The sequence below is a fragment of the Chitinophaga sp. YR573 genome (assembly GCF_900110995.1).
In the GTDB taxonomy this organism is placed as follows: domain Bacteria; phylum Bacteroidota; class Bacteroidia; order Chitinophagales; family Chitinophagaceae; genus Chitinophaga.
Genome location: NZ_FOJF01000001.1, coordinates 4,241,217 through 4,298,887, shown reverse-complemented (window position 1 = coordinate 4,298,887; position 57,671 = coordinate 4,241,217). Strand labels below are relative to the sequence as shown.

The window sequence follows — 57,671 nt, the reverse complement described above, 5'->3', positions numbered from 1 at the left end:
TAAGTATGCTGCGGATCTTCCAGCGCAGAAGTATTAGGATTAGCAGGCGTTGCTGATGCATCACCAAAATCCCATGCATATGTACTTAATGTTTGTGCATCCGGTACAGTGGTTGTACTGTTAAACTGTACAATACCATCTACAGCCAGGCAATCATTGGGATAGGTAAATCCTACCCGGGGATTGGCATATACTGTTACGGCTTTGCTTACAGTATCACTGACACATAAGCTGCTCACCTTTACAACGTGTTTTACATTGTAAGTACCATAGTTATTGTAAGTTGTTTTTTGTCCGGCGGCAGAAGTGGCATTCAATGTAGTGCCATTATTATAATCCCAGTACCAGGCATTCACCGGAGCAGTACCTGCAAAAGTAGACTGGTCTGTAACCGTTACTTCACCTCCTTCACACAATGAATTCACAGAGGTAGTAAAATTGGCTACCGGAGGAGCAACCACCGTAATAGGGATAATCGTATCTGCGACACATCCTTCTTTGGAAATCACTTTCAGTTGTATGTTCTGCGATCCTACAGCAAACTTTCTTTTCACATTTTGTCCGCTATCCGATACAGCACCAGGGAAACTCCATTTCCAGCGATCAATATTATATCCGTTACCACTCGGGTTACCTGTAAAATATACTGTATCCAATGCGCAACCGGTATGTGTAAACGTAAAATTTGCCTGTGGTTTGGTTTGCACCGCCACTGTAATCTTCACAGATTCTGTATGGTCACATTTTTCAATACTGGGATGCGTATTTATAATCGTAATATCATAAGTACCTGTATTGCTGAACTGATAGGTTCCAGGTAACGTGTATTTATAGTAGGGAACACCTTTCACCAGTTCCTGCCCGGTGCTTACCGGTGCATTCACTGTAACGTCTGCATTAGGAGTAATAGCCGTACCCAGCGGATTGATCACCCATACCATTTTAGTAGGCTGGTAAGCCAGTAGTACGGATAACTCTACAGGTGTTTTTGTACAGGTAAAAGCATTCTTGGTACTTGAAGTATCCTGTTCATTATGTATAGCGCCCAGTGCATTCAGGTTGTTGATCAGCGTACCTGCATTGTAACCGTAACTTTCTACACTACCCAGGCCATAAGTAACCGCCGTAAAGGCGGAATCACTATACACGATACACTGTGCCTGCGCAGCTACCCATCTCTTAATAGCTACTGTATAGCCGGGAAGATTAGGATGAGGATAACTATACGTATAGGCGTTCGCCAGCCCATCAATACGAAGAGATGGAAGCCCGCCTGTAGGAATAATCATAGTGAGATAATTCACGCTGATAGATTCCCTGGTATTGCGGTAAAAACCGATTCTTTTAATAGCCTGTTCCACAGGACTCAGATACACCATTTCCGGATCTCCCAAAGTATTGAAATTGGGACAGGCTCCTGTGGAAGACATAAACTGTGCTACCAGGATAGGTTTATCTGATTCAATATAATCAGCAGTACCACTTATAAAACGGTAATAGGAATTTCCTATCAAAGTGTTCAATGGTATTTGTACACCATTCCTTTTTACCACTGTAGTTGGATCTTTAACTACTACTTTGTAGATATTGGTCATCAGACTGGATGCTAATCCATCATTTGATGTAGGCGCTGTTAAATAACGTTTACCCCATGCCTGTGAAGGGAATACCTGTTGCATATTATTATCACCGCTGCTTCCCGCCCCTGGCACACAACCGATAGCGGTACGGCTGCTGCCGGAAAATACAGCTACAGGATAACAGGTATCCGCACTGTTGGCAATAGAACGGACAGTTGTACCAGTTAGTTCATTCCCTGCACTGCCACTGGAAGCACCTACCAGTTGGTATACTTCTCCCCTGTTCAGTGTTACTGTAAAGGGCACTCCTGCCGGACGCCCGTTACGGCTTAATTTTGCGGGCGTTATTTCTATCTGTGTGTTATTATGATCAGCTACTACATACATCCAGGAGAAGCAGTCATTCGCATAATTCTGTTCACTGTTCAATGACACATAATAATATCCCCATGTTTCTACCGGCATCAGTGTAGTTGCTCCGGAAGATGCACTACCAAAAATATGTGCATAGGCTACGATAGGTACATCACTCGTAATATGAATTCCTTTTCTTGTAAAAAGACCTTCTCCACCAGTACCACCAAAAGCGGGAGGTACCGAATATAAACGCGCATCAAAAGCTCCTGACTTGGGAATAAATTCTGTTGGGATTACTGTATTGGCAGGGATGCTGTAGCTCCTTGTCCAGGTGGTTCCATCAATCGTTACCGTTACCTGTGCAGCTTGTTCTGCACTTAAATAAAGAATCATCTCCTGACTGTTATTCTGCAACGGTTCCATGAATTCATGGTGACCATAACTCACCCAGAAATCCTTCCCTTTGTTAGAGAGGTCCTGTGCAAATGTTGAAATACCAGCTATCAGTAATAATAAAGTTATTAAGAGGGATTTGCTACCTGTGCCCCCGCCATAAGGCGGAGAGCACAAGCAAGCAAATGTATTTTTTATAGGATTTTCCATGATCTGCAAATTTTTATCTTACCGAATCAGGTTAACAGAACCTTTTCTATCTACCTCAGTACCATCGATCAATTTCAGTTTGCATACATAGATGTATACACCGGAAGGTTGTGCTTTACGTTTGTAATAGCCATCCCATCCTACTGACTGGTTATTGGTTTCGAATACTTTCTCACCCCACTGGTTGAAGATCATAAAGTGTACTTCTTTTATGATAGCTCCATACACCTGTAACACATCATTCAAACCATCACCATTTGGTGAGAAGGCATTAGGAATGTAGATACCATCGGTGAGGGTTACAGCAGATGCAGGATCAGATATTTTATCATTACAACCTTTCGCTTTAACGAGCAGTGTAACAGTTTGTACTGGTCTTAATCCGGTAACCAGATGTTCCAGTCCGAGAGGTCCGGAAGAAGGCTCTGTCCAGGTAACACCATTATCTGTAGATACTTCATAACCTGTTGCAGCAGTAACAGCATCCCATTTGAAACGGATGGCGTTTACGCCGATTGAATCCACTGTTACTACAGGACTAACAATTACCGGCAGTACCAGCAATGTAGCCGGGGTACGTTTGCTACCAGGGCAACCTCCCATTACAGTTTCTACATAATAGATGGCTTTGCTGACAGCAGATGGTACGGTGAAACTTGTACCGGTTCCCAGCAATGCGCCATTGACAGCGGCATTATACCAGTTGTATGTCAGTGCCGGATCAGGGTTCTGTACGCTGAAGGTGACACTGGCCCCATAACAAACCGTGATGGTATCCTTCACCATTTTCGCACTACCCGGATCATTTACTACTACCTGTTTTGAAGTATCTCCTATACAACCGGCAGCGGTAATAATATGCAGCTCTTCTACATAAGTACCTGCGGCAGGATATTTCCTGGTAACATGTGATGTATATGCATTGGTACCGTCTGCAAAATTCCATTTCCAGATATTGATGGCGGCATTGTTTTCTGTAACAACCTGACCATCCAGTATGGCTTCGTCACTGATACAACCGGAGTAATCTATACTGAAGTCTACCAGAGGTGCGCTGATCACTTTTATTTCCAGCATCACTTCAGAAGTATTATTACAGCTTTCTATATCCGGATGAGTCATCTGCAACGGTATGTAATAAGTACCCGGTACAGTGAACATATAATCACTGGTGAGATTGTATTTGTAGTATTTCTTTCCGTTCGCTTCTATTGAATCTATCGGTACAGGATTAGCCTGTATTACATCTGTTGCCGGTATCAGGTTACTTACCTGGCTTAACTCCCATTTGAGTGAAGTAGGTTTAACAGGCAGCATAGCTGTAAAGCGGAACGGTGTTTTAGCACAGGTATACTTGCTTGGAGTACCACTTGAATCGTAAGTATTACTGAACGTTGTTTTCATGTTCAGATCCCTTACCAGCGTACCGGCATTGTAACCATAACTTTCTGCACTTCCTAATCCGTAAGTGATAGCAGTAAAGGCTGAATCGCTGGTTACGATACATTGTGCCTTGGCGGCTAACCAACGTTTTACAACTACTGTATAACCACTCTTGTTTGGATGAGCATAAGAATAATCATATGTATTGGTACCATCAATCAACAGAGAAGGTAATGCTGATGTTGGTGTGATCAATGTCAGGTAATTCACGTTGATAGATTCTACGGTGTTACGGTATAATCCCACACTGTTAATACCCTGTTCAATCGGACTGAGATAGAATATTTCCGGATCACCCAAACCACTTGTATTAGGACAGGCACCGGCAGAAGCCAGATACTGTGCTACTGTAATCGGTTTATCAGCTTCCACATAATCCGCTGTACCACTTTCATACTGATAGTAACGGTCATTGATCAATCCTCTCAGTCTTGCACCATTCAGGAATACTGCTGTAGAAGTATCCTTCACCATTACACGATAAATGTTTGTGCCTAACACCGTAGCATCTTCACTGTTGGAAGTAGGTGCAGTGAGATAATGCTGACCCCATGCCTGTGAAGGGAAGTTCTGCTGGATGTTGTTATCACCGGAGCTTCCAGACATACCATCACAACTTAAAGAAGTACGGCTGTTACCAGAGAATACCGCTACCGGATAACACTTACCATTTGCATTGGAGATAGAACGGATCTTACTACCAGAGAGGTCATATCCTTCTGCACTTGACTTGATAGCACCCAGTACCTGGTAAACCTCTCCTTTATTCAGTGTAATCGTAAACGGTACTCCTGCAGGACGGCCATTCAACGTTGGTGTTGAAGGTGTGATCTCTACCATTGTATTATCGTTGTCCGCTACTACATAGAACCAGGAATAAGTATTGTTGTTAGCGCCATAACTCTGTCGTGACATCAGTGCATAGTACTCATAACCATATGTACCTACAGGTAACAACATCGTTGCACCGGAAGATGTACTTCCATAAATATGTGCATAAGCTACTATTGGTGCATCACTTTCTATACTGATACCTTTATCAGAAAGACCTTCCACCAGCAGACGGGCATCACTTAAACCGTTCTTAGGCATAAGATCAGTTACCAGTACATTCCTGGCTGCCACCGTGTATTCTTTCTTCCATGAGGTACCATTTATTTTTACGATAACATGCGACAGCTGATCAGCACTCAGGTACAACACCATGTTCTGTGTATTATCAGTACCAAAGAACTGGTGATGACCATAACCTACCCAGAAGCGGGTGCCTCTGTTAGAGCTGTCAGGCATTGCCGGTATTGTAGGCTTATCAGGCAGATTACCTTTCAGTCCGGTAAATCTGTCAATGTATTTTAATGAAGTATCTGCTATGATATTCGCTGTGATATCCACAGTACTGCTATCACTCACCTGCCATAAAGAGTCCGCATCAGTTCTTCCCAGGCGGATGTTCATTTCCTTATCCATAGTACCCTGCCATGAATCCACATAGAATTGTTGCAGATCATATTTGTACGCACCAGGTCCATTCGCATCTATATCTGTGTAGAAGTACATGAACTCTCTGCCCGGAGCCAGTTTAGGTGGCTTGATACCGGAATATCTCTTCAGTGTGATATCTGCTGGTACTGCTGCAGACGGAGACCATGTAATTTTGGCCACTGTATCTGTACCAAACATAAACCGCTGGGTAGTACCTGCGGCAGGCGCTAATGGTACAGGCTGCAACAGTGGAGGTTCTACTGCCGGCAGGAACTCATAGGCTCCCATATCCGGTACGCCTTCTGCCAGTGTAACAGGACGGTATTGATTATTGATGTCATGATCATTACCTGTTACCTGCACACCACGGCCATGTATAGCCCATACATCCGGGTTGTTAACATCAGGTGTCAGGTTTGTATTACTGATAAATGCCGGTTTGTATACGATAGAGCTGATATCCAGGTCGGATGCAGTTCTCCAGGCAGACAGTGTGGCATAATTGGTAGCTGGTGCAACTGTTTTTCTTACAAGCGTAGCGCCTGAAGTATACAGGGTATTATAATCACTGTTGATGTAATCAGGAGCATACACCAGTAAAGCATAACCTCCACCCAAATGAGAGAAGATATTATTACGCAGCCTGATATTACCATAAGTAGCACTTGTATGGTATAAGTATGCGGCTACGTTGTTGGTTGAAGAAGTAGCACTGCTCTGGAAGGTATTATTATAGTAATTGATGTTGTTGTCCAGATAACTGTACAGGGCGTAAGAGCTGCTACCGGAGGTGGCTATACCCACTACGTTATTGACAGTTGTATTATTGCTGCAATAATAAAGGTCCAGACCATACAGCGAACCGGTATTGCCTGTTGCTGCATATACCTTATTGGCTGCTACTAATCCCGGCATACCCAGTGTACCATCACAATACTCCATGTAAATACCATATACTGTTGTAGTAGCATTACTGATATTCACTTTGTTTTGTGTAACGCGGTAAGCGGAGTCTCCATAACTTAAAACAATACCATAAGAAGTACTGGCCAGTGGCGCAGTGCTGTTAACTGTATTCCTGGTAATAGCCACACTGGTTGTATTCAGGGTGTAAATACCATTTACGTAAGCACCGTTCACAGTATTGCTGTCTATCGCAAGTGAAGGAGCTAACAATGTATTTGACGGACCTGAGAACCAGATACCGCTGGCGCCATTGGTAATGGTATTTCCCGTGATGGTGATATTCTTACCAGGGAAAGCATTGGCATAAACCCCTACTATATTTGTATTGTTAGTAGTAGTTGCCGGCATGTTTATCTTATTATACAACAGGCTGTCGTAAGCTGCTGTACCTGCCAGTTCCACTACCCTTGCATTCGTAGTACCTGCCGCTGTAATCGTCAGGTTTTTATAAGTTACATAACTGGCACTATCCAGTTTTAATACATAGTTGAGTGCTGCAGTTGTTGGATAAGTAAGTATGACAGAAGCAGGGTCACCATTCTGACTACGGAAGGTGATACGACTTGTATCTGAAGCCCCTCCTACTCTATGCATACGTACCTGCTCTGTATAAGTACCAGGTACTGCTTCAAAAATTACTTCACCAGCTATACCACATTCCATGGCCTGCACTGCTGCTGTAAATGAAGGGAAGTTCCTGGAACCGGATCCTGCAGGATTAATAGTGTAAAGCCCTTTGATCAACGGTGCATTCATATTTACATATGCGACTGTTGAGTAGGCCGTATCCGTACCACTACATACAATGCGGCAACGGAAATAGTTATTCATACCCAGTTCTGTTTTGAACAGGGATACATACATCGTGTCAGTGATATTGATCCACGGACCAGTTGCAGTAAAACCAGACTGCCATTGGTAGGTCAGTCTTCCACCAGGAGTATTACCTGTGAGGTCCAGTGTAATTGGTCTGCCCAGGCAAATACCTGAAGTAGGTGTAACTACAGCGGTACCTGCATTGAGCGGTGTTGTACACAGCGGAACATCTATTTCATAAGCACCGATATCAGGTTTGGTAGTACTTCTTGATACACCCAGGATGTCATTGGTAATACCTACAGGTACACCGGTGTTATCCATCGGAACAATTACCGGAGCAAGATTCCCATTCGCCGCATCTGCATAAATAGGGTCCATGCTTACGGAAGCAGCATCCTGACCGGTAGCTATCTTCCAGTCTGCCAGGGTTGTATAATTAGCCCCAAAATATCCGGTGTAATTAGTATTAGCTGCACCACCACCTTTTACATAATAGTCGTTGTTGTTGGCAACGATCTCTGTACCGGTTGATCCCAGGTACATCGCATATTTCGTACTGAAAGCCGGAGCAGTGACAGTAATAATATTATTGATAAACTTCAGTTCACTGGTAGTACCACTCTGATAAAATCCTGCTAAAGTGTTGAAAGTAGAACTACCATTATTATTATCCAGAGAGATAGTATTATGGTAATAAGAAGTATTGGCAGAATAACCATTGTAGATGCCATAAGAAGATCCCTGACCGTTGACATTGTAGATAACATTGTTAGATACAATATTTGTAGCTCCTGTTGGGGCATCTGAAGAGCTGAAGGCGATGCCATAGAAGGCACTGGTACTGGTAGGAATACCACCAAAAGGATTGGTAATCCTGTTCTCAGAGATATTCAGTAATCCACTCTGACCGAGCACATAAATCCCGTCAAAGGTAGATACACTGGTACGCGTAGGACGGGTGATCAGGTTACCACGGATCTGCGTATTATAAGGATAATACAGGTAGAACCCATAAACGTAAAAGTCTTTAACAGTATTGCGGGTAAAGCGGTTACCGATGATCTGGTCATTATTACCACCCACTACCGTTACACCATAGTAACCACCGGTAATGGTATTGTTACTGAAAGTATTACCTGTACAACGGGTACTACCGGTAGTAGCAGCGCCATTATCTGCAGCGTTCATCACAATACCTGCATAAGCATCAGAAGTAGATGTAGTGCTGGTAATGATATTACATCTGCGGAAGGTATTACTGTCTGCATAATTGATCAGTTGAACACCATATCCGTAGCTGCCTGTACCTGTAGCATCAATGGTCAGACTATCGAAAGTAATATAGTCCGAGTGTTTCAGCTTTATTACCGCACGTTCATCTGTATTCGTTGAGCTGAAATGGATAGTATTACCATTACCCAGGAAGGTGATTGTGTTGATCGCAGAAACCCCTCTTATTGAATCCAGCAAAAGCTGTTCTTCATAAGGAGTACGGCCTGCAACAACATTAAAGATCACCGGTCCGCTGATACCACATTGCATAGCAGCTTTCGCGGCGTTAAAGCTCACGAAGTTAAGTGCACTTGCCGGCGCATTTTTATCGATTGAATACGTATTACCAGGCAGGGCAGGATTTACGGTTAACAGCACCGGATCAGAATAGGTGGTACTGCTACCGCAGGTCACTGCTGCACGATAGTATAATGTTGTTGTTGCTTTTATAGTTGTATCAGGGAACGTAATCGGAAGACCCAGATTTGTATACGTACCGGTAGCAGTTGTTGAATATTGCCACTGATAAGTTTGGGTAAGTCCCATTGAGTTACCGTTGAGATTAAGTGATACCGCTACATCTGTACATACAGGTGTGATGTTAACCGCGGCAGCACCTGCTGTTGGAGGAGCAGTACATACTGCAGGCGTAAATTCATACGCCCCCATATCCGGAGTAGTAGTACTACGGGTCGCATTATTGATATCTGCCAGGATACCGATGGGGGTACCTCTGTCATTCACCGCAGCACTGGTAGGTGCATAATTGCCGATAGTAATATCTGCATAGATAGGATTGGTAGCAATGGAATTAGCATCCTGGAATGCAGCAGCTCTCCAGTTGGCCAATGTTAGCTGATTACTTACGCTATATCCTGTAAAGGCATTTGTTACCGAAGGACTGATAAAGAGATCATTATAATTTGAAACGATCACACTGCTGGACGTAGCAAAATATAAGGCATGTTTAGTACCTGGTCCTCCACGGGTGATCGTTATAAGGTTATCAATGAAGTTGATCCCTGCGGCGTTGGTAGTCTGGTAAAAACCTCTCGTCACATAAGAAGATGCCAGCGTAGCACCATCCAGTGAAAGAGTATTATGATAATACCATACATTGTCTGAACTGGAATTATAGAATCCATATACACTTCCGTTTCCGGTCAGGTTATATATCAGGTTATTGCTTATCACATTTTCCAGCTGTGACAATGCATCCACACTCGTTAAATAAATTCCATAGAAAGTACCGGTGCTGGTTAGAGCCCCGCCAAACGGATCAGTAAAACGGTTGGCATTAATATTCACCTTCGTACTGAGTCCTGTCATATAAATACCATAGAAATCACTCACAGAAGTACGGGCAGGTCTGCTGAATGTATTGCTCTGAATACTGGCATTGAAGGCTCCCTGTATGTACATCCCGTAATTATAAAAATCACGGAACTTATTATTGGAAATCACGTTACCTGCATTAGATGTAGTAGTGCTACCTACCATGGTCATTCCATAGTAACCACCAATGATGGTATTACCACTGAATACGTTATTATCACAGTTCGCGGTACCGGTAGCTGTAGCAGAACTGGCGCTGCTACTGATCACAATACCTGCAAAGTTGGTAGAAGTAGAAGTTGTATTACTGAGGATGGTACAGTTGGTGAAACTATTAAAGTCTGCATCATTTATCAGTTGTACTGCAAAACCATATTCTGTTCCGGCACTGCCCTTCGCATTGATCACAAGGTTCACAAAGCGGATATAATCTGCACCATTTAGTTTGATGACTTCACGCTCGTTACTGTTGGTTGATAAGTAAGCAAGTGTATCTGCATTACCATTAAATGTAACAGTATTTGTTGCGGAAGCACCCGGAACAGGAGTCATGTTCAGCTGTTCGTTGTATGGGCCGGAGCCTGCAACGACATTGAATACTACCGGTCCGTTGATACCGCATTTAATATAGTTATAGGCGTCATTAAATGAAGCAAAGTTGCCTCCACCAGTAGGTAATGCTTTATTGATAGCGAACGTTCCTGATACCAGCGTAGGACTGGTTACCTGCACAGCGGTAGAAGTAGCCGTAGCACCACTGGTGGTACATGTTACCACGCAGCGGTAATAAGTACTAACCTGCTGTGTGGTGGTCAGTGCGGCAGTGGTATCATTTGGAATATTTGTCCATGTAATATTATTCGTAGAAGACTGCCATTGATATTTAAGCCCTGAAGCCACGGTAACACCGGTAAGGCTCAGGGTAAAGTTCTCATTCAAACACACACTGGAAACGCTGGTGACAGCAGTTCCCGCATTAGGAGTACCGGTACAGGCAACTGCCGGTGTCCAGTTAAAGATAATATCAGGGCGGGTATCCATATTCCCGCTATTATCAGGATCTAATGTGCTGCACAGGTTCCCTTCATTATCATTTTTGTAGGTACTGGACCCATTAAAAGATAAGCCCTCTGTCCATGCCACCACCGCATTACTGGTATATTGTATAGGTCCTGTAGGGTTATTGGGATCACCGGAACAAACTTCCACCAGTATATTATCTACACCGTTCCAGAAAAATGACGGAGTACAGGGAAAGCTATTCAGCCCTGCAACCGGCTGGTAGTCGACCGGACCATAGATCACTGTGCCGGAGGGTTCCCAGGTTACATCACTCAACGATGCTGTAGATGTAGCCGATATTTTCACCGTATACTGTTCAATAATACCACAGCCATTTACGTCTGTGACATTAAACCTGATAGCGTTAATAAAACCAGGGCCTATGCCTTTGGCTATTAATTCGCTGGCCTTGTAAAGGTATTGCGCACGGTTACCTTCCCAGTAATCCTGCAAAGGGGCCGGGTAAGTAGTACCGCCGTTTGAACCGGTCCCGGAACCGATGGTGACATCTGTTTGTGCATACGAGCTCAATGCCGACAACAGCATGAAGAGCAGGTACAGGGTGGTTTTCAGTACAGAAAAGGGCTTAGTTCTCATATGGGTCTTTTTATACTAAGGGTTCAAAAATGGATGTACATCAGTTATTCCAGGAGATCCAGCTGCGTGCATCTTTGACGTTCACCATGTCATAGGTGTAGTTACCTGTTTGCACGAAATAGAACCCTGCGGTTTCAGAGAATTTGGTTGTTATATTTGCTAAAGCTGTAGCGCCGTCTGTGGGAGCTGTGCCGAAAGTGCCGGCAGCAGAAAAAACAACGGTGCCATTTGTATTAAACTTAGGTTTTAATGCAGGGCCGAAAGTGGCGGATGTAAATATGGCACCTGCATCATACCCCGAATTAAAGTTGGGGTAATAAAACATGAACTGAAAGCCGGAAATACGATTTACGCCATAGGCGTCATCCACACCATCTACATGGAAGCCACTTGTAGATACCCAATAAGAGCCCGCATTGGCCGCTGCATTCCACCAACGGCTACCGGCAGTGGCATCTACCAGCAGCGGTTTGATAACGCCCGTAATAGTGGCATCTGCGCCATTTACTTTAAATTTCATTGATTGCCCCGCAGCATCCCAGATCACATTTTCAAAAGCGCTGATGCTTTGTTTGCCATCATTGAGTGGTGATGTCAGCGCTATGCCATTACTGGTATAGTAATACGGTGTGCTAAAGGATTTTGCACCTTCAGCCGTATTCCATACAAACTGAATCTGGCGGTACAATTTGTTAACGTACATGTCGTACTTGCTTCCACCTGCCGTTAACTGTTTAAAGTAAGTAAGGAACCGGGAAATATTATTGAACTCCCAGTTCCGTTTTTTCTCGTAATAATCCTGTGCCTCCTGTGAGGTAGCTTTGACAAGCAAGGCCTTACTGCCATGCAATCGTCCTGTAAGTTTTATTGTATCGCCATAAATACCATCTATGGCAAATTCAAAATCAGAATATAATCCCTGACCATATACACCTCCGTTGACACTTCCATCGGGGTCACACAGTACATGGATGTAAGAATAGGTATCAAACAATAGTGAAGGCTGCTGCAGGGCTTTCAGACGATAACTGCTTTCCTTTACCGTTACAGCAGAGAGTGAATCAAAATCCGAGAACATCTGTACCCGGTTTGCAGTATCAAATTTGAAATAAAATCCAAAAGGGGTACCCGGAATACCCGAAGGGTAAACTAATCCTTTCCAGCCATACTCAGAACCTGTTAAAGCGGAGCTATATTCTGCCAGTGTTTTATTGATTCTCTCATCCGGAGACTGATCAAACACAAAATCATCTTTTTTCCTGCAGGAAGAAAGTGTAGCCGTGATCAGTAAAATATATAAGAATAGATTTTTTGTCATAAGGATTGTTTTGCTTCCCTCCCGGGTATTCATCTGTTTATTTTAATAAAAAAGACCGTCAATAGATTTCCTTGTATTACTCTGCAGACTATAGAAGTCGATGTTATATGCCGATTTAAAATAGCTTACCACCATCGCTTCCTTTTGTCTCAACCGGTCCATTGCCTGGGCCTGTGTAACACCGTCTTCACTTGTACCTGCAGGAATACTGTTTACCAGCTTATCAAATCCGCCTTTACCTTCTATCAGCATGGTTGCAATCATCTCCACGAAATCTTCATTTTCACTGGACATTGCATAAGGTGTTACAAAACCGTCCCAGTGCGCCGTCTGATCAGATATGTTGTTCCAGTTACCTGTATAATAACCTGCACAGATCTTCTTGAACTCTACAGGATACATGATAGTCTGATGAAGGATATGCCCGAATTCATGTTCTATTACATGAAAAATCTGTTTCACATTAGCGGTATCACCCAGTGTATAACCGTCCATTTGTTTTGTGCGGAATTCATTCAGCAGGTACATCACTACTTTACGTCCGCCTTCTGCTGTACCCAACGTGATGGTACCGTTGTCATTCCAGCTGGCACTGCCGGAGAGAATGAAAAACTTAGGACTGTATTTCTTGAAAAACAGAGACCCTGCTGCATTGATATAGTTATCTATCCACACTTTCTTAATGGCCTGCATTGCAGGTATCACCACTTCTTCTTTAGGCGGCACCAGTGTTTTGGTAACATCAAATTCAAACTGGTCCCATTTATATTTTACTTCGATATTGTAAGGCACTGTGATAGTGTCATACAACCAGGCATCCAAAGATCCCGGGACCCAGGTATCGCCCCCCAGGCCCGGGATATTCTGCACACCACTCAGATCATCTTTTTTACTGGAACATGCGCCCAGTACAGCTACTACTGTCAGAAAAAAGAATGCTTTTATAAGTTTCATATCCTTAGTTATTTTTTAATTAAGATCAACGGGGATTAAGCGCAATACCAGATGTTAATGCAGATGCCGGGATCTGTAATACACGGCGCTTATCATCTACAGCGAGCGTAAGCGTTTCTCCAAATACAGTGTAATGCGTTACCGCTATTTTATACCGCTGAAGATCAAACCAGCGAGATCCTTCCTGTAGATATTCTGCACGTTTAAAATCCATGACAGTCTGTAACAAACCGCTTGCTACAGATGTAATGCCATAATAGTTTTTAATAGAAGTAGTAGTAATCTTATGTGTGGAAGCGCTGTAATTCTTAATCCTCTTGCTGGCGAAGAGGTTCAGATCTGCCAGTACCGCATCGTTATTCCCGAGGTAAATATTTGCTTCTGCCCTGTTGAACAATACTTCTTCTGTAGTGAAGAGAGGCACCATTACATAAGGGTCTCCGATGGTGGCATTCACAGAAGACTTTACAAAGTATTCTGTGAGTTTTGGTACGAAGTAGTCTCTTGTACCATAGTAATATATTGGGTACACAAACTTTCCACCCGTAACATTACTTTCCAGTATGGCAGTTTCATGTGAATAATCAAGTCCGTATCTATATTGTGCCACATAGCGGCCATAGAGAGACGGTGTTTCTACCAGCAACAGGTTTGCACTCTGGGAGGCGTTTGCGTAAGTAGCCCATAGTTCAGCAGGTGTCATTGTGCTGTAAGTAGTATTCCAGGGACGCATATTACCGGCAACATCATTGTTAGGAAATGCCAGGTTTGCATATTCTACTACCTTCTGGTAATTCTTTTTAAAAAGATAGAACCTGGTAGCAAAAGCATATGCGGCAGATTTATTAAAATGATAGTGCGGTACTTTATAATTCCCGTCATTGATCAGTGGCAGTCCCTGCAACAGATCTTTTTCAATCATCTCATATACATAAGCCACTGTTTTACGCTCGTATGGTTTCATCACCACAGTTTCCGGTTCTGTCACATAAGGAATACCAGCGTCTGCGGAGGCAGTTGTTTCATCATAAAATTTGGAGAAGAAGGTCACCAGCATAAAATGAGCATATGCTCTTGCTACCAGTGCCTCTCCTTTCTGCGCCTGATACAGGGAAGTATCGGCAGCAGCATTACAGGCTTTCAGCGCATTGTTGGCGGCAGCAATAGCTGTGTAACAAGCCTGCCAGTAAAACTCCGGAGAGTCCTGTTGTGTACTTTGTACATCATTGAAACTAAAAGGGTCCTGGTTGCTCCTTTCAAGAACACCGGCGCCTTTATCAGCTACGTTATCGGACATCGCTTCACAGAAAACGATATAGTTTCCCTGTGGATAAGCAGTACCTAACAACTGGGTTACCTTTTCAGGCGTATCCAGTTCTGTCCAGCTACTGTCTGGAGATTTATCAAGATATTTCGTACACCCTGAAAGGGTTAAAACACTTATACTAATGACCGATGCCTTTGTAAAAAAATTCATCATAACCATCTTCTTTTAGATACCTACTTTTAATGAAAGAGTAAATTGCTTTTGGATCGGCTGCGCAACACCTCCTGTATTGAAGAATTCCGGGTCCTGACCTCTCAGTCTTTTATCAGAATAAATCAACCATGGATTAATAGCAGCAGCAGTTATGGCGATGCTGTTAAATGCCGTTCTATTGAGTGTGGATGCGGGTACCAGGTAAGTGAGCGATATCGTTTTCAAACGTATCAGATCTCCTTTAGCTACCCTTGCTGTTGAATAGTTGTAGTTGTTGTAAGGATATGCCCCACCTAACAGTGTTTGTTCCAGTCCGTCGAGTATGGAAGGTGTTTGTGTAGCCTTCTCATCACCAGGCATCATCCAGCGGTCATAAAATTCCTTAGGCATTGCGTCCATATCGGAATAAGATGTTTTAAAGGCAGGATACATCCTGATCTTATTGCCCCACTGGTAAGTAACAAATACGTTCAGCGATAAAGCCTTATAATGGAAGGTATTGGAGAACCCACCTGTTACCGGAGGATCTACCGGCCCTTCGTACACCAGGTGTGTAGTGTTCAGGTCCTGCAGGTATACATCCTTGCTCTTATCTCCATTCTGGTTAATGAATTGCGGCGCACCATTATTAGGGTCCAGACCTTTGTATTGAAGAGAAAATAATCCTCTTACAGGGTAACCTTCCTTATTACCACCTTCTGCTACCACCAGGTCGAATATGGCCGGGATGTTCTTCGCATTGGTGATCTTATTGGTATTGTAACCAAAAGTGAAATTGGTTTTCCATCCCCAGTCTTTACGTTTGATCACATCTCCGCCCAGCATTATCTCCAGCCCTTTGGAATCCATATCCGCATAGTTGGCCGCTTTGTATGTTTCACCGCCAATACCGGAAGTTTTGATGATACTGATCAGGTCAAAACTCTTCCTGGTGTAAAGGTCCAGGGCTAAGGTCAAACGCCTGTTGAATAAAGTCGCATCCAGACCAACATTAGTAGTGTACAATTTCTCCCATGTTAAGTCGTCGTTTTGAAGATGTGCTATCTTAATTACAGATTCTACTTCAGACAGATGCGGCCTGTTGGTATTTACAGTTTTGTATACGATGTTAGAGTTGGTAGCAGGGCCCATACTGGCGGTTAAACCATAGCTGGCCCTCAGCGCCAGGTAATCTACCCAGGACAGTTTTTGGATGAATGGTTCTTTGTCCATGTTCCAGGAACCTGATAAGCTCCAGGTAGGCAGCCAGCGGGCATTAGAAGAACGTCCAAGGCGGTTGGAACCATCATAACGGGTAGTACCGCTAAAGTTATATTTGCTGTTATAAGCATAGGTAGCCGTTGCATAAAAAGCAGCAAAACGGTCGTAGTCCCTGCTCATTCCATAATAAGGGAAATTGCTTTCTATTGTTTGTTTCAGAATGCGGTAATCGGTGAATGCTACACCGCCGTTATCATACTGGTAACCATAACCGGTGTTCGCTGCGTTCTGCCTGTCTGCATACTTCACCTGCTGGCCTATCATGGCATTCAAACTATGTTTTTCACCAGCACCGAAGTTGTTGGTGTAGTTAAGGCTGTTACGGAAATCATAGTTGATCAGCTGATCTTCTGTACGGTTATAAAATCCACCATATGGTAATACGATCTGCGGTAATGCATTCGGATTATCCGGGTCTCTGTAAAGGAATTTATTGTTTTCAGCAATGGTAGCATTATCCGCTGCGCGGTATGCATTTGCCATATTGCTGTTCTCTGTGATCTGGTGTTCGCGGGAAGACTTTACATAACGTAATGCTCCTACAAATTCATAACGGAGATTCTTTGCCAGCTTCCAGGAGAAATCTCCCTGCAGGCGTAAGTCCATCATGTTCAGGTCCAGGTAATTATTCTGCAGTTCATTGATGATATTGAACGGTGCAAAATTTCTTCTGAAATATTCCAGCTTGCCACCCTGATCATATGCAGTGAGTGTACGACTGGTATTTAAGGAATAACTGAATGGATTGATATCAAAGTCGCGGTCATACTGTCCTTCCACAGGATTGCTGGTACGTGTAAGCGCACCTGGTGCTCTTTGCTGACGAACAGAACCCAATACAGAGAATCCTGCATTTACTTTATCGGATAGTTTGTAGTTGTTACGGAAGTTTAAAGTATAACGGCTTACACGGTCTGCAATCGTCCAGCCATTATCATGATAAAAACTGGTAGAGAAATAAGACTGTGATTTTTCAGTACCGGAAGAAATACTGAGGGAATGTTCCTGGATGAAACTGGTTTTGAAAAGTATGTCAAACCAGTCTGTGTTGGCAGAAGCATATCTTAACAGGAACTGGCGTTTAGCTTCAGGCGTATTCTGCAATGGAAAGTTTCCATTCTCATCCGCATTCAGCTTTTCATACATCTTGCCATACACACCTATATCACTACGGGAAAGGATATCTGAAGTAAGACTTCCTTTTCTTTCCAACTCTGCCAGTACAGACATCTGCTGGGCAGAATTCATGATGTTGTAATTATCATAAGTGGGCTTCAGCTGAGTGCTGAAGTTACCACTGTAAGCAACCATTGGTTTAGTACCGGCGCGGCCTTTCTTTGTAGTGATCACCACTACACCGTTCATCGCGCGGGCGCCATACAAAGCAGTAGCAGCAGCATCTTTCAGGATGTCAAAACTCTCAATGTCATTCGCGTTCAAACCTGCTACAGCGGAGCCCATCAGTGTGGTAGGATCACCACTGGATAACTGATCGTTGGAGATGTTCACCACATCTTCCAGCACAACACCATCTATCACCCATAAAGGTTTGTTATCACCATTAATGGAAGTAGCACCACGTACGCGGATTTTAGGCGCTGTACCAAACGTACTTGAAACGTTCTGTATAGCAACACCGGCAACACGTCCTTCCAGCATACGGCTTACATCCGGCATCCCGTCTATTTTCGCATCCTCTGCTTTTATGCGGGTAGCAGCCCCGGAGAATTTATTCTTATCAATATTCTGAAAGCCTGTCACTACAACTTCCTGAAGTTTAGTGAGCTTCTCTTTCAGTTGTATTCTTACCAGTCCGCCTTTATAATTGGCCAAACTTACTTCCTGTTGCTCATAGCCAGTAAGGCTGACAATAAGTACCGCATCGGCGGGAATATTTTTTAACTCGAACAATCCATTACCATCTGTAGTAGTTCCCCTGGTAGTGCCTTTTATCATGATGGCAACACCGGGTAGTAATTCTTTTTTCTCAGAAGAAATCACACCTCTTACATCCTGGAAACGCATGGCTATGCCTCTGTTCCCCTGGGGAGAAAGCATAGTGCTTATTTTTTTATCACTCTGCCGTATTACAATACGATCGTACAATACAGTATAGGAAAGAGAATAGGGTTTTAATAACTTGTTTAATAAATCGCCTACTTTTTCATTGTGTGCATTTACGTTCACCTTGTTTACCGCAACCACTGAATTACCTGCATATATAAATGACACGTCAGCAAGATTACCGATCTTATCCAATGCTTCTTTTAACAATACATCTTTTAATTCCAGTGAAATCTTTCTGTCAAGTGCATCCTGTATGCCTGTTCCAGCTGCCTGCATTTTTGTTGTGATCAGCAGTAGCATTATCAGTTTAAGGAATAGGGTCACCTTTTTATGCATGTGGTTTTGAATTGTTTTGTACATTTCAGGAAATAGAGATCCGTTCCCGGTTTTTTTGAAACCAGGGCAATAGTGCACCTACCGCGGTGCGGGGCATAGTTTTTTCATTGGATTAACCTAATAGGGAATGGTTAACCAGAAGGCATCGGTTCAGAATACATCATCATTTCGATTTAGTTTGGTTGTTGTGCAATATTGAGTTTACAGCAAATGGTTAACCAGCTGGTCAGTGAATGGATTATAAAACCATCACACTATCCGTAGCGATTCAGTACATCTCATAAGGCTATCAAATTCGGTTAACTTTATTCCAGGTTTACGACTGGATTTATCTTTACTTAACGACAGTTTCCACCACTAATTAAATATCCGGTTCCACTACTGTCCTTAGTGATTTTGGCGTTCAATGATACAGCGATCAGTGTGAGTGCTTTCTCCAGATCATCCACGGTATTAACATCTCCGTAAAAAGCACAGTGTTGTAATTTTTCTTCTACTGTAACATTAATATTGTAATACCTCTGCAGGTCGTTTACTACTTTTATCAACTCAGCTCCATCATATATAAATCTGCCTTGCTGCTTTTGTGCATAAAATCTCGCATCATCAGGCGCATCAGACATTTGTAACTGATGTGTGGTACTGTTATATACCACTCTTTTATTGGCGGTCAGGATTACTTCCTGTGCTTTGTTATCCTTGCTGTCGTTGGCATGTACCTGCACCATTCCTGTTAACACCACTACCCTGGCTTCTCCCCCGTTCCTTGCTTCCATATTAAAGGAAGTTCCCAGTACGGTGGTATTGATGAGAGAAGATGCCACTATAAAAGGATTTACGGCATTATGCTGTACTTCAAAGAAAGCCTCACCTGTCAATGCCACTGTCCTTTCTTCTTTTCCAAAATTACCGGTATACTTCAGTGTTGATCCGGGCTCCAGGTATACCAGGGACCCATCCGGTAACTTTAATGTTTTCCGCTGTTTCTCTGCAACGAATACCATCTGCTTCACAGGTTTCTTTATCACATTCAGGTATCCTATGCCTGCCAGCAGGATAACAGCTGCTGCCGCTGCAACCTTCCATGGGCGTAACCATTTGTTTCCGGTTTTCACCACGGATAACTGGCGGCTGGCAATGCGCTCATGTATACGCTGAAGAAGCCGCTCCGACACCTCTCTTTCCAGAAGCGGTTCTTCCATAAACAGATCTGCATTGTAAGCATCACCTGCTATCTCCTTTAATGTTGTAAGATCATTTTCATTCAAATATTGCAGCAGCCAATCTCTTTCCTCCTGTTTCCAGTTTCTTTCATGCAACAGATGTTTGAGGTATTCCTTTCTGTTCTGCACTATTTTGATTGATTATTTAAACTAAATACGGGGGTATACAGAAAGTGGGGGGGTGTACCAGGAGAAATATTTATATATTTTTAAAGATAATATTAAAAGGCGTGAAAAGACAGCCCTGACGGACGTATTGCATTATAATACCGAACACATTTCGCCGCTGATCCTAATCGTGATAATTCAGGAAAAGGAGGAACAAGACAATATATTTATTGTGCTCTTTGTTTTTTTGGATGTAGTCATTTAATTTGACCATAGCGATGGACAGATGTTCCTTTACAGTATTACGGGATATTTTGAGTTCTTCGGCTACCTCATCATAGGTTTTACCTTCCAGTTTACAGAGAGTTACTATTTTCCGTTTTTTGGGAGAAAGTTGAGCAATGGCTTTTTCTAATAGTTGGTATTGGTCTTCATATATATTCTTACGGTCCAGTGAGTAGTCATCATCAAAATCAAGGTTCAGGAGTTCCTTGTGGATGGTCTGCTCCCGCAGTTTCTTACGCACATAATCAACCGAGAGGTTAAAACTGATCACAAAGAGCCACCCGGCCACTGACTGGCTGGGATTGATATCCTTCCTCTTTTCCCACAGTTTGGCAAATACCTCCTGGAGAATGTCTTCTGTTACAATCTGTTCCTTTACAAACTTGAAAATATTGCGGTACACTGCCTGGTGATATTTCCAATACAGTGTATCAAAAGCGCTTACTTCATCTTGTTGTAACCTAACGACTAACTCGGCATCTTGTGTATTCATATCACGACATTTATATAAATTGTATTTTTATAATACAAATTATATTGCAGTTTAATGGGTCTGGGTATCCAAACAAAAGCTCCATCATTCCGACAGATAAAATAGTAACATTTCTTTTTATTGTTCATTATTTTATAATAAAAAATTAAATTAAGACTATTTAGAATGTATTTAATGCTGATATATTGACCTTGACAATATTGGCCAAAAAACAGGAAAGTCATCCCAGGTCGAAACCCGGGATGACCTCCTTCATATAATCTGTAATCTAACGATTAATATTTCACGATTTTCTTCGTCTCTGTAGTCGTTCCGTTAAATATCTTGATTAAATACATTCCGGCACCCAGATTAGACAGGCTCAACTTATCTCCGCTAACTATACGTTTCAGCGGTAATACGGTTTTACCATCCAGTGAGTACACACTTATGTACAGGGAACCATCCTTAGCAGTGCTGGTAGCTTTTACAACTACTTCATTTACAAAAGGATTTGGTGATACTGTCAATGCAGTCTGTAATTTACTGTCTTCATCAGCAGTAGCTATTTTCTCAACAGTTCCAACTGCACTGGCTTTGCGGGCTGATCCTGCTGCACGTACCACTATTGAAGAGGTCCAGTCATTCAGGTTAACAGTTGTTCCATCGCCCAGACCAACGGTCACCAGGCAGGAGAAATCTGAAGCAGGGAATATGTATGCTGCACCGGTGAAGTTATAATCCTGATAAAGAACTACTTCTAAACCACTTGGTATTTTGATGGAAGAAACATCATCATTTAATACACCCAGGGCATTCAGTTGTGCAAGCGTATAGCTACCAACTGGCAGGCTAACAGCATATCCTTCATAGTTACAATCTTTGTATACAGTAGCTGCTGTTGCAGTTGGTGCAGGAACAGTACCTGTAATGGCGTAGCTACCCAATGATCCGTAGTTAGAATAACCGTCGGTAGCAGGGGATCCATAACCGGTACCGGTAACAGCGACATAATAAGTACCAGCTGACAGCGTAGCGCTGAGTGAAGCAGGCAATCCTGAAGGATTAGCGCTGGTCACTACTCCGCCACCGCTGTTGTACAGGGTAGCCAGAATGTCCAGGTTAGGCTGACGGGTAGGTGTGGCAAAATTCAGGGAAATGCTGCCACCACCGGTAGTGAACTTAAAGATGTCCACATCACCGGTACGTTCAATCACACCTGTGCTGTTCACAGCACCTGTACCAGTTACAGCAAGCGTAGCTGCAGAACCAATGGTTCCACCATAGTCGTCTGTCCTGTAACCAACACCATAAGTAGCACTGGCTATTTTAGCCAGGTCGTCTTCTGTGTTATTGGCGCTGGCATATTCACCTTTGCTCCAGTGTACAACTGGTACATAGTAACCTGCACCCATAATTGGAGCCCACAAGCCATTACCCAGGTAATAACCTTCTGCAGGGCTGATACGGCCATCGTGTCCAAGACCGAAGGTATGACCCACTTCATGAGAAGCAGCGTCACCAGCGCCCTTTACACCACCGTTAAATACCCAACAAGGTGTTTCATTACCCCAGTTGAAAGATCCAATGTAAGCAACGCCACCAGATCCCGGAGCAGCTGTGTTTGTTGGCGTGAAGATGCAACGCATTCTCCTGTTGGCAGGATAAGTGTTGTATACTGCTTCGCTGGTAGTGATGTTTAACAGGAATGGACGGTAGTCTTCACTTACCAGTTCCCATACTTCCTGTTTCTGTGCATCTGTCAGTGTAGAAGCTGCGGCATTAATAGGGTTACCGTTATTCCAGTAAGCACTGGTTACATACTGACCGTCAAAGTCCAGCAGTACCACACCGTTACCACCAGGATAACTTTGCAGATCAGTTACAGCCTGTGCAACAACAGCAGCAGTTGAAGCTGTTCTGGCTGTTTCAAGAGGTGCCGGTGTATAATCTATACACAGGACAGAATCTACAGATATTTCTTTTACATAGGCGGTACCGGTATTGTCTGTATAATATTTGTACGCCTTCTTTGTTTTACGCAGTACGATGTTACCAGTCAGTACACCATTCTTGATCTCCAGCACGAAAGAAGAACCCGGTACATTTTCTATTTCACCAGCTACTAATTCTTCGCCTTTACCATCTGTACGACGGGTATTCACTTTTCCGGTCAGTATTGTACCTGCATCAACTCTCAGTTCAGCAGCACTTGCCAGACGGTTATTAGCACCTGCTTTGGCCTGTGTTCTGATATCCTGTAAAACGCCAGCTGTTGAGCCTAAACGGTAAGGTGCTTTCTGCTGGCCATGTGTGATGGCTGCAGCCATTAATAAAAAGGCAGTGCCTGATATATATTTTAGCATTGTGTTCATAGGGTAAACTGTTTAATGGTTAGTATTAGAGTTTGGTGATCTTGAACCAGTTCAGATTCCAGCCACCTGCCTGTGCATAGATACCGAAGTTGTAAGTACCTGCATTGATGGTTACTGTATGAGAAACAGTTGTCCAGTTCTGCCAGCCGCCGGTAGAAGGAATATCCAGGTAACCCAGAACGGTAGAACCTGCATTCAGGTCCAGAGACAATCTGCCACCACCACTCAGACTAGCTACACGGTATTCAATTTTGTAAGTACCGGTAGTAGGAATAGTGATAGAGTTGTAAGCCATCCAGTCGCCGGTATCAATATAACCAACATTCAGTCCGCCATTTGTGTCAGTAGTACCTTCTGTCTGTACACCAGACATTGAACTGTAAGACTCCGCTTCTACCTGTTTGGTAAAACCAGGATTGGTGCCACCACCATCCTGATAAACTCTTACGTAGTCAACATACATTTTGGCAGGGAAAGCATTGCCATCAATGTTGAAGCCAGGCCAGTTACCACCAATAGCGAAGTTCAGCAGGATGAAGAAGTCCTTCTGGAATTCTTCAGTTCCACCTGCATTATTCAGGATATTGATTTCAGTATACTGAGCTCCATCTACAAACCATCTGATATAAGCAGGGGTCCATTCAATGGAGTAAGTATGATAAGCCGTAACAGATACCGGTGTAGCACTGCCATAATCGGCCTGTGCACCATTGGTACCTACCCAGTGTACGGTACCATTTACATCGGCATTGGTGTTTACGTGTTCCATGATATCGATCTCACCGCAGGCCGGCCAGCCTACAGTACCGATATTACTGCCAAGCATCCAGAAAGCAGGCCATGAACCAGAGAAAGAAGGGATGGCAATACGGGCTTCTATTTTACCGTATGTCCATGATTTTCTTCCCTGTGTTTTCATTCTTACAGAGGTGTAAGCAGCGCCTCCATAATTTTCCTTTTTGGCATTAAGGACTAACTGACCATTTTCTATTGTGGCATTTTCCTGGCGATAGTATTCCAGTTCATTATTGCCCCAGCCACCGGCACCGGTTTCAAATACCCAGTCGGGTCCGATAGAGCTGGTAAACTCGTCCTGCCAGACAAGCTGCCAGTTTTGCGCCGAAGCTGCACTGCCGGTGAGTGCCAGCAGGCCGGTTAACAATAGAGGTAATTTTAATGATCGCATCATAAAGGGTTTTGTTTAAATGGTTAAAAAAAAATATGGTTTGCTCTAAAATCCGGGTTACATAAAACTTCGTCTTATCAATTCTTCACAAATCTTCTGCTAATGGTTTTTCCATTCTTTGTATATACCAGTGTATAAATACCAGTGGCTAATCCGGATACATCTATCCTGTCAGATACTACTTTAAATGCCCGTGCAGGACGACCCATAATATCATATACCTGTATAATTCCACCGTTCAGTTCAAAGTTGGTATGGATCCTTATTTCATTCGTTGCCGGATTAGGATAGAGAGCAAGGTCCAGCGTTGCTATCTTAGCGCTAGCAAGGGCCGCACTGGCTGTCTGTACTCTCAGTGAACTGATGATATCATTCCAGCTCTGACCTACCAGGCATGAATTATCTGCTGTAATCGTTAATGAGTTACCTGCATAATTATCATCAGAATATACCACCGTTTTATATCCGCTGTTTATTTTTACAGAAGAGATATCATCATTCAGAATACCATAAGATCTGAGCTTTGTAAGTGTATAATCACCCAGAGGTAAACTGATCCCTAATCCCAAATAGTTACAATCTTTATAGAAAGTGACAGCAGGAGTACTAAGCGTACCTCCTCCAAAAACATTTCTGATAGCAGTAGCATAATTAGCAGTACCGGAAGTATTATCAAAATCATCATACAGCCACATGAATCCACCTTTTATAATACTGCTGCATGAATTCTTCCAGGTTGTTAACTGACTCTGCACCTGTGCCGTCGTTTTTTCCGCATCCCATAAACCTGCATACACAGGTACACTGCCAAAGCTCCAGTTACAGGGAGAATTGCCACTGCCACCGGAATAACATTGCAGGTCCACACGATCTATTGTACCAGCCCGCTGATTGTTGGTATTAGTAGCTACGGTGGTCCAGAAAGTCTTATTGGTATAAGGCACCAGGGATACCTTGAAGCCCAGGTTACCCAGCATTACAGCCAGTGATGTAGCAGAACCTGCGTCATAAGTCAGTTCATCATCAAAGGCAATCGCATCTACAGAAGGGAATGTGTTTTTAAGCGCCTGGAAGTTTTTGTACAGCGTACTGGTGCTACCCGTTCCCTGAGCTGCAATCAGGTTCTTTACATTCGCAAATGTGCTGCCGCCCCATGCACTTAAGCAAAATTCTACCCTGTTAATAGTAGAAGGAGCAGACTTCAGCAATGCAATATCATTTGCAAAATTGGGATAACTGCTGGCACCAATATAAGCGCCATTCTGAATAAGCGGGAATTCCGCATTAAAGTTAAAGTTACCACTGGCATCAATATGTATGGTCCATACCACTACATAAGTGAAGCCGGAATTTCTTAGTTCATTGATGGAATAGCTTCTGTTCTTGTAAATGGGGCCACCACCATAAACACCTGACTGAGCCTGCAGGGTATGGATGTTGATTGCGGCAAAAACGAAGAGAAACAATAGCCTTAAGAAAAGTTGTTTTCCTGTGTTCATTGTTTTGCTTTTTTTATAACGTGAAAGAGGTCATGATGCCGACGTGGATGCGGGCATCTGTTTGGTTGTTGTGCAGTAAAAAAGAAGGAAGTAAAGTTCTAATCATAGCAGCATTTTACCGGTGATAGTTATTTTGAGGGAAAAACTGCCAGGTATTGTACCTGACAGGAGTAAAAAATTCTGGTTGATAAAAGATCAAATGCGAACTACGTATTGAAGCGATTTTCCGCCCTTGTCCGTAGTCCGCAATTGATGATGTTTAGTTGCGCTAATCCTTAATATGCCTGATTACATGCGAACAATTTTCGCACTTCCTTTGCGTGTTCCGCCAGCATTGGTAGTTTTGATAATGAAGGTACCCTGTGGTACACGACTGATATCAAGACTGATCAATTGCTGACCTTTTGCACCGGCAGTGTATTCTTTGTGTAATACAGGGCTGGTACCGTTTACGCTCCAGATCTCGATGTATACTTTTTCAGCAGCAGCTGCACCCACCTGTAACTGCAGGGTTGAACCTGTAACAGGGTTAGGATATGCAACCAGTGTCTGAACAGCAGTAGACTGATCAACGAGGTTGTTAGCTGTACTTGCTACTCTTGCACTTGAGCATGCGCCCAGTGGCTGCCACCACCAGTCAGCGGTACCAGGAGTAACATTGTACAGTGAATTCGCAAGGCTCTGATAGAGGTAGCCATTGTATACTACTTTGTCACCTATGTTGTAGATGGCAGGATATACTGCATATGTTGGTACACCAGCACAGTTACCTGTACCTGTGCTGCCTCCTGTTACAGTAATACTAACAGCACCACTTGTAGTAGTTGCACCGGCATTATCAGTAGCGATAGCTGTCAGAGAATAAGTACCTGCTGCTACGCTGCCCCATGTATAAGAGTAAGGAGAAGCCGTAGCTGTACCCAGTTTAGTGCTGCCATTATAGAAGTCTACTTTGGCAACACTACCATCTGCATCTGTAGCAGAAGCAGTGATAGTAACAGAAGCCGGAGCGGTGAATGATGCACCACCTGCAGGAGAAGAGATACTTACTACAGGAGATACATTACCCGGATTGGTAGTTCCACCGCAATCAGCTACATAACTCCATACCTGACCATCGCCGGTATGTGTATCCGGCTGTTCATTCTGTGTCCACCATTTAGCAGTATATAACTTGCTGTTGTAAACAACCTGCATACCATTTGTGTATACAGAGGCAGCCTGCCAGGCAGCGATACCACTACAGTTACCGCCGCCTGTGCCAGTTACTACGATAGCGATTGTTGCTGACGTTGTCACAGCTCCACCGTTATCAGTAGCCCTGGCAATAAGGCTATAGCTGCCCGCTGCTACATTAGTCCAAGAATAGGTATAGGGACTGGAAGCATCCTCACCCAGTTTGGTGCTTCCATTGTAGAACTCAACTTTTGTAATACTGCCATCTGCATCAGAAGCATTAGCATTAATTGTGATTGACGCTGGTGCAGAGAATGATGCATTTGCCGCAGGAGAAGTAATGCTTACTACAGGAGATTGATTACCAGGATTAGTTCCACCGCCTTTTACTATTACTTCATCATGAATAGCAGACAACAGGGAATAAGTACCGACTGCATCCTGAGATAATTCCCACATCATAATACCACCTCCCTGATCATAAGCCAGGTCGGTTTTACTTTTGATAGTAGTGATACCATTGTAACCTACACCGCTATACGTATCAGCATAAGGACTTGCTCCTCTTGCTATCAGCGCAGCATAAGACTCCCAGCTTGGACGACCATAGAAAGGTACACCCAGTACTGTTTTATTAGCTGGTAACCCTCTGCCCTTCCAATAAGTAATCGATTGCGATGCATAAGTATAAGTAGAATGATCATAGTTGTTATAATCATACGCCATCAGGTTTAAAAAGTCTACCTGTGCAAACACCGAACTGAGAATACTTTCTCCACCGGTCCCTACTACCGCTGCTGTTAACAGTTTGCCCTGTCCGTGCAGCTTGGTAGCTAACGCTGTCATCAGTGCCACATAATTATTAGCAGAGGTACCTGCATCAGGATATTCCCAATCGATATCAGCGCCATCCAGATTATACTGGCTCACGAAGCTGGAGATATTGTTAACGAAATTAGTGCGGTAGGTAGTGTTACCTGCCAGTGTTTCGAAACCATTATCATTACCATCATTCCATCCACCTACAGAGATCATCACCTTTACGCCATTTGCATGTGCCAGAGATACAAGGCTTGACAGCTTGGAAGAGTTGTCAATAGCCTGTAAGCTACCATCGGCATTAGGCAGTAAAAATGCGTAATTGATATGGGTAAGTTTACTGTATTGTACAGCATTTACATCTCCGGCCCAGGAGGGCATATACCCTATTACTTTAAACTGAGCGGATGATAGTAAGGAAGAGATAAGAAAGGCACAGGATAATATACCTGCTCTTATCCATTTTTTTGTTGTCATTGTGCTTTCGTTTGAGGGATAAGATTGTTATTAAAAAATCAAATGCGGACCAGGAATAGTCCGCATTTGATCTCTATATTGTTGTTACATGCGTATCATTTTCGCACTTCCTTTGCGTGTTCCGGTAGCATTGGACGTTTTGATAATGAAGGTACCCTGTGGTACGCGACTGATATCAAGACTGATCAATTGCTGACCTTTTGCACCGGCAATATATTCCTTGTGTAATACAGGGCTATTACCGTTTACGCTCCAGATTTCTACATAAATCTTTTCAGCAGCAGCTGCAGTTACCTGTACCTGCAGGTTTGAACCTGTAACAGGGTTAGGATATACAACCAGTGTCTGAATTGCAGTAGACTGATCAACGAGGTTGTTAGCTGTACTTGCTACTCTTGCACTTGAGCATGCGCCCAGTGGCTGCCACCACCAGTCAGCGGTACCAGGAGTAACATTGTACAGTGAATTGGCAAGGCTCTGATAGAGATAGCCATTGTATACTACTTTATCACCTACGTTGTAGATAGCAGGGTATACTGCATAAGTTGGTACACCAGCACAGTTGCCTGTATTACCTGTGGTACTTGTTACAGTAATACTAACAGCACCACTTGTAGTAGTTGCACCGGCATTATCAGTAGCGATAGCTGTCAGAGAATAAGTACCTGCTACAACGCCAGTCCATGTGTAAGAATATGGAGAAGCAGTAGCTGTACCGATTTTAGCGCTGGCGCTATAGAAATCAACTTTAGCGATCGTACCATCTGCATCTGTAGCAGAAGCAGTGATAGTAACAGAAGCCGGAGCTGTGAATGATGCACTTGCTGCAGGAGAAGTGATACTTACTACAGGGGATACGTTACCAGGATTGGTTCCTCCACCGCAATCAGCTACATAGCTCCATACCTGACCGTCTCCGGTGTGAGTATCTGGCTGTTCATTCTGTGTCCACCATTTAGCAGTATATAGTTTGCTGTTGTAAACAACCTGCATACCATTTGTGTAAACAGCAGAAGCTGACCAGGCAGCAATACCAGCACAGTTACCACCAGTTGTACCATTCACTACGATGGCAACAGTTGAAGATGTTGTAACAGCACCGGCATTGTCTGTTGCTTTAGCTGTAAGGCTATAGCTACCTGCTGCTACATTTGTCCAGGAATAGGTATAGGGACTGGACGTAGATGTACCTAATAAGGTAGTACCATTATAGAACTCCACTTTAGCTATTGTACCATCTGCATCAGAAGCTGAAGCAGTAATAGAAACAGAAGCAGGTGCATTAAATGTTGCATTTGCTGCAGGAGAAGTAATGCTTACTGACGGAGCCTGGTTACCACCTGTGGTACCAAAGAAATAGGGATAATAGTTACTTGCAAATTCGCTGTTATTTACCTTGTCCCAGTTAACAGACCAGGTCATGATACCACGCAGCCCTGGATAACCAGCAGCTTTGCGCAGTACATAAGTACCACCGTAAGAAGTACCCTTAGTCAGGTAATCCAGTGCTTTCTTCACTTCGGTTGGAGAAGTATATCCACTGCCCGCAGCAGAAGTAGAAGCAGGTAAGCCAAATGCTACCTGGTCTTCACGTAATGCCGGGAAAGTCTGACTTGTACCAGCTACAGGGAAGCCCTGTAACAGCATTTCTGTCATAGATACGATGAAGTCTGCAGTAGATGAACTGTATACTTTATTATCAAGTCCGTTCACAGAACCTGTATTGTATAACTGAGGCTGGATCCAGGTCAGTTCGTTACGCAGACCATAAATGATTGGCAGGTAAGCACCTACCAATGGAGAGTAAGTAGCACCATAAGCTGTCTGTACATAGTAAGTTTCCGGCGCCATTGTCAGCCAGCAGGTCTTACCCTGTGCAGTGCGGTAAGAAATTACCTGTTTAGCACCAGCTATCAGGTTAATTACCTTAGGTGTAGTTGGAGCGGTGAAGTTGTTATCACCGTTATTCAGCTGTAAAGAAGTACCACCTTCAATATCGAGGTCGAAACCATCGAAATTGTAAGCATCCAGTATACCTTCCAGACTGGTGATGAAGGCCTGTTTTTTGGTATCGTTATCCAATACCAGCGTACCGCTTTCTCCACCGATAGATATTAATACCTTTCTGCCCTGAGATTGCAGGGTAGCGATATCTGCCTTGATTTCCGCAGCAGTATTCTGATCAGGTGTAAAGCTGAGAGTAGCATAGTCGCTTGCTGTTGTTACGGCAAAAGCAACTTCAATTACATTGTATCTTGTATCTACATCTTTCAGACGGATGTATGGAGATGAAGAAAGATTCCAGTTCTGCCAGTAACCTACTAATACCTTACCGGTAGAAGGATTGGTTGTACCGGTAGTAACGGTTACAGCAACACTTGAAGAAGTGGTAGAAGCACCACTGTTATCAGTAGCAATTGCTTTAATAGTGTAAGAACCAGCTGCTACATTACTCCATGTATAAGAGTAAGGAGAAGTAGTGGACGTACCTAATAAAGTAGTGCCATTGTAGAACTCCACTTTAGCAACCGTACCATCGCTGTCTGTAGCAGTAGCGGTGATACTGATGCTGCCGGGAGCAGTGTAAGATGCATTTGCAGCCGGAGCTGTCAGGTTTACTACAGGAGCAACGTTGGTAGGAGTACTGCCATCTGCAAATACAGCATTCAGTTTATTTACCAGCGGAGAAGTAGTAGAAGGGCAGTAGATCAGTTTGCCTTTGGCAACGGTGTTGCTGGTCATGTTCAGCATATCACCAAATACCTGCCATACGATCACACCTGCCAGGGAATTGTCTTTGATATATTTTGCTTTCTCACCTATTGAACGTTCGTTGTCATAGCTGAGGAAGTAGTTACCTTTGGTTCTGTAAGGCACCTTTGCCACATCATCCCAATATTCAGTCCAGCCGGAAGAAGCCATTATCGCACTGTAGTTTGGTGTACCATCCCACAGGTTTAATGCCCAGTTGGTGAAGTCAGCAGAAGTAGATACCGGACCATCAGGCTGTAATGTTACAGAAGTTTTTACAGTAGCTCCGTTTAATGCGGCAGCACTGCTTGTAACAACACCGCGACCATAGAAAGGTGCACCGATGTTCACCTTAGCCATGTTCACGTTTAATGTTTTCAGACCTTTTACAGTAGCATCGATAGAGAAACCTGAATATTCAGCGCCAGGATAATCGTATAATGGAGCATTATGACCTGCTTTATTTGACCAGCCACCATTATAGTCGTAGGTCATCATGTTAAAGTAGTTCATTGAATTGTTCAGACGTGGCCAGTCGAAGCCGGAGAGCTTGGAAGGAACAGCAGAAAAGGCAGCAGTGATCAGTTTGTCTGCACCGATAGCAGCTCTTACCGCTTCTACCATGATAGCAAAGTTGGTATAATCTGCAGCGCTGTAATGTTCGATGTTCATACCGGGATTACCTGGGTATTCCCAGTCAAAGTCGATACCATCAAAGCCCATTGCTATCAGTTTTTTACAACCGGCAACAAAGTTGGCGCGTTTGGTAGCATCAGCAGCCATTTCAGGGTAGTGTTTACACATACTCCAGCCACCGATAGAAGCCATTACTTTCACACCTTTCTGGTGAGCCAGGTCAATTACGCCCGGAGCACCACCCTGTTTTGGAACAGATAAAGGGAAAGCGCCGGTAGCACCAGTGTTCACGTTGCTCCAGCCACTGCCGGAGTTACGGTAACCCAGTGAATAGGCATAACTGCCATCTGTAATGTAATACAGCGGAGCATCCAGCTCCCCGTATAACAGGAACATATCCCAGCTGCTGTAAATGTCTTCATTTACAAGTGCAGCGGGTTCCTGTACAGCACCTACCTGGTAGATGTTCTTGTTACGGAAGTCACCACTGTGCAGTGATCCGTCTTTAGCCACCCCAAAGAAAGAGAAATTGAGGATGGTGTACTGGGAATAATCCACGTTCAGCTGGTTGTACCCCCCTTTTGGTACGATACCGGCAACGTCCTTCCAGGCATCCCACTGGGTGATGTACCCGATCACCTGTTTTTTATGGTTTTTGGTGGTAGCCGAAACGGTCGGGCTTACCTGGGCATGCAATGCCCCATAACCACACAGGGATAAAAGGAGAAGGAAAAAATGCTTTACATAGGCATATGGCAAAGCATTACGAAGAGTAACATTTACTTTCATTTATCACTGGTTTTGTTTAGACGATATGGAACTACATTGCTCTTTCTCTTACGGATTTATCACTGCAGATAAAGGATCAGCCGGGTTTCAAGGCTTTTCAGACTGTTCCGCGCATAGGATGCGTGCAGATGACAGGACCGGGTTTCATAGAATTAAATGGCTATATGGTTAAGAATGTATCAGGTGTTCTCAACACTTTGTCAGGCTCTCACGATAAAGATGTCGTGTGTAATATTATTTGGTACCATCTCAAAACTTATTTTTTTTCCCAATAATGCAAAAAGCCCTCCCGGATTTCTCCGGAAGGGCTTCTTTATATTATTTCTCTACATCATTGAGGTGTGATTTTCAGTGTAGTACGTCTTGCAGCCTGGTATTGACGCTCTGTACAAGGAACTCCTTTTCCGCAAGGGTCTTCCGGATCTTTACCGATGTTTTCATAGTAAAGTTTGTTGGAAGCAATACCTTTCTTGATCAGGTAGTCAATTACAGCGTAACAACGCAGTGCAGAGAGGTCCTTATTGTAAGCATCAGAACCGCGGGCATCTGTGTAAGAGCGTACCATCAGTTTCCAGGTTGGATACTGAGACAGTACAACCGCTACCCTATCCAGCATTTCTCTTGACGCGGTGGTCAGGATAGCACTGTTAAAGTCGTAGTAGAACTGCAGGTGTTCCATTTTATTGAGGATAGCGTTGTCCATATCGGATAAAGGCTGTTTCTCCTCTTGTTTCACAACCGGTTTTGCAACTGGTTTTGTTACGGCTACTGGTGCTGCAGGACTATCAACCGGAGGCGGTGCAGGCAATGAAGTCTGGCGTTTTGAAGTCATTACCGGCAGTTCTTTTACAGGAGCAGCTATTGGTGCTTCAGCCGGTGTTTTGAACGGTGAAGTTACAACTGGTTCGCTTGGTGCCTGTTCTGGTTCCGGAACAGGTGTAGTAGCGTTGGTTAAAACGGATGCCTTTTTCTTCCTGGAAGAGGAGGATCTTGGAGCATCTGAAACCGGAGCAGGAACAGGAACTGCTGCAACAACTACCGGAGGAGCTACAGGAACTACAACAGGTGGTTTAGTAGCTACGATAACAGATTCTTTAACAGGTTTTTCCGGTACTGGTTTGTCAGGAATGATTTCAGCAGGTTTGGTTGTTTTCTCTGCCAGGATCACATCTGGTTTATCAGGAACCGGAACAGGATCTGTATAAGGCTGAATACCACCGTCACCATTAAATCTTTCAGCGAAGTGAGTATCCATGAAGCGATAGATATCATCACTACCACCACCACCCGGGCGGTTGGAAGCGAAGTACCCTTCGTACATGTTGGCTTTCATGATAAAGCCCAGATCATCACCACCGGAATTGAAAGGTGCACGGAGATTTTGCAGTTTAGTCCAGTCGGCATCTTCACCGGTAGCGCGGAAGAGATCAAATCCGCCCATACCAGGGTGTCCTTTACTTGAAAAATAGAGTATTCCTTTTTCATTATAAGTAGGGAAGGCTTCGTCGAAAGGAGTGTTGATGAATGCTCCGCAGTTTTTAGGTTTACCCCATCTGCCATTCTTTTGTTTTTCGCTGTACCAGATATCCATTTTACCTTGTCCGCCATTTCTGTTGGAAGCAAAATACATGGTTTGTCCGTCGCGGCTCAAAGCAACCTGTCCGGTAGAACTTCCTGAAGAGTTGATTTCTTTCAGTGGTTCCAGAGGGCGCCATTCGTCTCCTGATTTTACAGACCAGAAAACCATCATAACACGTTCTCCGTTTACAGGACCGCGTTTTCTGCGGTTAGCGATATCCTGCTGCCAGGAGTTCAGCGTAACATATAAAGTATCTTCTCTTGGATTGAAGCAGATAGGTCCTACGTGATAAGGTACTTTACCCAGTACTTCAGGTAATATTTCTTCTACGTAGGTATTTGCTACACCCTGTGCATATTGTTTAAAGAGGTAAGCTTTGAAGTATGGTTGGTTGGTACGTGCATCGATAGATGGATTACGTTCCGGGGCAGAGTTCATGGACATTTTGCGATACCCGTTAGATACCAGCAGGAGTCCTTGTCTTGTAACCCCGCTCACCCAGTCAGCACCGGAAGAGCTAAGTTCCTTGATGTTTTCCATAGCCATGTCTACCCTTTCGGATTTCCATGCTATAGCACTGTCACAGCCAGCCAGCATAACATTTTTAAGGCGCATACTATCAGCTTTTCCACTTCTGAATTTGCTGATCTGTTCTTTTGCCTCAGAATATTTACCTATGCTTTTCAGGATTTCTCCATACAACAGATGTACAGATGAAGGGCAGTCCGGTCTTGCTTCCAAACGCTGATACCATGCCTGGGCATCATCGTATTGTCCGATCCGGCTATAACATTCAGCCACTTTCACCAGTACTTCGGCAGCATGTTTTCCTTTAGCTTTTTCAGCCACTTTACTGTATAAAGCTCCTGCAGCGGCATATTCCTGTCTCTGAAAAGCTTCATCAGCCATCACCCGAACGCTTTTCTGCTCCTGGCCAAACAGCAACACTGGAAACAACATCGTGGTGCATAATATTATCGAACAACGTAGCATACTCTTGTTAAATTAAAAATACCTGGGATTGGAAGTAGTGTATTGCTTGGAATTAAATAAGATGCCTATTGATATTTCATGGGATCCTGGCATTTTATTCATGCTCATGTCATAGGAATAGCCGACGCGATACTTTGGAGTGATATAATATTCCACAATCGCGCTTGCAGCATTTGCTTTATCAAGTGTGGTTGGCAGTGAATTCTTTTTCCATAAAGGAACGCTTGTTCTATATGATCCGCCAATCCAGAGTAATTCGTCCATGTGCAGCATCAGAGTCAGGTCTACAGCAGTAGGTCCGGAAAAATCATCTTTCAGCATAAAGGAAGGCTTGATAGAAATATCGTCTGTCACTTTGAACATATATCCTGCTGTTACATACAGGTGTTGTTTTCTGCGGATGCTTTCGTAGGTATATCCTCTCCATTTGTAACCGGTGCTGGTGAATTTGGAAAACAGATCCAGTACAGAGAGACCGAAGTAGAAACGGGGAGTGTAATAATACATACCGAAGCGTGCATCCGGAGTGGTAGCTTTTGCAGAACCATCAGGAATGATACGGTCACCTGTGTCCAGATATTCCAGGTCACTACCATTCAGGCTGTATTGCGTAGCTCCGATACCGATACCCAGGCAAAAGCGGCGGGTATCTTCTGCATCCAGTCTTATACGGTAAGAATAAGATCCGTAGAGAGATATTGCTTTTTGCGGGCCAAGATTATCCATCATGGCCTGTACACCAAGACCCACATTTGTTTCCCTGTTAGGTCTTTTCAACGGACCATCAAGAGATACTCCACCGGTGGTTGGCGCTCCCGGGAAGCCGCTCCACTGCTGACGGTACATGGCATTCAGGTTCAATACATCTTTGTAACCTGCGTAAGCGGGATTTACACTTATCCCGTTAAAAATATACTGACTGAACTGTACGCTTTGTTGTGCGTGGGCGCCTGCTGTGAGGCAGAGTAATAATGCTACAGTAAGCCATTTCTTTTTTGTGTACATATTAGTTGCACTTTTAGGATCACAGTTCATCATTATCTTATTATCATTACCCATCCCTTGTATGTCTTTATAGTTCCGCTCTGATTCAGGTCAAGCTGGTAATAATAGGTACCTTCGCTCAATCCGGTAGCGCTCCAGTTGTTTTCGTAGCTTTTGGATTGGTATACGGTATTACCCCATCTGTTAAAGATGTGTAAGGCACTGTTAGGATACTTTTCTATACCTCTTACGTAGAAGAAATCGTTTTTACCATCTCCGTTCGGAGTTACTACTGTGGATACAAAGAGGTCTTTTGATCCAGGTGTTACAGTAACAACTGTTCCCACTTTACCATCACAGGTACTTAGAGAAGGATCACAACCAATTGTAAATAATGTGGTATCTGCAGTTTTGACAACTGCGGTATTGGTGATGCTCCTTACACCTTCCAGATGCGCATCCATTGTTACCGTAAATCTTGATACAGACTTGGCTCCGGCCGCAACGTTATCAATGATCCATGTTACGGAATTGGCACCTGCGTTATACGCACCCCCGTCTTTGATACTCTTGAAGGTAGTACCAGGAGGAACCAGATCATTTATCGTTAGAGTGGTAATGGCAACGTTACCTGTGTTATGTACGTATACATAGAAGGTTACATCTTCACCTGGTGATGCTGTTCTTTCTGTGTTATCATTATCATTCAGCCATAGTTTCCAGGTTTCAAAAGATGTAACACTTTTAACCGGAATGCTGGTAGATGGTCCTATTGTAGGAATTGTAGAAGGATTGTTACCGGTAGCATCCACAGGTACTGTATTGAAAGCAGACTTATTATTATTAATATCTACAGTTGCTGTATTTTCAATAGCGGTTGCACCTGTAAGATCCTGAGCGACCGTTACATCGAATGAAACAGTATCCTGGGCACCGGGTGCCAGAGACGGAATCGTCATTGTCACCACTCCACCAACTGGTGCAGCTCCAGTACCATTAGAAGTATATCTCCAGTTGGTATAAGATGGTATATTGTCCGTTATAGAAATGTTAGCCAACGCAGCAGTACCCATATTACGTACCCAGATAACATAGTGAATAACGTCTCCCGATCCTATGTAACCACCTGCACCGGAAGGCGAATATACCTGTGTTTTCCAGGCTACGGCATTCATACCGTTATCTACCGGGACCTGTGTGCCATATTCAGTGGCGGTAGGTATTGGTCCACCTTCATAAAAAGCGGCAGTCTGGTAACCATTACCATCGCTAAAATCAACGTAGCTGTTATCATTTATATAGCCGATAGCTGCAAGTGAACCACTATTGACTGTCACAGTGAAAGTAAAGGTTGCATAGGCGCCCGCAGCTAATGGTAGTGCAGGAGTGTATGTTATCTGAGAACCACTGAGAATATACCCTGCCGTTGCTCCGTAAAGGGAGGTATAAGCAGGAATATTAGACATGATAGTCAGTGCAGTAATCGGATCAGTCCCTGTATTATGCACGTGTACAGTATATGCTATCTGATCGTTGGCTATCACAGCACCACCGTAACCACTGCCGGAGTAATTGGTAGTTGTCCACGCGGTATAAGCGAAATTCAAAGGTCTGTTAGCTTTAACAGATGCTGGAGAGGTACCACCACGAGTCCTGGTTGCAGCATTTGCCGCTGCTGGCTGCCAGGAAAGACCTGCCAATAAAAGCAGTATCAACGTTTTAGTGCCATGTACCAGAGCCTCCCGCCGCTGCATAAAATTTAGCAGGGTTAAACGGGTGGAATTGTAACTAATTGTGCGCATAGGCATAGGATTACTGTAACAGAGGTAAGTTGAATGCTTGTCTAACAAATGTGTTGCCCCTTTATCTTCATTAACATATTGGAATTACCAGACTGGTAATTATTATATATATACAGCCGGCTTTCCCGGTGTCGATAATCTGGTATATGCAGTAACGCCAATATAGCGGTCCACATATCCTGTAAGGCAGCATTATTCATTGGTTAGAGATTATGATTTATAAATACCCGATTTTCAAGTATATAGTAAATTCGAATATAAAAATATCCATATTTATTGATAAAACAATATTTTTTAAAAAATAAATAAGGAAGTAATCTCGATTGCTTGTCTACTATAAATCAAACTATTACAAATTCATCATCTCTACATACTAAAAAAAAATGGTAATAATTTTAACGATTTCCAGTGATTTTTCAACCCCATTTATATATGATATTTATTACTTGTAAGACAGCCTGATTTTCAATTCTGTTAAAGGATTGGGGCTAATTGCAAAACGTTGACACCTTATACAATTTTCTCAAATTTTCTACGTTGCGAAGTACAGAATTCGTTCATTCATCTGAGCCTCAACGACCCCAGTTTATCCACATTTTAGCATCCGTAGCTCACATTGCCATGTTAATAACTTTTTCACAGAAGGGGTTGGAGGGGTGATATCAGCTTCTCCTCTACTAATATTATTTTAACTCTTTTTAATAAAAGGTAATCCGGACAGATAATTTTCCTGTAATTGTAAGTAACAGGTTTTCTTATGATTACTTGTATAAGTAAAGAGCCGGTTACGGGTTTCCCCATAACCGGCTCTTAATATTATTTTAAGTAAGAGGGTTTTCCACACCCTTTATTATTATCTAACCAGTAGCAAACGTGTCGTATACACTTTACCGTTTGTTCTGATCACACAATAATGGATTCCTGAAGGCAGGTCAGCTGGATTAAAGATCAGCTTATAAGACTCTCCTGCCCTTGCCTGATCATTAAACAATACTCTTTCCGGAGCTCCGCTATAGCCAAATACTTCCACTGTCACCTTTGTTGTTACCGGTGATTTAAATGTGATATAGGCTTTGTCTGTAAACGGATTCGGATAAGCGTTGTATTCAATGACAGGTTCAATGCTGCTGACGCGTGCTTCAGCGATTGCAGGTGCTGCAATTGCTGTTGGCGCACTTACCGGTACAGTTAATACCAGTTGCGTTGAATCGCTGCAGCCATTTGTATTATCCGTCACTTTCAGCTTAAAGGTTCCGGAAGAACCTTCTTCTCCAGACATATATGTAAGCGTGGTACTGGTTGCTCCTGCTGAGATGGCCCAGTTAACATCATCGGATGTTAATGTCCATTTGTAGCTGGCACCGGTAACGCTGCGTGCTGTTAATATGTCAAATGATAATGGAGAGAGTGTAGCTGTTGGCGGATTTATTACAGTTACCGGCGGTGTGATGTTTTTAGTAACCGTAGTGTTAGCGCTTACGGAACATCCGTTAGCGTTATTTACAACTACCAGATTATAAGCACCTGCGGTGGTAACTGTTGCTGTTGCATTATTTGAAGTAAAGCCACCTGGACCTGTCCAGGCATAACTTACTCCTGTGGTAGTGCTGGTACCAGTGATACTGGTGCTTGTTTTTATACATGTAATGGCACCACCATTGCTGGCGTTTACTCCGGCAGGAGCCGTAATGTTACGAGCTACTGTTACGGAATCCATTTTTGTACAGCCATTAGCGTTACTCTTTACAGTTACATAGTATTTAATTGGAGAGGTGGCGATCACAGGGTTTTGTCCTGCGGTGAAGCCTGTCCAGGTGAATGTAACGTTTGGAGTAGCTGATTTAGCCTCAAGGCTTACCTGGCTTACCAGGCAGGTAAGTGATGCAGGTGCTGTTACAGACAGATCAGGTTTAGTGATATCCTGAGTGACCGTTACACTATCTAATGTACTACATCCTGTTATGCTAAGTGCAGTTACATAGTATTTACCTGCGGCGGTTACGCTTACCGGATTTTGTCCGGCAGCGAAGCCTGTCCAGGTGATAGTAGCACCTGTTGTTGTGGATGCTGCACTTAAGTTAACACTTGTTGTGGTACATGTTAAAGTAGCTGGGGCAGTTGTGGTCAGGTTCGGTTTAGTGATATCCTGAGTGACTGTTACGCTATCTATTGTACTACATCCTGTTGCGCTTAATGCGGTTGCATAGTATTTACCTGCGGCAGTTACGCTTACCGGATTTTGGCCAGCGGCGAAGTTTGTCCAGGTAATAGTAGCACCTGTTGTTGTAGATGCTGCATTCAAGCTAACACTTGTTGTCGCACAGGTTAAGTTAGCTGGAGCAGTGATTGTCAGGTTCGGTTTAGTGATATCCTGAGTGACTGTTACGCTATCTATAGTACTACAACCTGTCGTGCTTCTTGCAGTTACATAGTATTTACCTGGTGCACTTACGCTTACCGGGTTTTGGCCGGCAGCGAAGCCTGTCCAGGTGATAGTAGCACCTGTGGTTGTAGATGCTGCATTTAAGCTAACACTTGTTGTCGCACATGTTAAGGTAGCTGGTGCAGTTGTGCTCAGGTTCGGTTTAGTGATATCCTGAATAACTGTTACGCTATCTATTGTAGAACAACCTGTCGTGCTTCTTGCAGTTACATAGTACTTACCTGGTGCACTTACGCTTACCGGGTTTTGACCAGCAGCGAAGCCTGTCCAGGTGATAGTAGCACCTGTGGTTGTAGATGCTGCATTTAAGCTAACACTTGTTGTTGAACATGTTAAGGTAGCTGGGGCAGTTGTGCTCAGGTTCGGTTTAGTGATATCCTGAGTGACTGTTACGCTATCTATAGTACTACAACCTGTAGTGCTTCTTGCAGTTACATAGTACTTACCTGGTGCGCTGACACTTACCGGGTTTTGGCCGGCAGCGAAGCCTGTCCAGGTGATGGTAGCACCTGTAGTTGTGGATGCTGCATTTAAGCTAGCACTTGTTGTCGCACATGTTAGAGTAGCTGGTGCAGTTGTGCTCAGGTTCGGTTTAGTAATATCCTGAGTGACTGTTACGCTATCTATTGTGCTACAACCTGTCGTACTTCTTGCAGTTACATAGTACTTACCTGGTGCACTTACACTTACCGGGTTTTGGCCGGCAGCGAAGCCTGTCCAGGTGATAGTAGCCCCTGTGGTAGTTGATGCTGCATTTAAGCTAACACTTGTTGTCGCACATGTTAGAGTAGCTGGGGCAGTTGTGCTCAGGTTCGGTTTAGTGATATCCTGAATAACTGTTACGCTATCTATTGTAGAACAACCTGTCGTGCTTCTTGCAGTTACATAGTACTTACCTGGTGCGCTTACGCTTACCGGGTTTTGACCAGCAGCGAAGCCTGTCCAGGTGATAGTAGCACCTGTGGTAGTTGATGCTGCATTTAAGCTAACACTTGTTGTTGAACAGGTTAAAGTAGCTGGGGCAGTTGTGCTCAGGTTCGGTTTAGTGATATCCTGAATAACTGTTACGCTATCTATTGTAGAACAACCGGTCGTGCTTCTTGCAGTTACATAGTATTTACCTGGTGCACTTACACTTACCGGGTTTTGTCCGGCGGCGAAGCCTGTCCAGGTGATAGTAGCACCTGTTGTTGTAGATGCTGCATTTAAGCTAACACTTGTTGTTGAACATGTTAAAGTAGCTGGGGCAGTTGTGCTCAGGTTCGGTTTAGTGATATCCTGAATAACTGTTACGCTATCTATTGTAGAACAACCGGTCGTGCTTCTTGCAGTTACATAGTATTTACCTGGTGCACTTACACTTACCGGGTTTTGTCCGGCGGCGAAGCCTGTCCAGGTGATAGTAGCACCTGTGGTTGTAGATGCTGCATTTAAGCTAACACTTGTTGTTGAACAGGTTAAGGTAGCTGGTGCAGTTGTGCTCAGGTTCGGCTTAGTGATATCCTGAATAACTGTTACGCTATCTATTGTAGAACAACCTGTCGTACTTCTTGCAGTTACATAGTACTTACCTGGTGCGCTTACACTTACCGGGTTTTGACCAGCGGCGAAGCCTGTCCAGGTGATAGTAGCACCTGTTGTTGTGGATGCTGCATTTAAGCTAACACTTGTTGTCGCACATGTTAAAGTAGCTGGTGCAGTTGTGCTCAGGTTCGGTTTAGTGATATCCTGAATAACTGTTACGCTATCTATTGTGGAACAACCGGTAGTACTTCTTACAGTTACATAGTATTTACCTGGTGCACTTACGCTTACCGGGTTTTGACCAGCAGCGAAGCCTGTCCAGGTAATAGTAGCACCTGTTGTAGTTGATGCTGCATTTAAGCTAACACTTGTTGTTGAACATGTTAAGGTAGCTGGGGCAGTTGTGCTCAGGTTCGGCTTAGTGATATCCTGAATAACTGTTACGCTATCTATTGTAGAACAACCTGTCGTGCTTCTTACGGTTACATAGTACTTACCTGGTGCACTTACGCTTACCGGGTTTTGGCCGGAAGCGAAGCCTGTCCAACGGATGGTTGCACCTGTTGCGGTAGTGGTGGCTGTTAAATTAACACTGGTAGTAGTACAAGTTAAAATCGCTGGTGCTGTGATAGTCAGATCAGGTTTACTGATATCCTGAATAACTTTTACACTGTCGATTGCAGAACAACCAGTAGCGCTGCGAACTGTTACATAATATGTACCAGGTGCGCTAACGCTTATCGGATTCTGACCTGCAGGGAAGCCAGTCCAGTTAATCGTAGCACCTGTAGCAGTAGTGGTGGCTGTTAAATTAACTGATACAACGGTACAAGTTAATGTAGTAGGTGCTGTGATGCTTACAGATGGTGGAGTTACATCCTGTACCACAGTCACACTATCAAAGGCAACACAACCTGTCGCACTTTTTACTGTTACATAATACTTACCAGGAGCAAATACAGCTATCGGATTCTGACCCGGAGCAAAGCCAGACCAGTTGAAGGTGGCACCTGCTGAGGTAGAAGTAGCTGTTAAATTAACTGATATAGTAGAACAGGTTAAGGTCGCAGGTGGAGTAATTGTCAGATCAGGTTTACTGATATCCTGTACAACTGTCACACTGTCGATCGTAGAACAACCTGTAGTACTGATGCGGGCAATTGCATAATACTTACCCGGAGCAGTTATGCTTATTGGGTTCTGGTTTGCAGGGAAATCAACCCAGCTGATAACAGTACCGCTGGTAGTAGAAGACGCTGTTAAATTAACTGTTGTAGTTGAACAGGTTAAAGTAGCAGGCGGTGTGATGGTTAAATCCGGTTTAGTGATATTTTGTAAAACAATGACACTATCAAATTTAACACAACCTGTAGGGCTAAGGGCCGTTACATAGTACTTACCAGGAGCGCCTACACTTACCGGGTTCTGACCTGCAGGGAAGCCTGTCCAGGTAATGATAGCACCAGTAGTCGTAGAAGCAGCTGTTAAATTAACCGATACAGTAGTACAGGTTAAAGTAGCAGGTGTTGTTGTTGTCAGGTTTGGTATAGTGATATCCTGTGTAACAATCACACTGTCCAGCGTAGTACAACCTATGGCACTGGTAGCAGTTACATAATATTTACCAGGCACTTTTACACTTACAGGGTTCTGACCTGCAGGGAAGCCTGTCCAGCTAATAGTTGCACCAGTAGTAGCAGATGCTGCTTTTAAGTCTACACTTAATGTAGCACATGTTAAAATCGCAGGAGGTGTTGTTGTCAGGTTCGGTTTAGTGATATCCTGTGTAACAATCACACTATCCAGCGTGGTACAACCTGTAGTACTGCGGGCAGTTACATAATACTTACCGGGAGCAGTAACGCTTATTGTACGCTGACCTGTAGGGAAGCCTGTCCAGGTAATGATAGCGCCGGTAGTGGTAGAAGCTGCACTTAAGTCTACACTTACTGTAGCACAGGTTAATGTAGCAGGTGTAGTTGTCGTCAGATTCGGTTTAGTGAGATTCTGAGTAACAATCACACTGTCTAACGTAGTACAACCTGTGGTACTGAGTGCAGTCACATAATACTTACCGGGAGCAGTAACACTTATTGTGCTCTGGCCTGCCGGGAAGCCTGCCCAGGTAATAATAGCACCTGTTGTTGTAGATGCTGCTGTTAAATTAACTGATGTAATGTTACAAGTTAAAATATCAGGTGTAGTTGTGGTCAGGTTCGGTTTAGTGAGATCCTGCGTAACTGTTACACTATCTATAGTGGAACAACCTGTAGTGCTTCTTGCAGTTACATAGTATTTACCTGGTGCACTTACGCTTACCGGGTTTTGACCAGCAGCGAAGCCTGTCCAGGTGATAGTCGCACCTGTTGTTGTGGATGCTGCATTTAAGCTAACACTTGTTGTTGTACATGTTAAGGTAGCTGGTGCAGTCGTTGTCAGGTTCGGTTTAGCGAGATCCTGAATAACTGTTACGCTATCTATTGTAGAGCAACCTGTCGTGCTTCTTGCAGTTACATAGTATTTACCTGGTGCACTTACGCTTACCGGGTTTTGACCGGCGGCGAAGCCTGTCCAGGTAATAGTCGCACCTGTTGTTGTGGATGCTGCATTTAAGCTAACGCTAATCGTTGCACATGTTAAGGTAGCTGGTGCAGTTGTGGTCAGGTTCGGTTTAGTGATATCCTGAATAACTGTTACGCTATCTATTGTGGAACAACCGGTAGTGCTTCTTACAGTTACGTAGTACTTACCTGGTGCACTCACACTTACCGGGTTTTGTCCGGCGGCGAAGCCTGTCCAGGTGATGGTAGCACCTGTAGTAGTAGAAGCTGCATTTAAGCTAACACTTGTTGTCGCACATGTTAAGATAGCTGGTGCAGTGGTTGTCAGGTTCGGTTTAGTGATATCCTGAGTAACTGTTACGCTATCTATGGTGGAACAACCGGTAGTGCTTCTTACGGTTACATAATATTTACCAGGAGCGCTTACGCTTACCGGGTTCTGGCCTGCGGGGAAGCCGGTCCAGGTAATGGTAGCACCTGTTGTTGTAGATGCAGCATTTAAGCTAACACTTGTTGTTGAACAAGTTAAAGTAGCTGGAGCAGTTGTTGTCAGGTTCGGTTTAGTGATATCCTGAGTAACTGTTACGCTATCTATAGTAGAACAACCTGTCGTACTGCGAACTGTTACATAGTATTTACCTGGTGCGCTTACACTTACCGGGTTTTGACCAGCAGCGAAACCTGTCCAGGTAATAGTAGCACCTGTGGTTGTAGAAGCAGCATTTAAGCTAACACTTGTTGTTGTACATGTTAAGGTAGCTGGTGCAGTGATTGTCAGGTTCGGTTTAGTGATATCCTGAGTAACTATTACGCTATCTATAGTAGAACAACCTGTAGTGCTTCTTACCGTTACATAATATTTACCGGGAGCGCTTACGCTTACCGGATTCTGACCTGCAGGGAAGCCTGTCCAGTTAATCGTAGCACCTGTGGTAGTAGAAGCTGCTGTTAAATTAACACTGGTAGTTGCGCAGGTTAAAACAGCAGGAGTGGTTGTCGTCAGATTAGGTTTAGTGAGATCCTGAATAACAGTCACACTATCTAATGTGGTACAACCTGTATTTGTCCTTACAGTTACATAATACTTGCCTGGAGCGCTTACTGTTACAGTACTCTGACCTGCGGCAAAACCTGCCCAGGTAATAGTAGCACCAGTGGTAGGCGTAGTTGCAGACAAAGTAACCGTTAATTTAGAACAGGTGAGTATGTCTGGTTGTGTGATAGATAAATCCGGTCCTTTAAGGTTCTGGACTACTTTCACACTATCCGTTTTCAGACAGCCGTTCGTTCCTCTTACTGAAACATAGTAAGTACCAGGAGTACTTATTGTTACAGGATTCTGACCAGCAGCAAAACCACCCCATGTAATAACTGCACCCGGCGTAGTAGTAGCCGCTGTTAAGTTAGTAGTGAATTTAGAACAGCTGAGCGTATCAGGTAATGTTATGGTCAGTGTTGGTTTGATCGTATCAGGAATAACCTTTGTACTATCTGTATTAATACATCCATTTCCACCTCTTACGGTTACATAGTAAGTACCGGGATCATATACTGTGATCGTATTCTGACCAGCAGCATTACCAGCCCATGTAATAGTAGAAGCATCGGCAGCAGAAGTAGCTGTCAGATAAACAGCAATGCTGGAGCAGCTAAGCGCACCTGCCTGCGTGATGGTGATCAATGGTTTGCTAACATCCTGCAATACTTTTACACTATCCGTTGTTAAACATCCATTTGCACCTCTTACCGTTACATAGTATGTTCCGGGATCATTCACCGTTATCGGATTCAGACCAGACTGGAAACCTGCCCAGGTAATAACAGCACCAGGATCAGTGCCGGTTACATTCAGGCTGGCAAAAGGAGACACACAACTTATAATACCGGGAGGCTGCACCTTCATATTACCTCTGCCATAATCCTGTGTCACTTTAACACTGTCAGTATTGACACAACCTGTCGCTGTCCTTACTGTTACATAGTAAGTACCGGGATCAAATACCATAATGGTAGTCTGACCAGGAGAAAAACCTGACCAGGTAATGGTAGCATTTGGTGTAGTAGAACTAGCTGATAAATACAGATAAGGCACATTACAGTTAAGTACACCTGATGTTGGTGACAACGTCAGATTAGGTGTGACATTTTCCTGCACGAGCGTTACGCTGTCTGTACTTATACAACCTGTCACTGTATTACGGGCAGTTACATAATATTTGCCCGGCGCATATACAGTTACTGAATTCTGACCAGCTGTAAAGCCAGACCAGGTAATGGTGGTATTAGCTGTACTCGTATTTGCCGTTAATGATACAGATGCTGTATTACAGCTAAAGGTACCCGGCGTAACTATGGAAAGATTAGGCTTAGTGATATCCTGAGTAACAGTTACACTGTCTTTTGCAGTACAACCTGTACCAGTACTTGCCGTAACATAGTATTTACCGGGAGCAGTAACGCTTATTGTACTCTGACCATCAGCAAAGCCTGTCCAGGTGATCTTAGCGCCTGTGGTAGTAGAAGCTGCTGTTAAGCTAACACTGGTAGTACTACAGGTTAATGCAGCCGGTGTTGTTTTAGTGAGGTTAGGCGCAGTAACATTCTGTGTTACCGTTACACTATCCTTCTTTATACAACCGTTGGCAGAAGTTGCTGTAACATAATATTTACCAGGAGCCGTTACACTAACAGGGTTCTGACCAGCAGCAAAGCCTGTCCAGGTAATAGTAGCACTTGTTGGAACCACACTTGCCGTCAGATTTACACTGGTAGTGCTACAGGTTAATGCAGCAGGGGTTGTGACTGTCAGCGTAGGTATAGTTGTATCCTGTGTAACAGTTACACTATCTTTTTTGATACAACCATTCGTACCTGTTGCTGTAACATAATATTTATCGTGGACGCTTACACTAATAGTGCTTTGGCCAACATTATATCCGCCTGCCCATGTGATAACAGCACCTGAAGTAGTTGAAGCTGCCGTCAGGTTTACCGAAGTTACTGCACATGTTAATACGGCAGGAGTTGTGACTGTCAGGTTGGGAACAGTAATATCCTGAGTGACAGTTACACTATCCTTTTTGCTACAACCGTTAGCGGTACTTGCAGTAACATAGTATTTACCGGGAGCAGTTACACTAACAGGGTTCTGACCAGCAGCGAAGCCAGTCCAGGTGATAGTAGCACCTGTGGTAGTAGAAGCCGCTGTTAAGCTAACACTGGTAGCAGTACAGCTAAGGGCAGCAGGTGTAGTTTTTGTAAGGTTAGGAACTGTGATATTCTGTATGACAGTTACACTATCCAGTTTTGTACAACCGCTGATCGTATCCGTGACCGTTACATAATATTTACCCGGAGCACTTACACTTACTGTTTTCTGTCTGGCAGGGAAGCCAGTCCAGGTAGCAATTGCACTGGCGGTAGTAGAAGCAGCCACCAGGTTAACAGTCGTTTTGGTACAGCTTAAAGTATCCGGTTTTGTGATGCTGAGGTTAGGTACTGTTATATTTTGTATAACTGTAGCAGTTGCATTCGCAGTACAACCTGTCCCCGGCGCGGTTACTTTTAAAATGTAGTCACCTGCAGCAGTTACAACAGGGTTCTGCAGCGCAGAAGTAAAACTGCTGGGGCCTGTCCAGCTATATGTAACACCAGGCACTGTAGAACTACCTGCCAGTGTAACAGAAGTGGTACTACAGGTAAGCGGACCACTCACGGTAGCAGTTGCATCTACATTGGAAACATCTGTACCGGTGAGTTTCACGTTATCAAAGAAGTAACGTTCTGTTACATCAGAGTTTCGTGTTTTTATAACCACCTGTAATGTACTACCGTTTAAGGCAGCAGAATTAATGGTTACAGAAGCCGTTCCGGTAGTAGTGGTCCCTATCCCTGCAAGATCTTCATACACGAGTGTTTCCGCTCCACCATTCAGTTTGTAATACACCCGTACATAATCATCTGTTTCAAACGCATCACTGCTGGATGCGGTTTCACTTCTGAGATCTGTGGAGATAACAACATTACTCTTACCAGAGATATCTACCACAGCAGAATTCCAAACACCTTCTGCCGCAGCACTATAACTCACCTTAAACTCGTTATTCTGCACCGAGTAAGTACCGGAGCCTGTGTTAACCACCGACCAGCTGGTAGCACCGTTATCAACAACAGTTCCATTGGCCAGCGTGAAATCTTCCCACCAGAAAGCAGAAGGAGTACCAACACCCGCCGATACCTGTACTGATTGTGTAGCAGTACACCCATTGACAGGATTAGTAACAGTAACAGTATACGTTCCAGCAGTACTTACTGTAGGATTTTTTAATGTACTGGTAAAACCACTGGGTCCTGTCCAGCTGTATTGAGGATTCGCAATGGAAGTACTGGCATTGATTACAATACTCGTTAAACATCCAAAGGAACCACCACTTGCTGAAAGATCAGGCGCGGCTTTATCTTCTGCTACGGTTACGGAAGTAGACACCGTACAGCCACTTGGTAAAGTAGCCGTTACCACGTATTGTCCACCCGCTGTAACAGTAGGGTTCTGTGCAGTAGAAGTAAATCCGTTAGGACCTGTCCATGCATAAGAGGATACCGTACCACTAGGCGTAACAGTGATCTGTGCAGAATTAGCACAGGTAACAGTTCTGCTGACAGCAGTCGCCAGTGTAACAGCAGGATCAACACCTGCCATCTTTACGTTATCGAAATAATAAAATTCATCAGTACCTGTAGCTCTTGCTCTTACTACGATCTGCAGCGTGTTTCCGCTCAGTCCACTTAAAGAGACATTGGTATAGGTAGTACTATGATTGTTGATAGTTCCATCTTTCTCTGCAAATAATACTTCTGCACCACCATTCAGTTTATAGTAAAAACGAATGTAATCCATCAGCTCACCTGAATCATTCATCACTACAGAGCTATTCAAAACGGCGCTTCTGCAATCTGCAGATACTTTTACGTTTGTCTTACCGGTGATGGTCATCACAGCAGAAGACCAGACTCCATCTGCAAGACCGGTACCACTTGTTCTGAATGCATTGCTCAGTACAGAAAAAAGTGAAGACGAAGTTGGTTTCGTAGATGTCCAGCTGGTAGTACCATTATCTGTAGTAGTACCATCAGATAATGTAAAGTCTTCCGTCCAGAAATCTACCTGTGAAGCTGTACCGGAAGCTACGGTAACAGATTGTGAAGCTGTACATCCGTTTACCGGATTCTTAACAGTAACAGTGTATGTTCCCGCTGTTGTAACAACAGGGCTCTTTGCTGTACTGGTAAAACTACTGGGGCCTGTCCAGCTGTAAGTAGCATTTGCCACTGATGTATTGGCATTCAGTGTTACACTGGTAAAACAGGCAAGAGAACCACCTGTAGCAGAGATATCCGGTGCTGTTTTATTCTCTGTCACTACTACGGTAGTAGAACCTGAACCTGCAGTACTTGTACCCACTACAGTGTAGGTACCGGCGGTTGAAACAACAGGGTTCTGTGAAGTAGAAGTAAAACTGTTTGGGCCAGTCCAGCTATAGGTAACACCTGTAGCGGTAGAACTGGCAGATAAAGTAAGAGAAGGATTTGCGCAGGTAAGTATACCACTGTTACCGGCAGTAGCCGTTACTGAGATAGCGCTTCCGCAGGGGCCTTTCTCTCTGAACACCCTGTATTGTTCGATGTAGTATTTGGAAGTCTGAGAGCTTCCGTTATTATAATCATAAATCCTCACCACCAGCTGTATGGTGCTACCCGTCAGCACCGGTGATGTAAAATCAATCGTACCAAAGTTACCCGTTCTTTGATCCAGCAGTGTTTCAGCACCGCCGTTTATTTTGTAATAAATCTTTACATATTCCGAGCTGTTCTGATTTCCTTCTGCCGTGATCTTCACGGCGGCCTGGAAATCTGTATAACCAGCTACAGAGAATACGTTGGAATACCAGACACCTTCCCCTCCAAGGTTCTCCGCCATGATCCTGTTTGATTTCACGGCGAAATAACCGGTACTGACGACTTTGGAAGCGTCCAGGTACCAGCCGTCATAGGCGGTACTGACCGTGGTTCCGTTTGCAAAGGGGAATGTCCCTGTAATGATTGGACACTCGGGAGTGGCCATACCAGGGGGTTTAAAGGCTAATAGCAACAAGAGCAGGGATATAATCAGCTTATATCCTCTGGTGGGTAGAGTTTTCTCCATGTAAAAATTGTTTGTTAAAGGGTATAGGTATTTCTTTGTCGGATTGAATAAATAACTATTTTTACTAATATATTTAATGATAAACCCTATAGTAGCATATATCCCAACTGATACACACAAGTACTGATTAGCAATGAGTTGTGACTGGTATATACAGGATTACATTTATTTGATTATTTGTAAGATGACCGGTAAGTAATTGGTTATTAATGACTATGAAATCTAAACCACTATGACAACACACTATGAAAACATGAAGTTTTCGCTTTGGCCCCGACTACATCAAAACATACCAGGCTGTGCGGAATTGATTTTTAGGATACAGGAATCTGTTATTTTGAAAGTGCAAGTTGATAAATCAGGCTGGTTGGAACTACCGTTTTCATATCGGCCATTACTAAAATGAGTATATGCACACCGGTTTTTGAGTACTAACGCTTATTTTATGGATAGCGGCTAGTTTAAGATGCAGTCACACCCGTTATTTCATACATATTTACGCCATAAGAAAACCATTCTCTCCATATCTAAGTTGAAATACCTGACTATAACAGCTAATGGGAGCCAGGCGCTGGTCGGAACCCCGTTTCAGGTCATGCGTTTGAGTCTTACAGTAAGTAACTTAATATTAACCAATTAAAGATGTACAAAACAATTTTCTTATTCTCAGGTAACTTTTACTATGCTCTTCAAATGCGAGCCCCAACCAGATTTCAAGCGAAGTATAGACGATCAGGATCCGTTAATTCCTAGTGCTGACTTTTTATCCTGTATCTCAACGTGCAAACACATTCTTGATGAATACTGTAGTCTATAAAATATTGCTTGTAGATGAGGACCAGGTATTTGTAAGACAAACCAGGCAGCTATTGGTTTCACAAACATATGAAACCTATACTGCGTCCTCAGAAGAAGAGGGGATGATCATCTGCCAGCAATATCAACCAGATCTGATCATTTGTGGCGCTCACCTCAGAGGAACCGGTGGTCATCACTTTATTATGGCCCTTAGAAACGAGCCCAGCTTTGATCACATTCCACTGATCTTTATCACTACGAAGGATAATAAACAGGAAATGAGAATGGCAATGAACCTCGGAGCAGATGATTACCTCGCGAGACCCTTCAGGAAGCGGGATCTCTTACTGAGCATCCGTTCACGCCTTGGCCGTTTTGCTAAATTTAATCATGTACGTCCTCCTGATGCAGTTAGTTCTGTATCACTGTCTGATCCCAATACTGCACAACAGGCATTATATCACAGGCTTGGTAAAGCTGAAAACCGGATCATCAAAATGATCGCTGAAGGTAAAAGCACCAAGCAAATGGCTGAAGAACTAAATGTGAGCATCCGAACCATCGAAAATCACCGTTACAGAATTGCCGGAAAACTGGGCGTTGCTGGCCGGAATGCACTTACAGAGTTTGTGATCAGAAATATCATACAGCAACAGAAGCCAGTGTAACGTAAATGCGATAGGTCTATTTTCCTATCTTTAGACCGCATTTACTTTACATCTTTATGAGTACGATCCCATCTTCTGAAAATAACTCACTGCAGCATGCTACACATCAGCAACTGCTGAATGCTACAGCATTAAACCACCGCGAATTATTTTGCATGAATGCGAAAGTCGTGGCCGGTGAGGTATATACAGTTAATGGTGTCTGTTGGACACATGCTGGTTCGCGCAACGAATCTATGATCGCATTCCCGGAACTTACTGCAGAGAATGCAGGAACAACACTGGATAAGATCATAGCCTATTATCTCAACCATCCGCCCAAAGGTGTAGGTTGCTGGTCGTTAGACCCTGCACAACCTGCAGATCTCGGCGTAAAACTACTGGCACGCGGCTTTCAACCGGGATGGCGCCCTCAATGGATGTCACTGGACCTGGCGGATATAGAAACAGATTATCCTGTTCCTAAATACCTGGAGATAAAAGCAGATAGCCATACTCCTATTCACCAGGTAAAAGAACTGCCTTATGCCAGCCTGAAAGACAGCGGGGTGAACCAGGCTGTGCTAGATGCCTTTCCTGATTGTACACAGCGGTTCATTGCTGTTCTTAACGGGCGGATAGTAGCGCAGAGTGCAGTGTTACTGGCTGCTGGTGTTGCCGGTATTTATAACGTTGGTGTAGTTCCTGGCGAAAGGGATCAGGGCATTGGTAAAGCAATTGTCCTGGCTGCCTGTGCATTCGCAAAAGAGAATGGATATCATTATGCGGTGTTGAATGCTACAGGCCGGCGTATGTACCAGAAAGCAGGTTTCGAATGGATGGGAGATGGATGGACGTGGTGGTTAAAAGCAGCTAATCTTATTAATAATCCGCCTTCAGCGGCACAGGTATTGATAGCGGAAGCTATTGGTACAGGGATTCTTATTGATCATATTGATAACACATTACTGAACCAGCCTTTAACCAACGGCATGACACTCATGCAGCTGGCTGTGCATTGCCATCAACCTGCGTCTGCGGAATGGCTGGTGGCACATGGTGTTACTTATACCGTACTGGATGCATGGGACCTCGGCTGGAAAGAACGCGCAGCAGCATTATTGAAAGATCATCCTGCACTGGTAAATTTGCAATACGGAGAAAGACATACCACGCTACTCCACTTAGCAGCAGAGCGAAATGACACAGCGCTTGCAGCGCTGGCTTTATCAGCTAAACCTGATTTACAGCTGAGAGATTATATCTATAATTCAACTCCTCTTGAATGGGCAAAACATCTTAGCCATACAACAATACAACAACTAATTACGTCCTATCTGGCCTAAATGAGTATCCTTAAAACCAGTAACATATTTCAACCCATAACCAAACATTCTATCCATAGAGGAGTGGGCAAATAAAATAATACCTGTAAATAGTAATATTTCCTGGTGATAGTAAAAGCCTGATAAATAGGTGATAATAGCGAGGCCTTTGTGGTGGAAGAAATTATACACGAATGCCCCTACCCTGTTACCGGCCAGGTAACCTAACATACTTACATCAGGCAGTAAAATGCACAGAGGGAATAACCACCAGGCATAAGCAGATTGAAAATGAAAAGCGATTATCGCAAGGATAAAAAGCGCAAGCTCTTCAAGAATAAGTGTGGTTTTCATAGTGAAGTTTTATTTCTCTTTCTTCCCTCTTATCTTACTCAGAAACTCAGGCGTAAACCCCAGATAAGAAGCCAGCATATACTGCGGTATCCGCTGTACAAAACCAGGAAAGGATTTATTAAAGTGATGATATCTCTCTTCCCCCGTAAAAGTATAAATGTATTTAATCCTCATCTGCGAAGCAGTATAGGCTTTCTGGAACACCAGCCTGAAATAACGCTCCATCTTCGGTACTTTATTAAACAACTCTTCCTGTATAGATTTTTTGAGCACCGCTATCCTCGTGGGTTCAATCGCCTGTATATAAAATTCAGAAGGTGTTTGTTTTTCCAAACTCTCATAATCTGCGATCCACCAGTTATCAATACCAAAGTGAAGGATTTGTTCGGTGCCATTATCATTCATATAGTATAAACGAAAACACCCCTGCAGAATAAAATAATTAGCAGAACAAATCTGTCCCTGACGTAACAAATAATCTTTCTTGTTTACTTCATGGTATGTGATGTAAGAAAGAAGGATTTCCTGTTCTTCTTCACTTAACACAACAAATTTCTGTATATGATTTAAGAGGCCCTGCATCTACAGCAAAAGAAGTGAAAAATCCGTTAAAAACGGACTTTTCACTCAATCGGTTTAATATTTTGCAGGTTGACCTTTTGCAGGTACAGACTCCCTGATAAAGGTCCTGAGATTCTCCGTAGCAGCAGCCAGATCATCTTTACGTAAATACATCATATGCCCGCTCCTGTAACCTTCCCATTTCAGGCGGTTTCTAAGCTTACCACCGGGGTCTAATTGCCACATGCTGTACTTGGCATTGAAATAATCACAGGCGCCATCATAATAGCCGGATTGCACCAACAGGTGTAAGAAAGGATTCTGAGAGATAGCCTGACGAAGATTTTCCCCCGTCTGGTTATTCGTATTATCCCATGGCCAAACCTGACCAAACATATTGTATTTAAGGTCCGTTTTGTATTTCAGCTCTTCCCGGAGATAAATATTGATAGCAGGTGTAAATGCCTGTAACCAGGCTGTCAGCTCCGCATTATAATCAGGGCTTTCACCGGCAATCCTTTTATCAATTCCTTTGTAACGGGAATCAAGACGCCCCACAGTAAATCCCTGATCACGCAACAATTGCTTCCAGAAAAGATTGAAGGATACATCCAGGTTATTCTCCTGTACCACCTGCTCTGTAATACCACTGTAACGGGCAATCTTCCCCGCTATGCTCTTACGCTGCGCATCATCCAGTGCACCGCCTTTAGACAGGGCAGGGATCAGCTCATTGATAGTGAAGTTCTCCACTTCAGGTAATACATCATTAAGATCTTTCTGTTGCAAATCAGCAGGTAACTTTTTATGATACCAGGCAGTTGCTGCAAAATAAGGCAGCTTCAACGCTGCATCCAACGGACCGTTGCGCTGAATACCCAGTTCGGTAGGTGATACGAGGATCACACCGTTTAAATACATCCACTGCGCATCCTGTAATTCAAGCGCTAACCCCGAAACACGGGTAGTACCATAACTTTCGCCAATCAGGAATTTAGGGGATGCCCAGCGACCTTTACGTGTAACAAAAGTGTTGATCCATTCCGCTAAATATTTAATGTCCGCGTTTACACCATAGAATTTAGAAGCAGGTACGTCCTTGCTCACCGGACGGGAAAAGCCCGTATTCACCGGATCTACATATACAATGTCCGCTACATCCAGAATAGAATTAGGATTATCTCTCATACCATAAGGCTGCACAGGATATCCTTCATCATCAATATTCAGCAAACGAGGGCCTGTATACCCTATTTCCATCCACACAGAAGGCGTACCAGGGCCCCCATTAAAAGAGATCACCAGCGGACGACCGGATTTCTCTTTAATATCTTCTCTTTCGTAATAAGTGTAAAACACACCTGCCAGCGCCTTGCCGTCTTCATCCCATAAAGGAATGCTGCCGGCAGTGGCAGTATAGGGTACACGAAGACCTTTTATTGTTACTTCATGATGGGTAACAATAGCGGAATCCAGCGCCAGTACACGGCCCGGAGATACCGGCTGTTCGTTCTTAAAAGGAGCCTGGGCAGATACCACCCCGCTCAACAGGACTAACGGAAGCAAAAATTTTATGATCATATAAATGGTTATACCTGTAAATATAATACACAAAGAAAAGCTGGCAATGATGGATCATTGCCAGCTTTTCTTGTATATTGATTTATTTATTCCCCCAGCACCCATACAGATACCGAACCTGCACGGCAAAGGAAAGTAGCCCAGCCCTCTTCTTCTATCACTATTTCCGCATCATGTTTCCCGTAATAATCCACGAACTTCTTGCCAGCATACTGCCTGCCGATCTCCATATGTTTAGCCCCATCCTCACCATTTGATAATATCACCGCACAACCAGGATGTTCCCCATCCCCTTCACGGGTCCAGCCAATACAGTTAACATGGTCAAAGTAATCGCGCTGCTGACCATACGCAAACCGGTCGCGGGCAGAAATGAGTTTATCAATGTTCTCCACACCCGGCAGGTAGATCTCCTGATCTTTATCAGTATACTTCGTACCATAAATATCCGGGTAAAAGATGCAGGGATAACCATCTTTACGCAACAGGATCAACGCATATGCCAGCGGTTTGAACCAGGGTTCCACAGGCGCTTCCAGGGCCTGTAACGGCTGCGTATCATGATTATCAACCACGGTTACAGCCAGTAATGGTTTCACTGCAACAAGGGTATCATTGAAGATGGTCGTTAAATCGTAATCTTTCCCCGCTTTTGACGCCTCATGTAAATTATGATGCAGGGAAGCGTCGAACAAAGACATCTTGCCATTAGTAGCCTCTATATAGCGTAAAAGCAGGTCGGGCTGACCGGGAGCCCAATACTCCCCTACTGCAAATAATTCCTTTTGCGCATAACCGCGCATCTGATCTAACCAGGTGTTGAAGAAATCAGGGGTGATATGTTTCACCGCATCCAAACGAAAGCCATCAAAATGTACCGTATTATAATACCACTCTCCCCATCTTCTGAACTCCTCTCTCACCGCAGGATTACGGAATTCCACATCCGCACCCATCAGGTAATCGAAGTTGCCTTTTTCGGTATCAACTACTTCTTCCCATCCTTCTCCATATTCATTTAAGATAGAGAAGATGGCCGTTTCCTTTGTTGCATTATCATAATCTATCCCGGAGAAACACTGATGATCCCATACAAAGTCAGAATGCTGACCATTACGCCCGGGGAAAGTAAATTTCGTGAACGCCTCTATTTCCATGGGTTCAGAGATGAACTCATTACGGTTTTCAGGGTCTACTTTCCTCACTTTGATCTTTTCTGTTTCATCAGCGCCTATCAGGTGATTCGCTACTATATCCACATATACCTGCATGCCTGCATCATGAATGGCATTGATCGCCTCTATATATTCCTGCCTTGTTCCAAAACGTGTCCTTACAGAAGCTTTCTGATCAAATTCGCCCAGGTCGTACTTGTCGTACACATCATACCCATGGCTGTTTGCACCGTCGGCACCCTTGTATGCGGGTGGCAGCCACACCGCGTTCACACCTGTCTCTGCCAGGTGTCTGGCTTCATCTTTCACTTTTTTCCACAGACTACCATCCGCTGGTGTATACCAGTGAAAGTATTGGATCATTGTACCGTTTTGCATGATGTAAGAAATTATATTGTTGGGTTACAAAACATAT

23 protein-coding genes (1 of these 23 only partly in view) are annotated in these 57,671 nt (G+C 43.7%); 2 read left to right on the top strand and 21 right to left on the bottom strand.

Annotated features, from left to right (window positions below; all coding sequences use genetic code 11):
• From BMW86_RS17970 to BMW86_RS17885, 17 genes are all read right to left on the bottom strand, one after another.
• A protein-coding gene (locus tag BMW86_RS17970) for a PKD domain-containing protein (RefSeq protein WP_089783096.1) crosses the window boundary here: on the bottom strand, nucleotides 1-2,540 show its 5' portion. It extends 1,615 nt beyond the left edge of the window; 2,540 of the gene's 4,155 nt are visible here — the first part of the coding sequence; the start codon lies at nucleotides 2,538-2,540; the stop codon falls past the left edge of the window.
• A gap of 18 nt (nucleotides 2,541-2,558) precedes the next feature.
• Complete coding sequence (locus tag BMW86_RS17965) at nucleotides 2,559-11,516, bottom strand: Ig-like domain-containing protein (protein WP_089783095.1); 8,958 nt, start codon at nucleotides 11,514-11,516, stop codon at nucleotides 2,559-2,561.
• A gap of 40 nt (nucleotides 11,517-11,556) precedes the next feature.
• Nucleotides 11,557-12,834, bottom strand: a complete 1,278-nt coding sequence (locus BMW86_RS17960; protein ID WP_089783720.1) for a DUF4302 domain-containing protein — start codon at nucleotides 12,832-12,834, stop codon at nucleotides 11,557-11,559.
• 42 nt (nucleotides 12,835-12,876) lie between these two features.
• A complete protein-coding gene (locus tag BMW86_RS17955) occupies nucleotides 12,877-13,788 on the bottom strand; it encodes a zinc-binding metallopeptidase (RefSeq protein WP_089783094.1) in 912 nt (303 codons plus the stop codon).
• Nucleotides 13,789-13,813: 25 nt separating this feature from the next.
• Nucleotides 13,814-15,268, bottom strand: a complete 1,455-nt coding sequence (locus tag BMW86_RS17950; protein ID WP_089783719.1) for a RagB/SusD family nutrient uptake outer membrane protein — start codon at nucleotides 15,266-15,268, stop codon at nucleotides 13,814-13,816.
• Nucleotides 15,269-15,280: 12 nt separating this feature from the next.
• Nucleotides 15,281-18,931, bottom strand: a complete 3,651-nt coding sequence (locus BMW86_RS17945; RefSeq protein WP_089783093.1) for a SusC/RagA family TonB-linked outer membrane protein — start codon at nucleotides 18,929-18,931, stop codon at nucleotides 15,281-15,283.
• 338 nt (nucleotides 18,932-19,269) lie between these two features.
• On the bottom strand, nucleotides 19,270-20,283 hold the full coding sequence (locus BMW86_RS17940; RefSeq protein WP_089783092.1) for a FecR family protein: 1,014 nt from the start codon (nucleotides 20,281-20,283) through the stop codon (nucleotides 19,270-19,272).
• Between the two features lie 163 nt (nucleotides 20,284-20,446).
• On the bottom strand, nucleotides 20,447-21,040 hold the full coding sequence (locus tag BMW86_RS17935; RefSeq protein ID WP_089783091.1) for an RNA polymerase sigma factor: 594 nt from the start codon (nucleotides 21,038-21,040) through the stop codon (nucleotides 20,447-20,449).
• A 275-nt stretch (nucleotides 21,041-21,315) separates the two neighbouring features.
• Complete coding sequence (locus BMW86_RS17925; RefSeq protein ID WP_089783089.1) at nucleotides 21,316-23,394, bottom strand: T9SS type A sorting domain-containing protein; 2,079 nt, start codon at nucleotides 23,392-23,394, stop codon at nucleotides 21,316-21,318.
• A 25-nt stretch (nucleotides 23,395-23,419) separates the two neighbouring features.
• A complete protein-coding gene (locus BMW86_RS17920; protein WP_089783088.1) occupies nucleotides 23,420-24,583 on the bottom strand; it encodes a carbohydrate-binding protein in 1,164 nt (387 codons plus the stop codon).
• A 74-nt stretch (nucleotides 24,584-24,657) separates the two neighbouring features.
• Entirely contained in the window at nucleotides 24,658-26,079 is a 1,422-nt protein-coding gene (locus BMW86_RS17915) for a T9SS type A sorting domain-containing protein (protein WP_089783087.1), read from the bottom strand.
• A 288-nt stretch (nucleotides 26,080-26,367) separates the two neighbouring features.
• Complete coding sequence (locus BMW86_RS32560; protein WP_143056608.1) at nucleotides 26,368-28,551, bottom strand: glycosyl hydrolase family 18 protein; 2,184 nt, start codon at nucleotides 28,549-28,551, stop codon at nucleotides 26,368-26,370.
• An 84-nt stretch (nucleotides 28,552-28,635) separates the two neighbouring features.
• Entirely contained in the window at nucleotides 28,636-32,727 is a 4,092-nt protein-coding gene (locus BMW86_RS33200; RefSeq protein ID WP_089783086.1) for a glycosyl hydrolase family 18 protein, read from the bottom strand.
• Between the two features lie 331 nt (nucleotides 32,728-33,058).
• A complete protein-coding gene (locus BMW86_RS17900; protein WP_177189297.1) occupies nucleotides 33,059-35,266 on the bottom strand; it encodes an OmpA family protein in 2,208 nt (735 codons plus the stop codon).
• A gap of 45 nt (nucleotides 35,267-35,311) precedes the next feature.
• On the bottom strand, nucleotides 35,312-36,304 hold the full coding sequence (locus tag BMW86_RS17895) for a PorP/SprF family type IX secretion system membrane protein (protein WP_177189296.1): 993 nt from the start codon (nucleotides 36,302-36,304) through the stop codon (nucleotides 35,312-35,314).
• A gap of 32 nt (nucleotides 36,305-36,336) precedes the next feature.
• On the bottom strand, nucleotides 36,337-38,085 hold the full coding sequence (locus BMW86_RS17890; protein ID WP_177189295.1) for a T9SS type B sorting domain-containing protein: 1,749 nt from the start codon (nucleotides 38,083-38,085) through the stop codon (nucleotides 36,337-36,339).
• 853 nt (nucleotides 38,086-38,938) lie between these two features.
• Complete coding sequence (locus BMW86_RS17885; RefSeq protein WP_089783082.1) at nucleotides 38,939-50,815, bottom strand: hypothetical protein; 11,877 nt, start codon at nucleotides 50,813-50,815, stop codon at nucleotides 38,939-38,941.
• Nucleotides 50,816-51,612: 797 nt separating this feature from the next.
• Here BMW86_RS17885 and BMW86_RS17880 point away from each other — a divergent pair.
• Both BMW86_RS17880 and BMW86_RS17875 read left to right on the top strand, forming a co-directional pair.
• Complete coding sequence (locus BMW86_RS17880) at nucleotides 51,613-52,281, top strand: response regulator transcription factor (RefSeq protein ID WP_089783081.1); 669 nt, start codon at nucleotides 51,613-51,615, stop codon at nucleotides 52,279-52,281.
• 56 nt (nucleotides 52,282-52,337) lie between these two features.
• Nucleotides 52,338-53,606: a GNAT family N-acetyltransferase gene (locus tag BMW86_RS17875; protein ID WP_089783080.1), complete on the top strand. Its 1,269-nt coding sequence runs from the start codon at nucleotides 52,338-52,340 to the stop codon at nucleotides 53,604-53,606.
• Here the strand turns inward: BMW86_RS17875 and BMW86_RS17870 are convergent.
• From BMW86_RS17870 to BMW86_RS17855, 4 genes are all read right to left on the bottom strand, one after another.
• Nucleotides 53,583-53,939 (bottom strand): DUF4260 domain-containing protein, encoded by a 357-nt coding sequence (locus BMW86_RS17870; protein WP_089783079.1) that lies wholly within the window; start codon nucleotides 53,937-53,939, stop codon nucleotides 53,583-53,585. The two genes, BMW86_RS17875 and BMW86_RS17870, sit on opposite strands and share 24 nt — an antisense overlap.
• Before the next feature lie 9 nt (nucleotides 53,940-53,948).
• Complete coding sequence (locus BMW86_RS17865) at nucleotides 53,949-54,521, bottom strand: Crp/Fnr family transcriptional regulator (RefSeq protein ID WP_089783078.1); 573 nt, start codon at nucleotides 54,519-54,521, stop codon at nucleotides 53,949-53,951.
• A gap of 54 nt (nucleotides 54,522-54,575) precedes the next feature.
• Complete coding sequence (locus tag BMW86_RS17860) at nucleotides 54,576-56,081, bottom strand: S10 family peptidase (protein WP_089783077.1); 1,506 nt, start codon at nucleotides 56,079-56,081, stop codon at nucleotides 54,576-54,578.
• Between the two features lie 86 nt (nucleotides 56,082-56,167).
• Nucleotides 56,168-57,634, bottom strand: a complete 1,467-nt coding sequence (locus tag BMW86_RS17855) for an alpha-amylase (protein ID WP_255372943.1) — start codon at nucleotides 57,632-57,634, stop codon at nucleotides 56,168-56,170.
• Between the last annotated feature and the right edge of the window lie 37 nt (nucleotides 57,635-57,671).

Coding starts and splice junctions, on each gene's coding strand:
- BMW86_RS17875 (WP_089783080.1), top strand. CDS start 52,338: ATGAGTACGATCCCATCTTCTGAAAATAACTCACTGCAGCATGCTACA.
- BMW86_RS17955 (WP_089783094.1), bottom strand. CDS start 13,788: ATGAAACTTATAAAAGCATTCTTTTTTCTGACAGTAGTAGCTGTACTG.
- BMW86_RS33200 (WP_089783086.1), bottom strand. CDS start 32,727: ATGAAAGTAAATGTTACTCTTCGTAATGCTTTGCCATATGCCTATGTA.
- BMW86_RS17950 (WP_089783719.1), bottom strand. CDS start 15,268: ATGATGAATTTTTTTACAAAGGCATCGGTCATTAGTATAAGTGTTTTA.
- BMW86_RS32560 (WP_143056608.1), bottom strand. CDS start 28,551: ATGACAACAAAAAAATGGATAAGAGCAGGTATATTATCCTGTGCCTTT.
- BMW86_RS17925 (WP_089783089.1), bottom strand. CDS start 23,394: ATGAACACAATGCTAAAATATATATCAGGCACTGCCTTTTTATTAATG.
- BMW86_RS17945 (WP_089783093.1), bottom strand. CDS start 18,931: ATGCATAAAAAGGTGACCCTATTCCTTAAACTGATAATGCTACTGCTG.
- BMW86_RS17860 (WP_089783077.1), bottom strand. CDS start 56,081: ATGATCATAAAATTTTTGCTTCCGTTAGTCCTGTTGAGCGGGGTGGTA.
- BMW86_RS17890 (WP_177189295.1), bottom strand. CDS start 38,085: ATGCGCACAATTAGTTACAATTCCACCCGTTTAACCCTGCTAAATTTT.
- BMW86_RS17855 (WP_255372943.1), bottom strand. CDS start 57,634: ATGCAAAACGGTACAATGATCCAATACTTTCACTGGTATACACCAGCG.
- BMW86_RS17935 (WP_089783091.1), bottom strand. CDS start 21,040: ATGAATACACAAGATGCCGAGTTAGTCGTTAGGTTACAACAAGATGAA.
- BMW86_RS17885 (WP_089783082.1), bottom strand. CDS start 50,815: ATGGAGAAAACTCTACCCACCAGAGGATATAAGCTGATTATATCCCTG.
- BMW86_RS17960 (WP_089783720.1), bottom strand. CDS start 12,834: ATGACAAAAAATCTATTCTTATATATTTTACTGATCACGGCTACACTT.
- BMW86_RS17920 (WP_089783088.1), bottom strand. CDS start 24,583: ATGATGCGATCATTAAAATTACCTCTATTGTTAACCGGCCTGCTGGCA.
- BMW86_RS17870 (WP_089783079.1), bottom strand. CDS start 53,939: ATGAAAACCACACTTATTCTTGAAGAGCTTGCGCTTTTTATCCTTGCG.
- BMW86_RS17895 (WP_177189296.1), bottom strand. CDS start 36,304: ATGTACACAAAAAAGAAATGGCTTACTGTAGCATTATTACTCTGCCTC.
- BMW86_RS17915 (WP_089783087.1), bottom strand. CDS start 26,079: ATGAACACAGGAAAACAACTTTTCTTAAGGCTATTGTTTCTCTTCGTT.
- BMW86_RS17865 (WP_089783078.1), bottom strand. CDS start 54,521: ATGCAGGGCCTCTTAAATCATATACAGAAATTTGTTGTGTTAAGTGAA.
- BMW86_RS17965 (WP_089783095.1), bottom strand. CDS start 11,516: ATGAGAACTAAGCCCTTTTCTGTACTGAAAACCACCCTGTACCTGCTC.
- BMW86_RS17900 (WP_177189297.1), bottom strand. CDS start 35,266: ATGTTGTTTCCAGTGTTGCTGTTTGGCCAGGAGCAGAAAAGCGTTCGG.
- BMW86_RS17880 (WP_089783081.1), top strand. CDS start 51,613: ATGAATACTGTAGTCTATAAAATATTGCTTGTAGATGAGGACCAGGTA.